The sequence below is a fragment of the Chitinivorax sp. PXF-14 genome, assembly GCF_040812015.1.
Classification (GTDB): Bacteria; Pseudomonadota; Gammaproteobacteria; order Burkholderiales; family SCOH01; genus JBFNXJ01.
The window spans coordinates 229,764-286,329 of sequence record NZ_JBFNXJ010000005.1; the positions used below are offsets into that span (position 1 = coordinate 229,764).

Genomic DNA, 56,566 nt, shown 5'->3' on the forward strand with positions numbered 1-56,566 from the left:
GCGGCTTGTTACCCCCCCATCGCCGAGCCGCGCCAGCAGCGGCTCGCAGCGGCGCTGCCAGGCAAGCAGCGCGTATTGCCGCGGCAAGGCGTGCAGCATGGCCGCCACCGTGGCGAGTGGCAGCGCGGCGAGCAATGGCGCCGCCAGCCCGATCGCCTGCAGCCGTGCCAGCACCACGGGCAGCCGGCCGGGCTGCGCCAGCAGCGCGTCGCCGAGCGCGCCGGCGTTCACGCCCTGCGGGTACAGCGCCCGCCACCACCACTGCGAGCCGTTGCCGGCGAGCCAGTCGCGGCATAGGCAGGCCAGCAGTTCGGCCTCGTCGGCAAACCACACCGCCGCGCTGGCTGCAGGCACGAAGCCCAGCGCCGGGCGCGCCGCCGCGGCCTGGCAGCGGGCCAGCGTGGTGGCGAGCGCCGCCTGCCAGCCGTCGGACAAGGCAGCCCCGTCCTGCACCCGCCCGGCGAGGCGGCGCACCAGCAGGATGGCAGCGGCCGGCAGCGCCGACGGGGGCAGCTCCGTCGCCGCCAGATCATGCAGCAGCGCGCGCCCAAGGCCCCGCTGCCGCTCGACCAGACGAAGCCGGCGGATCGTGCCGGCGGCGCGCGGGGCGGCGTTCATCGCTCATTTCGCCAGGGTCAGCACGACCGAGTAGATCTGCACCGTGCCCGCCCCTTGCGGTATCGTCACCTTCAGGTATTGCAGCGCGGTCTTGCCCGAGCGGAAGATGTCGCCAACCTTACCGCTGTCGAGCGACTTGGCGTTGATGGCGACGGCGAAGTCGCCACCCGCGCCGGACTTGATCTCGGCGTCGTCGAGGCTGGTGGCGGCCTGCAGCGATGGGTCCTTGACCGACTGCACGACATAGGCCAGCTCGGCCGCGCCGCGCTTGAATAGCTCGGCCGCGTCGGCATGCCCGGTCAGGGTGATCTTCGCCAGCGTCTCGGTGTCGCGCAGATTGAACGGCAGGATGCCCGAGGCGCCGCGCTCGTCGGCGCTCGCCACGCCATCCTGCAGCGCCCAGCGGCCCACCTTGTCGTTGGCGCCGTTGACGAAGGCCGGCACCAGCACGATCTCGCCGGCCTTGGCCTGCGCCGGCGCGGTGGCCGGCACGGACTGCCCGGCCAGCGCCAGCAGCGCCGCGCGCAGCGAGTTGTGGTAGTCGCGGGTGATCAGCTTGCCGTCTTCGGCAATGGGGATGGCGGCGAGCAGGCTGGCGAGGTCGGTGGTGGCCATCTGGCATTCTCCAAATCAGAATCGGGTATCGGCGAAGTGGTCGTGATCCCACGTCGCATAGTTGAAACGGGCATTGCCGGCAAAGCGCAGCGCGCAGCTCGCGAACACCAGCACCGCCTGCGGCCGCTGGCCGGCCTCGCTCGCGACGCGGTTCTCGTGGATGCGGTAGAGGCGGAGCGGCGGCGGATTGCTCAGGTCGATCGGCGCATGCTCGAACGACTCGGTCAAGAGCGACGGCAGGCGCGAGGCATCCATGTCGATGCTGCTGCCGACATCGAGGCCGGCAAAGAACTGACCCGGGTCGAAGCCGCTCTCGGGCGCGCTCAACGCCACCGGCAGCAGCCCCGCCGCGGGCAGGAAGCGCAGGTGTGCCTTGGCGCTGAAGCCCGCCAGCTGGCCGGCCGCGACGATGTCGTCGAGCTGCGACTGGAACTGCAGCCACAGCGCCTCGCCCTCGACACGCCGGCGCTCACCGGCCCACACGCCGAGCGCGTGGCCCTCCATGCGCCGGTCGGTCAGCCGGCGCCGCGCTGCCCACATGTCGATGAAGCGCAGGCCGTCGGCAGTCCAGTAGATCACCGCGAGCGGCACCTCGCATGGTGTCAGCGTGTCGGGCCGCAGCCGGTCGGCCACACCCCAGCCGTCCAGCACCGGGCCATAGGCGTTGGCGGCAAAACCCTGCTGCGCCTCGATGCCGAAGCAGCGCCAGGCAACCTGGCTGCGCAGCCATTGCTCGTCGGTGCTGGCGAGGTCGCCCAGCTCGCTGTCGAGCGACAGGCGGCGGATCTGCACGGTATCGACCAGCACATCGGTGTTGCAGCCGCCGCCGTACAGCTCCAGGCCGCTGGTCGGCACCTTGCCCTCCTTGCTGCCGGCCGGCGCGATGGTGAGCAGGTAAAGGCCGGCGCCGGCGATGTAGGTGCCCTGGGCCGTCGGCGAACACGGGCCGAAGCCCGAATCGGCGAGGCTGCCGGCGCGGGCCTGGCTCGCGATGGCGATCGCTGTCGGCTTGTCGAGCACCAGCACCTGGCCCGCGCGGCTGACGGCCGTGCCGGGTGCGATGGCGACGATCGGGTTGCCGACGCTCGAATCGGGGTCCACCGTGACCTCGAGCCCGCGCACGATGCCCTCGCCGCAGGCCGTGCCGAGCCGCATGTCGGCGAGCCGCCGTGCATCCTGCTCGCGCTTGAGGTCGCCGGCCGTGAGCAGGCGGCCGTTGAAGAAGAAGACATGGCGCAGGCCGTTGTCGAGCAAGGGGGTCTGCAGGTCGAATGCGGTCATCTCGCTGCCCTCCTCAACCGTCGCGCTCGAATTCGCTGACTTCGATCATGAAGCGGATCGCCCGGAAGCGGTCGTCGCGCCGCTGCGCCACCGCCACCGTGAAGCCGGGCGGCACGCCGGCCTGCGGCTGGTCCTTCGCGAAAAAGCCGGTGAAGAACAGCTGCAGCGAGGCGATGCTCTCCTGCCCCGGCAGGAGCCACGGCGTGAGCTTGACGATGTAGGTCGAGTCGGGTGAGAACTTCGGGAAGGTGAAGCGCACCCCGCCGAACTTGCTGATGTGCGGCGTGATCGCCTGCAGCCTGTTGTAGGTCGGCGTGACCTTGGCATCCTGCCCTTCGAGCGGGTTGTCCTGCCCCGAGGCGAAATTCAGCTCCATCGTGACCCAGCCCGCCGCGACGATGCCAAACGCCTGCTTGATCGGCCGCCCGACAAACTGGCCGCCCCCCGTCTGCGGCGGCGCCACCGGCACCCAGGCCTGGCCGTCGAAGCCGAGCAGCTGGCCTGCCTGCGGGTGCAGCGCATCGACCTTGTTGCGCTGCAGGGCAACGATCAGGTTGTCCTGGCTGTCGCCGTCGAGCACCACGTCGCCATTCAGCGGCGGCGTGCCGTGGGTATGGTCGCTGCGCGAGTAATTGGCCGAGGCGCCGGCCGTGGCGGGCAGCCCGAAGCGGGTTTCGTCCTCCACCGACGCGCCCGGCGCGGGGATGTCGGCGCTCGCCGGCGCCAGCGGCGTCCACTGCTTGTTCTGGAAGGTCAGCACGTCGCCGGGCTTGGGCTTGACGGCGGCCAGCTCGATGCCACGCAGCGCGGCGACGGTGTTCTTGTCGATGCTGCCGGTCACGTCGCCGGCCAGATCGGGCAGCTTGGGCAGGCCGTGGTCGTGGTCGGCACGGCTGTAGTCCTCGCTTGTGCCCGCCGTCGATGGCTGGCCGAAGCTCGCCGCGGCTGCCACCGTATTGCCGGCCCGCGGCACCGCGCTCTGCCCAAGCGCGCCCAGCAGCCATTCCTGCACCATGCGCAGATGCAGCACATAGGGCCGCACGCCGTCGTCGGGCTGCGGCAGCGGCTGCTTGCTGTCGAGCAGCAGCGCGCCATCCTTGGCGACGAGATCGAGCGTGATGCGCCCGAGCAGCAGCGGGTCGGGGCAGCAGTCGCCGTCGTCCGCCGGGCCGGGGCAGTTCGGCGCGCAGCCGATGCAGCACTGCGCAAATTTGGGCCGCAGCTCGGTGGTCCACAGCTCGAAGGCCAGGCGCAGATACTCGATCACATCATCGGGCGCGATGTGCAGGCTCGTAGGCGGGCTGCCGAACAGGAAATCGCCCGGCGGCGACGCCGGTGGCGGCGAGGCGAACCACGGCGCGACGGCGGCATGGATCGCGGCGAGAAAGTTCGCGCGGTCCGTCGACGGCTGGCCGTTGTCGCGCATGTCGACCTGCCTGAGCCACAGGCAGAAATCGCGGATCGCGTCTTCCTCGCGCTGGCGCGGGCGGTCGAGCATCAGCTTCAGGCAGAAGTCGTCGGCAAGCCGGGTCGCCTGGGTCAGCTCGGCATCGCTGCGGCAGGGCTCGCCCGGAATCGGCATGGCATCGGTGGGGCAATCGCGGTAGCACAGTGCGACGTAGACCGTCAGCGCGCCCGGCGGCGAGCCCAACTGGCGCCGCACCGCGTCGTCGTGGCTGGCGAGCCAGCCGTTGATGTCCGCGCACTGCGCGCTCGGCACGCAGATCAGCTGGCCTTGCGAGCTCAGCGCCGCGCCAGACTCGACGCGCACGCGCGGCCCCTTGTCGCCGGGCTCCACGCTCACGTCGAGCCCGCGCACGGTGCCATAGCCGATCAGGTCGCGCGCGAGCCACTGGTCGCGGTTCTGGTGATAGGCGAACTCCTGGCGGAAGTCGTCCTCGCCCAACACCATGCCGAGCACATAGTTGACGTGCTTGCTCGGGTCCAGCGCGGCGGCATCCAGGTTCGCCGGTGTGCTATCGCAGCAGCCCATGTTTGCTTCCTCTCATATCGTCAGTCCTGCTTTCCGGCCGCGCCACGCGGGCCGTTTCATCCTGTCTGCCGGCCAGCGCCGCTCAGCACTCGATCGGGTAGCGCATGCCGCCGGGCCGGTCGCCGCGCGGCGCCAGATAGCCCTCGCCGACGTGCTGCACGCCCAGCGTGAACGGCGGCTGCAAGGCGCGCGCGCCGCGATCGACGAGGGTATCGAGCCCAAGCCGCGCCTCGCCGACGCGCAGCAGCGCCCAGTAATAGCCGACGTCGAACGTCGTGTGCGCAGGCTTGGCCAGCTCGACCACGCGCTTCGCCACCGCCAGCCTGCGCGCGAGCGCCGTCGTGTCGGCGTCGAGCAGCGAGGGAATCAGCACGCGAAAGCGATGCGCCAGGCCGTCCATCTTCTTCACCACCGTTTCGAACTGGTACCAGTCGCTGAGCGCGGCGCCGTCGCTGGGCAGGCGCTCGGGCGGCACCAGCTCGTCGAGGCTGTGCCAGTCGCCGCGCCACGCGTCGTTGAGCGGTTTGGCGCGCTGGTAGCGGCGCTTGAGAAAGCCTTGCCACAGGCCGCGCGCGCGCAGCAGCCTGCCGTCGCCCGCTGTGGCCAGGTAGTCGCGCCAGTCACGCGCCTGTCGCTCGCTCTGCCACTGCCCGGCGGGCACCGTGATCTCGTCGAAGCTGGCGTAATGGCCGGCGTGCGCGATGTTGAGCTCGCCCACGTCGCCCTCGTAGCGGTCGGTCAGGAAATGGCGCCAGGCCTGCCCTTCGGCGCCGGCCTCGGGGACGAAGCCGAGCTGCTGCGTGGCGAACCTGGCCCACTGCGTGGCCGCATCGGTATCGGTCGGCGCGATCAGCTCGAAGCGCGCATTGGGCGTGGGCTGGCCGGTCCCAGCCTCGATGAATTTGCGATAGCGCGCCTGCAGGCCCGCGCCAAACTCGGCCGGGGTCCAGCGCCCGGCGGGCTGCACCGGCACGCTGCCGGGATCGAGCGGCTCGCCCCACAGCACGCCGGGCGTGCTGCGCGTGAGGTAGCGCTCGACGATGCGGTAGCGTTGGCGCGACTCCGGCACCTGGCCGGGGGCGGCGAAGGCGGTCTCGTCGAGACAGGCATCGAGCGCGAGCGACAGCGCCATCCGCAAGCCGTGGACGGTGCCGCGCCAGGCGTAGACATCGAGCACATGGTGCAGCAGCAGGCGGCGGCGCCATTCCTCCCAGGCCGGGTCGAGCGCGACCTCGTACCAGCTCGCGAGCCAGTCGAGCGCCTCGGGCGGTGCGCTGCGCCAGTCGAACAGCGTGGCAACCTCGACGATGCGGTCCTCGATCTCGGTCAAGGGCGCCTCGATATTGGCCAGGAAGCGGTCGAGGAAGCTCGCCGATTCGGCATCCTCGCGGTACACCGCCGGCAGGTAGCGTTCGAGGTAGGAAAAGCGCGGATACCATGCCCGCACGGCGCGGATGCGCGGCGTGGCGCGGCTGTTGCCGGTGAGTACCAGCCGCAGTTGCAGGTAGCGGCCACGCGCCGCCTGCAGCAAGGTCTCCCAATGGCCGTAGGCGATGCCGTTGCGCGCGGCGGGCAGCCTGAGCCACGGCAGCTCGGGGCCGCCATTGCGCGGATACGGGTCGGGCTCGCGCCGCCACGGCGCCACGGCGAGCGCCACGCGGTCGTTCGCGCAGCGGCTCCAGATCTCGATGCCGGTCTCGGCCGGCAGCGCGGCGTCGAACACCAGCCGGTGCCACACGCAATCGGGCTCGCCGCCGTCGAAACCGCTGTCGGCCGAGTCGATCTCCGCCCGCCCGGCAAAACGCGGCCGGCTCTGCGCCAGCAGCGGCACCCAGCCCTCGCCGAAGTCGTAATGGGCCACGCCGAGCCGCAGCAGCAGGCCCTTGCCGCCGAAACGGCGCATCGGCAGATAGCTGGCCTCGGGCCGCAGCGAGAACTGCGGCTGATCGAGATGGACATCGAAGGCAAAGCCCTGATTGCCCTCGCTCGACGCGACGATCAGTTGCGGCGGCACATCGCCGCTGGCCGGCAGCAGCACGAAATCATGCGCGTGCAACTCGAACGTCGCCCTCTCCTCGTCCACGATCAGCGCCGCCAGCACTTCGAACGACACCGGCTCGCCGAGCCGCTGGGCAGCTCGATAGCGCTCAATGCGCGAGAAGCGCCCCTCGCCGCGGTCGAGGATCAGCACCGAGCCATCGGGCAGCGCCTCGATCGCGATCGGGTCGCCCGACGCCAGCGGCGAGGCGGCCCAGGCGAGGTCGAAGCCGGCCCCGAAGCGCGGCAAGGGCTCGCGCCGCACGCCGCGTGGCGGCTCGGGCTGGAACTGCGCCTCGGGCGCGGCGTCGGGCGCCGGCTCCGGGCCGCCGGGGCAGACACGCAACTGGCGGTCGATGCCCCAGTAACGGCGGTTGGCGCGGTCGAGCACCCACACGCCGCCGCCGGGGCGCGGCGCCATGTCCCACGGCACGAACGGCACCGCTGCCGGCCAGCGCCACACGGTCGGCGCGCCGCCGCCGAACAGGTCGAACAGCAGCAGGCCGGCGGGGGCGATGCTGCCCGCTATCAGGTAGTGGTCCTCGCTCACGGCCAGGCCGCCGAGCAGCGCCGGCGCCGCCTGTGCGACCTCGACCGGGCCGAAATCGCCGGGCAGCCGCCGCAGCGGCGCCGCATCGACGGGCCAGAAGCGGCTCACGCGGCCGTCGCCGGCCGATTGCACCATGATGCTGCGGCGGTCATCGCCTATCCAGTAGACATTGCCATAGCGATCGGCGCCGGCGCCGCGCCGCTGATCGAGCATGGCCGGGCTGTCCGAGCGCTTGAGGCGGAAGGCGAACAGCTCGGACCTGAGCCGCAGGTCGCCGCAGCGCCAGTCGACCGGCGCCGGCGGCTCGGGTGGCGGCGAGGCGTGCCAGGCATCGGCCAGCGGCATGCCGCCGGCGCGCCAGCGGCCCCAGTCGTCGGCCGTGAGCACCAGGTGGAAGCGGCTGCCGTTGGCATTCATCGTGGCTGTCCTAACATTGCTCGGGCACGAAGGGCACCGGCATCACGCGGGTGCCGCTCGGCACATTGTCGAGCGCGCCGGTCGGCTGGCCGCGCAGCGCGTCGAGCGGCAACGCCGGGCCTGCCTGCACCGCGATGCCGAGCACCTGCGGCAGCTGGATGCCGACGATGGGTACGCTGTCGCCGTCGGCATCGCCATCGCGCGCCAGCAGCAGCTCGTTGACCTGCAACACGCCGTCGACGCGCGCCGCCTCGGCCATCAGCTCGCCCTTGCGCACGGCGGTGCGCAGCGGCCAGCCCTGTTCGGCCTGCGCGGCCGGGTCGAGCGCGGCGGCGGCCAGCGCCGAGGCATAGATCGGCGCAAGGAAATCGAGCAGGCGCTGCTTCACCGCGTCGCGCACCTCGGATACCGCATGGCTCGCCTTGACGTCGATGCCGAGACTGAGCCAGATCGGCACATACACCGGGCCGCGCAGCACCAGCTCGGTGGTCACCAGCCGGCGCGGGTCGAGCCAGGCGCACAGCGCGTTGATGAACAGCCGGTCGGGCTCGGGTGCCGCCGGGTGCAGCGGGTCGTGGCTCGGCAGCACCAGCAGCGTGACCACACCGGGCGCGTCGCCGGGCTCGTTCGGCGACAGCTCGGGGTGGAAGGCCGGCAGCACCTCGATGCGGCCGATGTCCACGCCGGGCGCGCGGCGCGCGAGGGTGGCGAAATCGGCGGAGCTCACCAGCCGCTCGCGGTGCTGCAGATAGCGCGCGATCTGCTTTTCACCGTCGGCCACCGTCTCGGCATCGGCCCCGCCCCAGCTGCGGATCGGGTTGACCACGACGATGCCGGCCGGCAAGGCCGGGCCGTTGTTGAGCGCACCGCGCGCGACATTGCCGGCGGCACCGACGCAGGCATCGTAGGAGACGGCCAGGCTGGCGTTCTCGGGTGGCCGCTTGCCATAGCGCACGCCGTCGCCAAAGCGCAACACGCCGGCCTCGTAGTCGGCGACGAACACCTCGACCGGCCTGGACGGCGCCGGCGGCGTGCCGGGCGGCACCTTCCAGTCCGGCTGCGGCACTTCAGGGCCAGCCGCGAGCAGGTCGTCGATCTCCTGCCAGGGCGCGTCGCTGCCCGCCACGCGCAGCGTGATCGAGCCGCGCACCACGGGCTGCCGTGCGAGCTGGCGCGTCTGGTCGGGCTGGCCGTTGCCGGGCGTCAGCACCTCGTTGTTGACGCGGATGCGCTGGCTCACCGTCACCGCGTTGATGCCGGCCCACAGCAGCTGGATCTGCGCCCCCGCCACGGCGCGCACGCGCAGCCAGGTCACGAGCCGCGCATCGAGCTTGGGGTCGTCCAGCATCGGCGGAAAGTCGCCGACGCCGGCTTCGAGCGGATCGAGGTTGTCCCACAGCTGCAGGCCGTCGGCCTCGGGCAGCGTGAGTTCGACCACGCCGGGCCCGGACGTGACATCGCCGAGCGGCCTCGGCTCGCGCCCGGCGTAGCGGGCCGTGGGCGTCGCGTCGGGCGTCACCACCGGCAGCTCGAAGCGCAGCAGCTGGCTCACATCGGGCTGGCGATCGGCGTTCGGCGCCAGGCTGCGCCGCGCGTTGTCGAGCACCGGCGCGAGCCCGAGGCTCAGCGTCTTGCCCGCAAGCGCCTTGCGCAAGGCCGGCAGGTCGGCGCCAGCCGGCCCGAGCAGCGCGATCCACAGCGAGGCGTCGACGGCGTCGCGCGCGAGGTCGATGCCGTCGGGCTCCTGCACGGTCAGCGGCACGGCTTCGTACAGGCTCACGTCGAAGTTCGCCGGCGGGTCCTGGTCCTTGTACGACGCATACAGCAGCTTGTAGTACTGCTGGGTGGCCGCGTCGGGCGCCACCGCGCGCTTGTAGTAGACCAGCGCGTCGAGCGGCAGCACATCGAGCCCGTGCTCGGTGCGGAACGGCACCGCGCCGGCACGCAGTTCGAGGTCGGCGTTCAGCGTGATCACGCCGGCCACGCCGCTCTGGTTGCCCAGCGTGACGATGCCGCGCGCCGCGTTGCCGGGCGCCAGCGGCACGCCGAGCAGCTGCAGGAACTTGCGGCGGTTGCGCTCGGGCACCTGGTCGGCGCGGTAGAGAATGCTCTCGTGCAGGAAGGCGAACAGCTCCAGCAGCGTGCGGCCGGGGTCGCTCGGGCCGCTGTTGGTCCACTCCGGCGTGTGCACCGGAATCCGCGCCAGCATGTCGTTGAGCAATTGCTGGTAGCGGCGCGGGTCGAGCGGCGGCAGGGTCAGGGGCATCAGCGCGCTCCCAGTGTCACGCCCACGCTGAGCCGTTCACGCTGCTGCGTGGCGACCAGCGTGTAGCTGATGGTGGCGATGGCGGTCTCGGCATCCTGCGGGTGCGCCGCCACCTCGACGCCCTGCACGCGGATGCGCGGCTCGAAGGCCGTCAGCGCATCCCGGATGCGGTCGGCGATGGCGACGTGGGTGGCGGCGATATTGGGCTCGAACAGGAAGCGCCCGAGCCCGGCGCCGAAATCGGGCCGGTACAGGCGCTCGCCCGGCTCGGTCATCAGGATGATGCGGATCGCCTCGCGGATGTTGTCCTCCCCGCTCGACCAGCACATATGGCCATCCGCGCCGACGCGCGGCGGGAAGCCGACACCTTGTCCGAACAGCCGGGCCTGATCCATGTGCGGCTCCTATCGTTTCGCCTTGAGCCCCGGCACCGGGAAGCAGGTGATGAACCACGGCAGCCAGCGGAAGATCAGGTCGAGCAGGCTCACCATGATGATCAGCAGGATGAAGGCGCAGATCGTGATGATCGGGATCGACAGCGAGCAGATCATGCCGAGCGCCAGTTGCGGGTCCTTGCCGGTGCAGGGGCCGCCGTCCGCACCGCCCAGGTCCTTGTGGAAGGGCCACGGCAGCACCGACATCACCAGGTCGCCGAAGCTCAGGCCCTTGGCGCGCTGCACCTGGCCGCACAGCACGTTGGAGATCTCGAAGGCGGTGTTCTTGTGAAACTTGCTGAAGCCCGCCGGCGTGGTGTCGAACGGCAGCGCGATGCGGATCGGCCGCGCCGGAGCATCCGGATCGTAGAAGCTGGCGAGCTTGAACGGCTCGGTCGGCGCGCTGACGATGTGCGGATGGATGGGCGCGCAGTGCGGGCGCGACAGCACGCAGCGGATCACGAACCAGCCATCGCGGAAATCGAGCCGGCGCTCGGCCGCGGCCGGCACGGCGGGCGCCGCCGGCGCGCTGGCGAGCGGCAGGCGGCGCACGATCAGCGCCAGCAGCTTGTCGATGCTCTCGACGCGATCGCGGATCGCGCTCTCGCCGCCGGTGCCCTCCTGCACCGCACCGCCCTGCTGCACATCCGCCTGGTCGCCTGGGCCCAGCGGGGGCACGTTGCTGGACACCGGCTGCCACGGCAGCATCGGGTCGGCGAGCGGGAACAGGAAGCCGGGCCAGCCGGCGCTGGACGCGCTGCGCCTGAAGCTCGTCGTGGCCTTGTCGAGACGGTTGCGCGGCGTATCGGCGGCCGGGTCGGGCTCGCCGCTCACCGGCTCGCCCGCGGTGATGGCCTGCAGCGCCTGGCGCAGCGTGCGTTTGACCGCGCTGGCCGGGTAGGCCGGGGTCGCCAGCTGCGCCGCATCGGCATCGCTGAACACGGTGTTTTCAAGCACGGCGTACAGGGGGTCGGCGGGGTCGAGCGCGGTGCTGCCCGCGATCAGCGCCCAGTCGGCGGGCAGATACAGCTTGAGGAAATCCGCCAGCGCCAGCAGCGTGAGCCAGGAGCCATGCTGAAGCTGGTCGCGCGCCTCGTTGACGATGTTGAGCTTGAGCACCGCCGGGTCCTGATCGTCGGCCTTGGCGTTCTGCGGATCGTCGCGCAGCCGCCTCGTCTTGTAGGCGCTCTCGACCAGCCGTTTCCACGGCTCCGTCACCTGCATCCTGAGCGCGGCCATGCGCGCGGTGCGCGGGCTGGCGCCGGTGCTCTGCGCCACGCCGTTGCCGCCGACATCGAGCTTGCGCCCGCCGAGGTACTGCTCGCGCCGCCCCACCGGCACCAGCCCGGCCAGCATGGTGCGGCGGTGGCCGTTAGGCTCGGCGAAATTCAGCGGGAACAAGGGCAGCAGTTCTTCGCCGGCGGCCTGCGTCAGCACGCCGCTGTCCTGCCGGTGGCGGCCGAGCTTCTGCCAGCCCGGCCCCTGCGGCGTGCTCACCCAGGCGTATTCCTCCCAGCTGTCGAGATCGAGCGCCGGCAAGGCATCGCTCGCCGTCAGCGGGGTAGCGGGCATCAGCCGGCGCAGCACGAAGCCGGTCTGCTCCGCCTTGGCGTTGTCGGGCAGGTGGTCGGGAAAGCCCGGCCGCTGGCACACCAGCGAGGCCGTCACCAGGTAGTAGCGCTGGTGCGCCGGCTGGTAGAGCTTGAGCGGCGGCGTGGCGAGCGGCGCCGGCAGCGTGGCCGGCGGGGTCTGCGCGAGCAGGCTGCCGCCGATGCCGAGCCGGGCCAGCGCGCGCGTCTTCAGCGTGCGGGCGCGCTGCGCGAGCGGGCGCGGCGCCGCCAGCAGCTGTTCGCGCCCGGCCTGCTGCGGCTCGCCGCGCCAGGTCTCGTGCCGCGCGCGGTACTGGCCGACCTGGGCCGGATCGCGCGCGAGCACCGCGAACAGCTCCTCCATGAACTGGTCGCTGGCGAAGCGCAGCAGCGCCGGCTGCGCGATGGCACCGGCAAGGCCGCTGCCCTGGTCGCGCACCGAGGGCCACAGCGGTGCGGGGGTGATCCAGTCGAGTAGGTGGGCCATGTTGTCCCTCACCAGATATTGCCGGCGCCCGGCGTGTAGGTGGCGGCGATGATGGTGTTGGTGATGACCGTGTCGGCCTGCACCACGCCGCTGAATTTCGACATGCCGGCATCCACCGTCACCATGCCCGCCGACACCGCCACCTGCGAGGCGTTGACGGTGACCTTGGCCGAGGCGGTGATGGTGATGCCGGCGCTCTCCAGCTTGATCGAGTTGCCGTTGCTGTCGACGATCTCGACCACGCCGGGACCGTCCTTGAGCGATACCTTCTGCCCGCCCGGCGTTTCGAGGATCAGCTTTTCCTGGCCGTCCTGGTCGTCGAGCGTCACCTTGACGCCGTTGCGCGAGCAGATCTGCTTGAGGTAGTTGTTGCCCGAGCCGTCCATGCTCTGCGGCGGGCTGTCGCTGCCGTTCCACAGGCCGCCGACGACATAGGGGCGGTTCACGTCGCCCTGCTCGAAGGCGACCAGCACCTCGTCGTTGACGTCGGGCACGAACCAGCTGCCGCGGTTGTTGCCGCCCATCAGCGTCGCCAGCCGCGCCCAGGCCTCGTAGGCATCCGTGCCGCCATCGGGCGACCACGGCAGCTTGACCTTGACGCGGCCCTGGCTGTCCGGGTCCTTGATGTCCGTCACCAGCGCCGGGCACACGCCATACCAGTGCCCGCCAAAGCCGGCCGGGACGCGGCTTTCCATCAGCGCGGCGAGTTCGGACGATTGCGCGGGATGCATGGCAATCTCCTCAGGGCTTGCCCAGCGCGGCGCGCTCGGCGGTGAATTCGCTGCGGATGCCGCGCACCAGGTCGAACAGGTGGCGCACCGCGACCAGCGTGTACTTGCCGTTGAACAAGGGCCCCAGGCCCTGCAGCTCGACGCGGGCGCCCACCCTCATGCGCGAGTCGGCCTGGGCCGTGCCGCGCCCCACCACGAAGCGCCGCGCCATCAGCCGGAACAGCGCCTCGGCCTGCGCATGCGCCTCGTCCGAACTGCGCGGCGCCAGGTGGCTGAGCACCTCGGCACGCGCGCCGAGCGCTGATTGCAGGATGGACGGCCCGCCGTCGCCGCCGTCGAGCTCGCCGCTGATCGCAGCGTCGTCGGCGTCCTCCTTGATCGCCTGCTTGCCGGCGACATCCCAGCCGCCGACGGTGAGCTTGCTGCGCTGGTGCGCCAGATCGGCCAGCACCGAGAACTCGCGCAGCTCGGCCCCCCAGGTCAGCTTGAACGGCGCCCCGCCACCGGCGCGGCCGCTGCGCGGCTTGAGGTTGAGCGTGCTGCCCTCGACCCACAGCTCGCCGCCCATCAGCCGGGCCCGTTCGCGCAGGAAGGCCAGGTCGCTCTGGTTCACCTGCGCCAGCAGCTTGTGCGTCGGCCCGCTCAGCTGCACCTGCGGCGTCAGGCCGTGATCCTGCGCGATGCGCTGCGCCACGTCGGCGTCGCTCATATCAGCGAAACTGCGCGTGCGGCGCGTCATGCGCAGGTCCTGCAGCCTGTCCTCGGCCAGCACCGCGAGCCGCGGCGGCTGGCCCTCGGGGAACACGCCTTCGAGCGCGGTGATGCGGCCGTCGAACAGCGTCCCGCCGGCGAGGCGGATCACCAGCGGCTTGCCGAAATCGAGCATGGCGCGGTCGAAATACAGGAAGCCCAGCCCACCCTGCCGCGCGCCCCAGTTGCCAAACTCGGCCTCGCAGCGGTAGACGCCGTTGACATCCTCGCTGACGGCGAGCGACATCAGCCCCGCCGCCAGATCGGCATTCTCGCGGCCATCGACGACGATGGCCGGCCGCGCCGCGTAGATCGCGTTGTCGTTCAGTGCGCCCATGTGCGCAGGGCCCTCTCGGCTTGTTGCTCGATCACCCGCTCGATCGCGTGCGGCGTCACCGACGGCTGCTCGCTCGGTGCGGCGTCAGCCGACTCGGCCGGCACGGGTGGCGGCGGCTCGGTGATGACTTCGAATTCGTTGATGACGACGGGCATCCGCTCAGTCCTTGGTTTGTTTCGTCAGCGAATGGCTGGGCACGCTCAGCGGCTAGGCCCTAGCCCTTCGGCAGGTTCAAATTCAAATCGACCAGCTGCCCCGGCAGCAGCCGCCGCGGGTTCTCGATGCCGTTGGCCGCGGCGATGGCCTGCCAGTCCGCCGCCTTGCCGATGGCCGCCGCCATGCCCTGCAGCGTGGCGCCAGCACTGGCCGCCGACAGTGGCGTGGCGCCGGGCAGGCTGGGCGCGCCGGGGGCGCCGAACTCGGCCTTCAGTATCTTCTGCTGCGACATTGCCAGGCTGATGTTGGCGCGCAGCGGCTTGCCCTCGGGCGAGAAGAATTCGAGCGTCTCCTCGATCGAATCGATGAGCCCATCGAACTTGAACGAGCCCCAGCTGAAGCGCACGCCCGGCGGCACGAAGCGCGTACTGTCCTTGCCGTCCTGTTTCGGCGTCATGAAATAGATCACCTCCTGCGTCAGCCGGCGCACGTCGTCGACGCGGTGGCGCGGCTCGATCGCGGCGGTGACGTCGAACCACAGGCTCAGCGCGAGCTTGGTGGTGCCGGCACCGACGAACTGGCGCCCCGAGGTGCCCTGCCCCTGGTCGCCCTTGGCGCTCTGCTGCTCGGTCTTGGCCTGGTTGGCAAAGCTGACCTTGAGCGTTTCGGGGTTGAACTGCACGCCGACGCGCTTACCCTTGAGGTCGATGTCCTTCAGGTCGGCGGTCAGTTCGATCAGTTCGGCCTTGGCAAGCTCGGGCATGCTTGGTTCTCCTCAGGGCTGGCGCCATTCGAGCGATTCGTAGGCCAGCTGCAGTTCTTCGACGGCCAGGAGGCCATCCTTGGCGTTGAGCGCGGGTGCCTTGAGCTTGATCGGCAGGCAGCGCGTCAGCACGAAGCGCGCCGTAGGCGCGTGCGAGGCGTCGAACAGCACCACCTCGGCGCTCGCGCGCAGCGACGGGTTGCTGCGCGTGTCGTTGATCCACTGCCACATGTCGAAGCCCTCGGTGAGGCCGCGCTTCAAGGTCAGCTGGCCGAACGCCAGGCCGCCGGCCAGGCGGATCTGCCGGCCGTTGTTGCCGCCCTCGCGGATGGTCTTGACCTCCACCGTCATCTCGAGTCCGTCGCACTCGGTGAAGGCGGCGCCGGCGAGTGGCGTCGGCCTGTCGTCGCGCGTGATCTCGACGCTGAAATTGAAGGCGGTGAACGGCGCGGCCATCAGTGCACCTCGCTCGTCAGCAGGCGGTCGCCGAGCTGCACCAGGCGCACCGACAGGAAGGCCAGCGGTATCGCCGGCGCGACCTTGAGCTCGACGAAGAAACGGCCGTTGTCGAGGTCGTGCGCGGTATTGGGCGGCAGCCCGACATTGACCTGATAGGCCTGGTTCGCAGCCACGCCGGCAAACGCGCCACGGCGGAACAGCTCATTCATCAGCGCCTCGAAGCCGCGCGCCACGCTGCGGCGAAACGTGTCGGACAAGGGCTCGAACACGTAATGGCTGCCGCGCTGCAGCGCAACGCGGCGCAAGAGGCTGATCAGCCGCCGCACATTGATCGGCCGCCAGTCGGGGTCGAGGCTCAGCGTGTCGGCGGCGAGCGCGAGAAAGCCGCGCGCCTCCTGCCGCAGCAGGTTGACCTGCGCGTTCAGCAGCGCCTGGCGCGATTCTGCCGGCAGCGACGGATCGAGCGCGACGACATCGCGCAGCACGATATTGGCCGGCGCGATCCACGCACCACGCTCGGCGGCGCGCAGCGCGAGCTGGGCCAGCGCCAGGCCGTCGGGCGGCGCGGCGACGGGCCGCTGTGCGTCGTGCGACAGCGCCCACGGGTGGTAGAGCGCGCCGAAGCTCAGCGCGGCGGCCTCGGTGCCGCCGAGAAAACGCGGGTCGAAACCGTCGCCGGCCCGCCGCAGCAGGCTGGCATGGCCGATCGCCTGCGCCTCCCGGTAATGCCGCGGCAACGACAGGCTGGCAAAGAAATCGCCACGCCCGGCGCCGAGCCGCAGCAGGGCGATATGCACGGTGCGCAGCGCGCTGTCGTCGTAGTCGGCCGGCGGCTCGAACACCGCATCGGCCAAGGCGCCGATGTGAACCGCCACGGGCGCGGACCAGTGGCTGCCGTTGATGCCGGACAGCGCCCGCACGCGATAGTAGTAGTCGCCCACCGGCCGGCCGTAGAACGTGGCCTGGCGCGCCTCACCGCGATACACCTCGCGCGCGTCGCCGAAATCGGGGCGGTTCGCCTCCTGCAGCACGAAGCTCAGCCTGTCCTCGGGCTGCGACCAGCTCACCGTCAGCGTGCCCAGCGCATCGGGCGGTGTGGCCGCCAGCCCCGGCGGCGCGATGACGCGGATCGCGCAGTCCAGGAACGGCCCGGACGGCGGTGCGTCGATCAGCGGCAACGGCGACGGCAAGGGGCAGGCGGCATCGTGCCACCATTCGGGGTGCGCGATCAGCGGCGCATCGAGCGGCGGCACGGCTGCCGGCGGCGCCTGCATCCGCCAGCGGCGGTGTACCGCGTCGGGCACGGCGATCAGCGTCGCTTCGTCGATGATCGCCGAGTCGGCCCAGCCGAGCGCCGCGTGCAGGCCCCGCAGCGCGCGCGGCGCGGGGTCGAGGTAGCGCAGCCGGTCGGCCTCGCTCATCAGGCGCTCGCTGCTCACGCCGGCGAGATCGCGGTCGAGGAACAGGCTGGCATCAAAGCTGGCCAGCCCGTTGCGGGCAAGCGCCGAGCCGCCCTGCCGCACCGCGCCGAGCGGCGCGCTGAACAGCGCCGGCACGGCCAGCGGCAGGCACAGCGTGCGTTGCTTCTCGGCGCCGGCCAGCGCAAAACGCGGCAGGCCCGTTGCTGGCGGGTCGCCACGGTAGTATTCGTCGTCGCTCGGCAGGTCGTTCCAGTAGCGCGCATGGCCGTCGGCGAGGCCGAGGCCGGCCAGCGTGACGGCCTGGCCACCAAGCTCGGCGCGCAGGGTCAGGCTCAGCACGCTGGCTGCCGTTGCCGCCTGGCTCGCGCGCAGCAGCGCGACCGCATCATCCATGTGCAGGCGCCGCCACATCGTGCCGCTCACCCGCACCCAGCCGCCATCGAGCGCCACCTGTTCGACGGCGCACCACCAGTGTTCGCCGCCGGCATCGAAACGCAGCCAGGCGCCGATGCCCGGCGCCCGCTCGGGCGGCAGCCTGAGCCGCAGCGCCGCACGCCCTGCGCCATCGAGCGCCGCATCGAGCCACGCCGCAGCACGCCGGGCCAGCGGATGAAGGTAGCCGAAGGCCGGCAGCAGGCCGCGTCCGGCTGCCGGCACGCGCGCCGCGCTGTAGACCCAGGCCCGCCCCGGCAGTCCACCCAGCGGCGGGCTGGACTGCGCCATGCGCTCGAACGCGAGCCGGTGCCCGAGCCGCGCGCGCAGCTGCCCCGCCGCGCCATCGAGCGCGACGACCGCGGCCAGCACCACCACGCCGCGCGCCTCGTCGCGCAGGCACACCACATCGCCGACGACCGGCAGGGCCTGCCCCGCGCCGAGCTTGAGCCAGCGTTCGCCGTCCCACGGGTCGGCCAGCGGCAGATGGCGCTCGCTCAAGGCCGAGCGCAACCTGAGCGCGTCGGAATACGCCCCCCTGGCGCTGGCCCGCGCAAACGCCGGCGCCACCGCGCGCACCTGGCCGACGCGGTCGAAACGCGCCAGCAACAGGCCGGGGACCGGAAAATAGTTGTAGCTCGCGCCCTCGCCCGCGACGCGGATGATCCAGCAGCGGCGCCCGCCGTTGGCGAAATACTGGCGCACCGCCGGGCCGAGCAGCGAATACTGCAGCTCGTCGCGCGTGTCGTCCCAGGCCAGCGGCACATCGTCGCCGAATACCGCGCGGAAGGCGGCCAGGCTCTCCACCGCCACCGGCCAGTCGAGCGGGCCGCTCGCGGCAAAGCCTGCGAACACCGCCACGTCCATGCGCGGCAGCGGGTCGTCGAGCGATGCCGGCTGCGTCTCGAAACGCACGCCGGGCAAGGGCCGCAGCGCCAATTCGCTCATCTCACGAGAGCTCCAGCCGCTCGTAGGCGAGCACCAGCTCCTCCATCGCCACGTCGTTGCCCTTGGCGTTGAGCGGGCCATAGGTGAGCTTGAGCGCGCGCGCGTTCTTGAGGTTCCAGGTCATCACCGGCTGGTCGTTGCTGCGGTCTTCGCTATAGAGCTGGATGCTGACCGACTTGAGCGCGCTGGCCTTGCCGGTGCGCACCTCGTCTATCCATTCGAACAGCGCCGTGGTGCCGAGAATGCCGCGCTTGAGCGTGACGTCGGCCGCCTTGTTGAGGCCGGACAGCTTGCGCACATTGTTGTCCTTGTCGTTGCCGTGGCGGTATTCGGTGACGGCCACCTCGGTGCCGATGCCGCTGATCTCCTGAAAGCCGCCGACATCGCGGTTGTCGATCTGCACCTGGAAGTTGAACTGCATGTAGGGCCGGTTTTCGCGTGGGGTGGGCATGGTGCACTCCTTGCTCGATCAGGATTTGCGGTCGGCCGTCCACTGGCCGATGCGGAAGATCACGAACTCGGCCGGCCGCAGCGGCGCGACGCCGATCAGGCAGACCAGGCGGCCGTTGTCGAGGTCGTTCTGGGTCATGGTCGAGCGGTCGCAGCGCACGAAGAAGGCCTTGTCCGCGGTCTCGCCCAGCAGTGCGCCATTGCTCCACTCGTTGAACAGGAAATCCTTGATCGTCTCGCGCACATTGGCCCACAGCCGCTCGCCGTTGGGCTCGAAGACGGCCCACTGCGTGCCGAGGTCGATCGAGCGTTCGAGATAGGCGAAATAGCGGCGCAGGTTGACGTATTTCCATTCCGGGTCCGAGCTGATCGTGCGTGCGCCCCACAGCCGGTAGCCGCGCCCCTCGAAGAAGCGGAAACAGTTGACACCCTCGGGGTTGAGCACCTCCTGCTGCGCCTTGTTGAGCATGGTCTCGAAGCCCAGCGCCAGCGTCACCACCTCGTTCGCCGGCGCCTTGTAGACGGCCCGCTCGATGTCGTTGCGCGCGTAGATGCCGGCGACAAAGCCGGACGGCGGCATGGCCACCTCGCGCCGCGTCACCGGGTCGAGAATCTTCACCCACGGGTAATACAGCGCGGCGTACTTGGAGTCGTACTGCGCGCGCAAGGCCCGCACGTCGGCGATGGTCTGGCCATCGCCGCAGTCGAGCACGGCGATGCGGTAGCGCATGCGTTCGGCGTGGCTGATCAGCAGGCTGATGATGGTCGCCGCGTTGTCGCGGTAATCACCCTCGTAGCCAAAGGTGGAGCCCGGTGCGGCGACGATCGAGATGTCCTCGATTGCTTCGAGCGACTTGAGGCCGGTCTTGAACGGGCTGTCGTCGGGCGCGGTACCTTCGTAGGCATCGAAGCCGGGGCGCACGCCATCGTTACCGCCATCAAGCACGTAATCGACCGAGCGGTCGGCATCGGGCGAGCCCGGCTGCGCCAGCGAGGACAGCAGGCTGCTCTTGGCGGCAAAAAAGGCCTGCAGCGCCTGAATGCCGTTGCCGACATCGGTGCCTTCATGCGCATCGCCGGGGTTGAGCAGTGCGCGGCCGCGCTCGACCACCACCGGCAGCCGCCGCGCCAGCGACAGACTCGCCGGCCGTGCGGCAAACACGTCGAACACCGAGTCGGGCTGGCCGGCACGCGTATGGTCGGGGTCGAGCGGCAGGCCGGACCAGGTCTGCGGCGGCTGGTCGCTGTCCTCGTCGGGGAAGACGGTGATGCTCAGGCTCAGCACGCGCACCTTGTCGCGGAAGGCCGGGTTGGCGTGGTAAGCCAGGTCGGCCAGCGTCACGGTGGCGGGCGGGCTGCTCAGGCTGGTGCCGGAGAGCGGATTGGTGAACTGCCAGATCGGCTCGCGCGTGGTCGGGTCGAGCGCGTTCCCGGCCAGATAGAAATCGCCAGGCTCCGGCGTGCCCGCTGCCGGCGGCGAACCGAGCGGCGAGGCGTTGTTGATGTTGCTGATCCACACCACGTCGCCGGGCAGCAGGCCGTTCAGCGTCTTGACGCGCTGGCTGCTGTCGTTCGGGTCGGGCTGCTCGCCGAGGATGTTCTGCGACAGGCTCAACGTCAGCCGCACCCGCATCGCGCCCGAGCTGCCGGGAAAGCGCGCGCGCACGCGCACCGTGCGGCGTACCGCGGCGTTGGTGGCGGGGCGCTGGCCATCGGTGGTGAGCCAGGCATCGGCATAGCCGTCGTCGGTGGACGAGACCGACGCAAACACGCGCGACACGTAGAGCCGCTTGCCGCCCTGCTCGAAGAACGCACGCACCGCGTGCCACATGTAGTTGTGCATCGCCGGCGCGCCATCGAAGCGCAACTGCTGCCGGTCGCCATACATGCGTTCGAACTCGCCGAGGCTCGTCACGACCTCGGGTTCGATGTCGATCGGGCCGTAGCGCGTGGGGCCGACAAAGCCGGTGGTGGTGGTGCTCACCCCTTCGATCGACTTGGCGCGGAACGAGGTCTCCTCGACGTAGACGCCAGGGGCCAGGTATTCGGGCATGGTGCTCTCCTCTGTTCAAAAGAGCCCCTCTCAGCGGGCCCAAACTTGCCAGCTTGCGGCCGGGCGATGCCTGCGCGCCCCGTGCACTCACATGCACGGCGGCCGCTGTGCGCCAGCCTGCCCCAATCTGCCCACAGCACGAGCCCACTGAGATGGGCTCCTTGTCCGGCGCACCCGGCGTCAGGTGCGTTGCAGGTACAGCCAGGAAGAACCCGCGGTCGCCAGCACGCGCTCACGACCAAACTCCACGGTGATCGCGCCCAGCGCCGCCAGCGGCGAGACCGTCGCCAGCGGTACGGCGGCGCGCTGCCCCAGCATGGCGCCACAGTCGGGCGCGGTGGCGGCGGCAAGGCTCGCGTCGTAGCGCACCGCCAGCTCCACCGTCCAGCTGAACATCGGCGCCCCGCCCGGCGGCGAGGCCGGCGGCGACAGCACCGGCGGCCGCTCCGGCTCGGGGTAGGCGAACATCAGCTGCAGCGCCCCGTTCGCGTCGGCCACGCCGCGCCCGATCACCTCGCTGCGGTAACGTGCCTCGACCACCGCCCAGGCCGCCGGGCTGTCGCTATGTGCATCTCGCAGCTGGGCGCGCATCACCGCGAGCGGATACGGTTTGGGCCGCACCGGCGACGGATAGAGCGGGATCGCCCGGCCGGCCGGCGGCAACGACAGCAGGCAGTCGGGCATGAACAGCCCCTTCTGCGGCAGCCGCGCGGGAAAACGCTGCGGCAGGAAACGCCCCATGCGGTCGCCGACCTCGATCAGGTAGTCGCGCGTCGGCATCGGCTGCCGCCAGAAATCCGCATCGCCGCTGCCCGCGAGCCGCCCCGGCATGCCCGGCAGGCGGTGCAGCATGAACACGCCGCTGCTGTTCGCATGCGCCTTCGACACGAGCTCGGGCTCGGCCAGCAGCGTCACGGTCACATCGAGCCCCATCTTGATCGGCGCCAGCGTCAGCGCATCGCAGAACGTCACGCCGAACGGCGCCACCCACGACACATGATCGGGTGACAACGGATCCGCCAATACCCCGCTCATTGCGTGAACCCCACGTCGAAGGCGCGCGTCTGCACCGGGCCGGCCTCATCCACCGAGATCGTCGAATCGAGCTCCACCAGCCGCGTGATGTAGGTCAGCGGCGTCTGCATGCGCGGGGTGAACTTGTCCCACAGCCCCAGGTAATCGGCGATCGGCATCGTGTCGAACACCAGCTCGACGGCCTCGTCGTCGCGGAAGGTGTCGGGCTCGGGCATGTAGGAGTTGATCACCGAGGCCGGCAGCACGGCGCGGTCCTCGATGAAGCGCGCGGCCCAGCCGAGCAGGCGCTGCTGGCGCTCGCCGTCGGCGGCCCAGGGCGTCAGCATGTAATGCAGGTCCACCGGCAGCGAGGGCCGCCACAGCCGCCCGTCCGCCGTGCGGCGCAGCGGCAGGTTGCGGCCGATGGTGTTGAGCGCCACCCGGTAGAGGCATAGCGAAAAGCCCTCCGCCATGGGCTCGGCAAACTGGGCGGTGGTATAGAGCTCGAATCGGGGGCTCAGCAGGAGCGCACGCGGATAGTGCTCCTGAATCAAGCCCAGCACGGCTTTGCTGACAGCCGCGGCTGCATTGAAGGTCGCCATAACGCTCGTCGTGAGGGTGGTATCGAGACTGGATTGGCAAGCTCCGTGCCATGCCGCGCAAGGCCTGCAAACGCCTGAATTCACAGGGCTATGGCGGCAGGCGGATACAGCAGGTGGGCTGGCGTGGCCCCACCCGCCGCCGGCCTGCCCGCCACAAACACCTGATTTGACTGGCCTGGTCGCAAGCTGGCGGGCGAATCGGCATGGGTCAAAACTGCCTCATCCGTGCGATTGGCCCGCTTCTTGCATGACAGGTGGATAGCCATTCGCCAAATCGCTTCGTCACGCCGGGTGGCGGCGCTGCAAAAGCCCGCCAGGCAAGGGTCGCAGCAGCCGGGGCTGCAGGTGCGGCAATCGTGCCATGCACCAATACGGGCAATCCGCAGGGCACACCGCACCAGAGGTGCAAGCTGGGCAGGCTGACATCAGGAGGTAACACAAACACGCAACCTTGATCACGCTGCCGTCACGCCGGACGGCCCCTTGCAGACTCAATCAGGAATCAGGAGGCATCATGCTAGCGAAACCCGGAAAATCCCCCTGGAGCACGCTCCCGTCCCGCATCGAGCGCAGGCTGTTCAGCACCAGCCACACCCTGATCGCCCCGCGCGACCCCCGCCGTGGGCGCCTGTGGCAGAGCCTGCTGGCGACCGTGCAATCGAGCTGGCCCATGCTGCTGGCGATGGCCTGGCTGGCGGCAGCCATGGCCGGCAGCGACTAGCCGCCCAGATCGGCCAAGTGCAGGCAGGCCCGGGCCGGCCTGTGCGCAATGGCGCCTGTCAACGTGATCCGCCGCGCCAGCCGAGGCCACCGCTAGCTGCCACGGCCCCCCCCGGGCCGCCCTCGCCGCACCGCGCTGGCCGGCCCACCCGGCAGCCGTTAGAATGCGCCGCACCGGTGCATCTGCCGCCATATCGTTGGGCTGTCATACGCATGCAACGTGATAGACACGATAATTCAACAGTTTGCCGCCAACGAGGACTCTCAATGAATGCCGCCCGAAAAATACGCAAATACCTGACCAGGCAGGGCGAGAACGACAGCCTGCGGGTATTGCTCGAACTTGCACACGCGCTGGACGGCAAGCAGCACTTCGCGCTCGAACGGCTCTACGAGCTCGATTCGGAATACTTCGAACTGGGGCTGGAGCTGATGCGCGACTGGCGGCTCGATCGCCACCGTCTCGCACGCGGCAAGCTGGTGTCGCTGCTGTCGCCGACGGCAAGTGAAGCCGACGAGCGCGACGCCGGCGCCTGAGCGCCTGCCGGCGAGCACGTCCACCCGGCCCGGTTTCACACCATCTCGTCACGCCGCATCCAGCCAACCGCGATCAGCACTCCAGCGTCACGGCGTGGTAGCTGCCCTTGATATACTGGGTGACGTATTCGCCCTTCGAGTCGGCTGCCATCAGCTCATCGAATACCATCGGCGGCACCTGCAGGTAGCGGCAGAGGCCGCCGTCGAGGTAGCGCACCTCGAGCGTATGGGTCTCCGGATCGTACCCGACCGACTCGACATAGCTGGATTTGACTGCATCCCGTTCCATCCGCATCCCTTTCCCGTGTTGGTGTCTGCATGAAGTCGGCAAGGGGGCGTTCGCCGCCTTGCCCTCCGCTACATCCTAGGCCGAAATCGTGACAGATACGAGATCGCGGCCCGGCCTACAGCCCGCGCCACCGGCGATCCCGCCGCATCACCCGCTGGCGCGGACGGCACATCGCAACTATCGCCACGGCGCGGCCTGCCGGCGGCAATGAAAAAGGGCTCCTTCTGGAGCCCCTTTCATGCTTGCCGCGAACCAACGGCCACCATCGGGTGGCCGGGCTCTGCGCTTAGCCTTCAGACTTGGCCGCGCGCTTGCGCTCGTGTTCCTGCAGGTGGCGCTTGCGCAGACGGATGTTCTGCGGCGTGATTTCGACCAGTTCGTCGTCATCGATGAATTCGATCGCCGATTCCAGCGTCAGCTTGACCGGCGTCGTCAGACGAACCGCCTCATCGGTGCCCGATGCGCGCACGTTGGTCAGCTTCTTGCCCTTGATCGGGTTCACGACCAGATCGTTGTCGCGGCTGTGAATGCCGATGATCATGCCTTCATACAGCTTCTCGCCCGGGCTCACGAACATACGGCCGCGGTCTTCCAGGTTCCACAATGCGTAAGCAACCGCTTCACCGTTTTCCTGGCTGATCAGCACGCCGTTGTGGCGGCCCGGGATGTCTGCCTTGACCGGACCATATTCGTCGAACACGTGCGCCATGATGCCGGTGCCACGCGTCATGGTCAGGAATTCACCCTGGAAGCCGATCAGGCCACGCGCCGGAATCTTGTACTCGATGCGGGTACGGCCATTGCTGTCGCTGACCATGTCGACCATTTCGCCACGGCGACGCCCCAGTTCTTCCATCACAGCGCCCTGGTTTGCCTCTTCGACATCGACCGTCAGCATTTCGTACGGCTCGCACTTCTCGCCGTCGATGTCCTTCATCACCACGCGCGGCTTCGAAACCGACAGCTCGTAGCCTTCGCGACGCATGTTTTCCAGCAGGATGGTCAGGTGCAGTTCGCCACGGCCGGATACCAGGAAGGTATCTGCGTCAGACGTATCTTCCACGCGCAGCGCGACGTTGGTCAGCAGTTCCTTGGTCAGACGGTCGCGGATCTGGCGCGAGGTCACGAACTTGCCTTCGGTGCCGGCCAGCGGCGAGTTGTTGACCTGGAAGGTCATGGTCAGCGTCGGCTCGTCGACCGACAGCATCGGCAGTGCCTCGGGGCTGTTGACGTCGGCGATGGTGACGCCGATGCCGATTTCCTCGATACCGTTGATCAGGATGATGTCGCCGGCCTGTGCTTCATCAACCAGTACGCGCTCAAGGCCCTGGAAGCCGAGCACCTGGTTGATCTTGGCGGTCTTGTTGCCGTCGCGGCCCATCACCATGACCTGCTGGCCCGGCTTGATGCGGCCACGCGCGACACGGCCCACGCCGATGCGGCCGGTGTAGGTGGAATAGTCGAGTGCGGAGATCTGCAGCTGCAGCGGCTCGTCCGGACTGCCCTTGGGCGGCTCGACGTGCTTCAGCACGGTTTCGAACAGCGCGCGCATATTGTCGGACGGCTGCGCCAAGTCGAGCGTCGCCCAGCCGTTCAGGGCCGAAGCGTAGACCACCGGGAAGTCGAGCTGCTCGTCGTTGGCGCCCAGCTTGTCGAACAGGTCGAACGTCTGATCGATCACCCAGTTCGGACGCGCGCCCGGGCGGTCGACCTTGTTGATCACGACGATGGGCTTCAGGCCCAGCGCCAGCGCCTTGCGGGTAACGAAGCGGGTCTGCGGCATCGGGCCTTCGACCGCATCGACCAGCAGCAGCACGCCGTCGACCATGCCGAGTACGCGTTCGACTTCGCCGCCGAAGTCGGCGTGCCCCGGGGTATCGACGATGTTGATGTGAACGCCTTCATAGTTGACGGCGGTATTCTTGGCCAGAATCGTGATGCCGCGCTCTTTTTCCAGGTCGTTGCTGTCCATCACGCGTTCGGCGATGTGCTGGTTTTCACGGAAAGTGCCTGCCTGGTGCAGCAGCTTGTCGACCATGGTGGTCTTGCCATGGTCAACGTGAGCAATAATGGCAATATTGCGGATGGCGCGCGTCATGAATCCGATTCCAAACAAGAGAAAAGCGTTGGATATTAACACAAAATCCTTGCAATTTTGTGCCAAGTTCTGGATAATGCAGCCTCTTTTCGATTGCGGATCAATGATTTCTGGATGCCGCAGTCCAAAAATCCATCGTCCCTGACCTTTTTCGCGCCTCAGTCGTAGCCAATGGCGCGTCATACCCCGGTTAGCGTCGATGTCACGTTACCGGCGGTTCTATTTAATTCGTTCATTACACGAATTTTCTGAAGTCGCCCCAATTCTGGGTGTCATCCGCGGCAAGCAAAGAGGCTTGTCGCTGCGCCGGTTTTTGCTTATTGCTTTACCGTAAAAGGATGTATTTTGTCTGATATTACTTTTGCCGATCTCGGCCTGCACCCATCCATTCTCAAGGCGCTGGACGAAGCGGGCTATACCGCTCCCACGCCGATCCAGGCTGCAGCCATTCCCGAGATCGTTGCCGGCCATGACGTGATGGCTTCCGCCCAGACCGGCACTGGCAAGACCGCGGGCTTCATGCTGCCCGCGCTGCAGAAACTGACCGAAGAATCCAAGGTGCAAGGCCGTGGCCCGCGCATCCTGGTACTGACCCCGACCCGCGAACTGGCGCAGCAGGTTGCGCAAGCCGCCCAGACCTACGGCAAGAACCTGCGTCGCGCCAAGGTTGTCAGCATCGTTGGCGGCGTGTCCTACCGCACGCAGAACCAGGTGCTCGACAAGCCTTATGAAATCCTGGTGGCCACGCCTGGCCGTCTGATCGACCAGATCAACAGCGGCCGCATCGATTTCTCGCGCCTTGAAATGCTGATTCTCGACGAAGCTGACCGCATGCTCGACATGGGCTTCTCCGACGACGTGCTGGCCATTGCCGAAGCCACGCCGGCAGACCGCCAGACCGCGCTGTTCTCGGCGACGCTCGAAGGTGTCGTCGGCCGCCTCGCCGACAAGCTGCTGAAGACGCCGAAGCGCCTGCAGATCGCAGCGCAGACCGCGCGTCACGAACAGATCGAGCAGAAGCTGCACTATGTGGACGACCTGAGCCACAAGCACCGCCTGCTCAACCATTTCATCCGCGACACGGAAGTCAAGCAGGCCATCGTGTTCACCGCGACCAAGCGCGATGCCGATACGCTGGCTGACGACCTGGCCGCAGAAGGCTTCCCGGCTGCTGCCCTGCATGGCGACATGCAGCAGCGCGACCGTCAGCGCACGCTGACCCGTCTGCGCAGCGGCGCGGTGCGCATCCTCGTCGCGACCGACGTGGCCGCACGCGGTATCGACGTTGCCGGCATCAGCCACGTCATCAACTTCGACCTGCCCAAGTTCGCCGAAGACTATGTACACCGTATCGGCCGTACCGGCCGCGCCGGCTCCAGCGGTATCGCGATCTCGTTCGCGGGCCGTCAGGACGTGATGCTGCTCAAGCGCATCGAACGCTTCACCGGCCAGTCGATCGCACCGTTCGAAGTCGAAGGCATGGAAGCCCGCTTCAAGCCGCGTGAATTCACCGGCGGTGGTCGTGGCGAAGGCCGTGGCCAGGGCCGTGGCGGCAAGCCCGGTGGTTTTGGCGGTGGCCGTGGCCGCAGCGGTGGCTTCGGTGGCGGCGGCAACCGTGACTTCGCGCCGCGCCGTGAAGGCCAGGGCCAAGGCCAAGGCCGTTCGCAGGGTTTCGGCGGCGAACAGCGCGCACCGCGTGAAGGCGGCTTCGGCGGCGAACAACGCAGCTTCAACAGCCAGCCTCGTTCGTTCAACAACGAGCAGCGCTTTGGCGACCGTTCCGGCTTCGGCGGCGATCGCAACCGCGAAGGTCGCAGCTTTGGTGGCGAACAACGCGAAGGCCGCAGTTTCGGCGGCGACCGCGAAGGTCGTAACGTCGGTGGCGAGCAGCGCGAAGGCCGTAGCTTCGGCGGTGACCGCGAAGGCCGCAGCTTTGGTGGCGAGCGCGCTCCGCGCAGCTTTGGCGACCGTGGCGGCCGTAGCTTCGGCGACAACCGTGGCAACGGCGACCGTAGCTTCGGCGATCGTTCGAGCCGTCCGGCTCCGCGTAACCGCGACCGCTGATCGTTCGGCGGTGAGCACATAAGCTCACCGGCTGGCGGGCACCCCGCCAGCGGAGCGACGCAAAAAAGCCGTGTGGGCAACCACACGGCTTTTCTCATGCCCGGCCGCCACGTGATGCGGCCGGAACGTGGGGCGACTCAGGCGGTGCCGCCGACCGTCAACCCGCCGTCGATACGCAAGGTCGGCTGGCCTACGCCCACCGGCACGCTCTGCCCCTCCTTGCCGCAGGTGCCGACACCGGGGTCGAGCTGCATATCGTTGCCGATCATGGTCACGCGCGTCAGCACGTCGGGGCCGTTGCCGATCAGCGTGGCGCCCTTGACCGGATAGGTCAGCTTGCCGTTCTCGATCATGTAGGCCTCAGCCGCCGAGAACACGAACTTGCCGCTGGTGATGTCAACCTGACCACCGCCGAAATTGGCGGCATAGATGCCATGCTTGACCGAGGCGATGATCTCTTCCGGGCTCTTGTCGCCCGCCATCATGCAGGTGTTGGTCATGCGTGGCATCGGGATGTGCGCGTAGGATTCGCGCCGGCCGTTGCCGGTCACCCCCACGCCCATCAGACGCGCATTCAGGCTGTCCTGCAGATAGCCTTGCAGGATGCCATCCTCGATCAGCACCGTGCGCTGGGTCGGGTTGCCCTCGTCGTCAACGTTGAGCGAGCCGCGCCGCTGCGGCAGCGTGCCGTCGTCGACCACGGTGACGCCGCGCGCGGCAACCTGCTGGCCGATGCGGTTGGAGAAGGCACTCGAACCCTTGCGGTTGAAATCCCCTTCGAGGCCGTGCCCGATCGCCTCGTGCAGCAGGATGCCGGGCCAGCCAGCACCGAGCACCACCGTCATCTCGCCGGCCGGCGCGGGCCTGGCGGCGAGGTTGACGGCAGCCTGGTGCACCGCCTTGGCCGCGTAGTCGCGCAGCATCTGGTCGTCGAAATAGCCATAGTCGAAACGGCCGCCGCCACCGGCGCTGCCCTGCTCGCGCCGGCCATTCTCCTCGATGATCACCTGCACCGACACGCGCACCAGCGGGCGCACATCGGCGCCGCGCACGCCATCGTGGCGCGCCACCATGACCACCTCGTACTCGCCGGCCAGATGGGCGATGACCTGGGTCACGCGCGGGTCAGCGGTGCGGGCATAGCCTTCGAGCCGTTCGAGCAGTTCCACCTTGTCGGCGTCGGTGAGGCTGGCGATCGGGTCCATCGGCAGGTACAGGCCGCGCCCCGAGGCCCGCTGCAGTACGCCGACTGAGCGCGAGCCGCCGGCACGCGCGATGGCGCGCGTGGCCTCGGCCGCCTGTTTCAGCGCCGGCAGGCTGATGTCGTCGGAATAGGCGAACGCAGTCTTCTCGCCCGACACGGCGCGCACGCCGACGCCCTGATCGATGTTGAAGCTGCCGGACTTGACGATGCCCTCTTCCAGCGTCCAGCCCTCGGAGCGGCTGTACTGGAAATACAGGTCGGCATAGTCGACGTCGTGGGTCATGATGTCCGAGAACACCCGGTCCAGCGCCCGATCGTCGAGCGAATAGGGTATCAGCAGGGTGTCCTGGGCAGTATCGAACAGGGCATCGACGTCGACGGTGGCAGCCGTGGCTTGGGCGACAGACATGGGGTTTCCTTTATGGGCGCGGCGGCCGCGGCTTCACGCTGCGCCGTCGCTGGGGGCGTTGTGCTTCGTCTTCGTTGAGACGCGCCAGCAGATCATTGAGTTCCGATTGTAACGCAAGCAACTGGCCGCGTCGCAGGCCGGCCGCCGCGCCCCAGACGGCAAAGGCGATGGCGAGGTATTGCATTGTGGCGGCCAGGTGCAGCTCGCTCGCCCAGTGGAGCCCGCCCCCCACCAGCTTGGCCAGCGGCAGCAGGAAGAACAGCGCCATACCGAACACCAGACTCGTGGCGCCGCGGCTCCTCAAGTCGATGCGCACCAGCGCGGCGTAACTCACCAGCCCCGCCAACGCACTCGCCAGCCAGTACAGCGGCGAGGGCGGCAGCGCCAGCCCGGTGCGCCAGGCCAGCGCCGCGCCGCCCGCGAGCCACAGCCACCACCAGCGCGCGAGATGGCGCACGAAGTTGTGCTGGCTCGCCAGCATATCGGCCGGATCGCGCCTGAGGAATTTCACAATGTGCGGTGCTGCAGGGCGGGCAGGCTGTTGCGCAGCTTCTGCTGGTAGTCGGCGTTGATATTGGCAATCACCACGCCCGAGCCGCGCGACAGGCGGTCCAGCACCACGCCCCAGGGGTCGACGATCATGCTGTGGCCGTGCGTCTCGCGGCCATTGAGGTGATAGCCGCCCTGCGCCGCCGCCACGACGTAGGCCATGTTCTCGATCGCCCGCGCGCGGATCAGTGTTTCCCAGTGCGCCTTGCCCGTGGTCTCGGTAAAGGCGGCCGGCACCACGATCAGGTCGACCGGGTGCATGGCGCGATACAGCTCGGGAAAACGCAGGTCGTAGCAGATCGACAGGCCCATGCGGCCGAATGGCGTCTCCACCACCACCACGCTGCTGCCGGGCTCGATCGTGCGCTCCTCGTGGTAGCGCTCGCCGCCCATCTCAAGGCCGAACAGGTGGATCTTGTCGTAACGCGCGGCGAGCTTGCCGCGGTCGTCGAAAACAAGGCAGGCATTGCGCACCTTACCGGGCTGGCTGGACACCAGCGGCACCGAGCCGCCGACCAGCCACATCTTGTGCTTCTTCGCCATACGCGCGAGAAAGCGCTGGATCGGGCCGCGGCCCTCTTCTTCGGCCACCTCGACCTTGTCGGTCTCCTTCATGCCCATGATCGCGAAATACTCGGGCAGCACGGCGAGCCTTGCGCCCTCCTTCGCGGCCATCTCGATCAGCATCTCGGCCTCGGCGAGATTGGCGCTGACCGACGGCCCCGACGCCATCTGCAGCGCGGCGATGCGCACCATGCCGCTGGCTGCCGGCGCCGCCTTGCGCGGCTTGCTGGCACTACGGGCCTTGGTTGACATGTCTACCTCCGTTTTTATGCTATTCAGACCGCAACAACGCCCCTGCCGACTGCACCTTCTCCACCTTCGGGTCGCGCCAGTCGCCGGTGATCTGGTATTCGTAGGCGATCAACTGACCAATGGGGTCTTTCAGCAGCTTTTGCAAGACCAGCGCACCGACACCGGCAATCGGGTTGGCCAGCGCGGCCCAGGTCGCGATCGACACGCCCTCGCCCAGCGCCGGCACCACGCGCACGCGCAGGTTCTGCCGTTCACGCGCGACATCGACCTCGCCGCGCATGGTGATCACGGCGGACGGGCTGACGATGCCGATGCCGTCGGTGCTCATCACCCCCTTGGCCACCTGCGTCTTGCCGGTGATGGTTTCGAAGGCCATGCCCTCGCTGAATACATCGCCGAAATCGAGTGAAATGCGCCTGGGCAGCGATTGCAGGCTGATGATCGACAACAGCCGGCCGACGCCCGGGTCGATCTTGGCAAACTGGCCGTTCTTGGCCTCCAGCGACAGCGCGCCGGACAGCGTGGCGAGATCCGGATCGTAGGGGCTGCCCTGCCAGGCAAGCTGCCCTTCGAGCTTGGCCGTGCCGCGCCGGATCATGTCGGCGTAGCCGAAGCGCGCCAGATACTTGCCCACGTCGTCGCTGTCGAAACGCAGATTGAACTGCGACTGCTCGGGCCGGGCGCGATAGGCCCAGTTGCCATCGGCCTTGAGCGTGCCTTCCGGCGCGCTCAGCGTGAGCCGTTCGATGCGCATGCTGTCGGCCTTGGGCGCCACCTTGAGCTCCAGCTTGCCGATGTTCCTTTCTTTATAGAGCAGCGTGTCAACACTGGCGTCGATCGTCGGCAGGTTGCTGGGCCGCTTAGCGCTCTCGCCCGCCTCGCGCTCGGCGCTGGCCAGCGGCAACTGCAACCGCTTGAGCCGCGCGGTGACGCGCCCGGATTCAAAGCTGTTCCAGCTCAGCAGGCCCTGCAGCTCGCGGCTGCTGACGTTGAACAGCCATGAGCTGCCCTCGTGCTGGGCCGACAGGTGCACATCCTGGAAGCGCTTGTCGATCACCGTCGCGGTGTTCAGGCGCAGGTCGTTGATGTACAGCGCCGAGCCGGGCTGGCCGTTGTCGTCCCCCGCCAGCAAGGGCAGCCAGCGATCCATGTCGAGCGCCGACAGGCTGCCGCTGATGGTGAGCCCAGGCTTGCCGATCTGCGGCAATGGGATCGCCTCGCTCGCGGCCCCCGCCACATCGGGCGCGGGGGACAGCAGCAGCTGCGACACCAGCGGCTGGTTTGGCCGCGCCAGGTTGTCGTACACCATCAGCTTGTCGAGCCGCAACTGCCAGCGGGTCTGGTCGGCCGCGTCATGCAGCTGCACGCGCAGGGCCTTCGGCTCGGCCGCAATCTTGGCGAACGGGGACGGCAGTTCGGAGGCGATGCCCTGCAGCGTCGAATCGACCGTCAGCTCGGTTGCGTGCTGGTGCAGCGCTAGATTGAACTGGTAGGTGGTATCACCTTTCAGACCGCGGTACAGCGGATGCGGGAAAGCATGCTGCAGGCCCGCCACGGTTGCCCGCCCGCGCCCGCCGATGCGCACCGTGCCGTTGGGCAGGGTATCGCCATTCGCCACGAAATGCCCGCCCAGCGCCTCGCCGCCGATATTGCTGAAGGCAATACCCTGCTCGGTGAACTGCAGCACGCCGTTGACCTGATCGAGCACCGGCACGGACTTGCCGAAGTCGAGCCGGTTCGACGTGAGCCGCGCGGCCCCCTTGACCTTGGTGTTGTCCGGGTTAGCCAGCGGGATGTCGAGCTTCAGCGCCAGCTTGGTGTTGCCGTCGGCGCGCGCCGTATTGGTGAAGCCGTCGAGCGTTGCGTTGACGGGGCTCTTGTCGATAAAGCGCAGGAAATCGTCGGTGCGGCCATCCACCTCGCCGTCCACCGTCAGCTTCTCCCCGCCGGACAGGCTGGGGATGCGGGCATCGACGCGGGTCAGCCGCGTGCCGAGGATGCCGCCGCTGCTGGCGCGGATGTCGAGGCTGTCGCCATGGAAGCTCAGCTTCGCGTCGATCGCGTCGATCTGCGGCCAGCTTGGCGCGTAGACGAGATCGACGTCGCGCGCGTCGAAGTCGACGCGGAAGCTGCCGTCGCTGCCCGGCTTGTCGAAGGGGAATTGCGCGAGATTGCCGCGCAGCACCATGTGCACGTTGTCAGCGACACCCTTCTTCAGCGCATCGCGCAGCCAGTCACGCGTATTCTGCCCCACCACCAGCGGCAGGTAGCGCCACACCGCGTTGGCCTGCACCTTGCTGGCATCGGCCTCGAACTTGGCGACACCGCCCGCCGGGCCCTGCTCGTAGTCGCCTTCGAAACGCAGTTGCAGGTCGTCGCTGGCAACGCGCATGCGCTTGAAATGCAGCGCCCAGCGCTGGTCGTCGCGGCGCCAGTCGACCAGCGACTCGAAGCGCCCGAGCGGCAGCGGCTCGGCGAACACCTTGGGCAAGGACAGCCGCGCGGTGTTGGACGACAGCGACAGGGTGCCGCCCTTTTCGCTGCCGACGATGCCGCCGCTGATGTCGCTGAAGCCCGGCAGATTCTCGAAGGCGTTGAGGCTCAGGCCGTCGAAGTCGGCGCGGAAGCTGTACTTTGCCGGTGTATCAACCGGCCACTCGAAGGACAGGTTGTGCAGCCGCCCCTCGGGCCGGGTCTGGCCCAGGAGGTCGAGCCAGCGCGGCGGCAGCGGCAGATGGCCGGCCAGCGCGACGAGCGGCGCCAGGTCGACGTCGGGCGCCGACAGCGCCGAAGGCCGCCACTGCGCCTGAGCATCGCGCGCCAGCTCGAGCTGCACGTCGTGCGCCTCGATAGCCGGCCGCTGGCGCGGCTTGAGCATCACGCGTTCGAGCTTGAGCAGGTAGCGCGCAGCGGAGTGTTCGAGCTCGAACTGGGTATCGAGCTTGTCGACGCTGAGCGGTTCGCTGCGCTCGCCAAACCCGACAGTCACCTGGTTCAGCCCCAGTTTCAGCCACAGCGACTGAAAGCCGCCGCGATCGAGCTTCACACGGCCTTCGACGCCGCCCTTGCCTTGCTGGACATCCACCGGATACGGCAGCCAGCGCCGCCAGGCGACGAGATCGGCATAGGGCAGCGCGAAATCGAGGTAGCCGGACCAGTTCTCGGGCTTGGCGATGCCATGGCCGCGCAAGGAGCCGGAGACATTGAGGCGCGAGGCGAGCTCGGCCGGCGGCGTGCCCTGCAGCGAGAAACGATGGGTGCGCAGGAAATTATCGAGCGTCAGACTCACCTGCCGCACCGCGAGCGGCGGCGCATCGCGCAGCGCGTCGTGCCAGCTCAGCGCCGCGCCGCGCACGCGGATGTGGCTCTGCTCGAGCATCCAGTCGCCAAAGCCGGAGCCGCCACCGGCCGCGTTCAGCGGGATGCCGGCGAGCGAGATCACGCCATCCTTGCCGCGGTACAGCGCCAGGTCGGGCTGGTCGAGCTCGATCAGCGAAAAGCGCGGCCGCATCAATAGCGGCGACCACCACGACAAGGTGGCGCTGACACGCCCGAAGCTCAGCGCCGGCCGGCCTGCCGGGTCATAGAGCCGGACATCGCGCAGCAGCACCTGCGGCTGAATGCCTTTCCAGCGCCCTTCCAGCTGGCCGATCGCCACCGGCACGCCGAATTCGCGCGAGGCAAGACGCATGATATCGGCGCGGTAGAGATTGATGTCGGGCAGCAGCCAGAACTGCAGCAAGGCCCACGCGGACAGCAGCACGACGGCAAGGCCCACGGCCGTCCAGGCCAATGCCCGGGCGTGCCAGCTGAGCAGGCGGGACAGCAGTGACCACAGGCGCGAACGCAGGGAGACGCGGGGGGGAGGATTCGGAGTATCGGACATCAACAATCAACTAAAAGGCCTGCTCGACTCACCCGGGTGCGCGGTAAGCACTGGCTTTGCCGTCGCACGCTCGCATGCGGTCTTGTTTACAATGTAGAAAGCATATTTTATCGGAAGCCCCTTCAATGCGCGAATTCGCCCCCGACTCCCTGCTCGCCCAAGCCATGCGCCACAGCCGTTATCTGCAACGGCTGGCGGTCGCCGACCCGGCCATCATCGAGGAGGAGAAAGGCCGGCTCGACCAGCCGTTTGACCTGCAGGCGATGCAGGCGTTCCTGCAAGCCACGCCGGCGCCCGCAGACGAGGCCGCGCTCAAGGCCGGCCTGCGGCAGCTGCGCAAGCGGGTGATGACCCGGCTGATCGTGCGCGACATCGGCCACCTGGCCGATCTCGACGAAGTGGTCGCCACCGTCACCGCACTGGCCGAGACCACGCTCGCCCATGCCCACCAGGCCTGCCGCGCCTGGCTGGTGGCGCAATACGGCGAGCCGATCGGCGGCGACAGCGGCGATACCCAGGAGCTGATCGTGATCGGCATGGGCAAGCTCGGCGGCGGCGAGCTCAATGTGTCGTCGGACATCGACCTGATCTTCGCCTACCCCGAGGACGGCGCCAGCAATGGCGCCAAGTCGCTGTCCAACCATGAGTTCTTCACGCGGCTCGGGCGCCAGCTGATTGCCGCGCTGCACGAGCCCACCGCCGATGGCTTCGTCTTCCGCGTCGATATGCGGCTGCGCCCCTACGGTGACTCGGGCCCGCTGGTGTCGAGCTTCGCCATGCTCGAAGAGTACCTGCACACCCAGGGCCGCGAATGGGAGCGCTATGCCTGGCTCAAGGGCCGCGCGCTGTCCGGCGACGAGGAAGGGCTGATGCAGATGGTGCGCCCCTTCGTCTTCCGCAAATACCTCGACTACGGCGCCTACAGTTCGATGCGCTCGCTGCACAGCCAGATCCGGCGCGAGGTGGCGCGGCGCGACATGGCCGACAACATCAAGCTGGGGCCGGGCGGCATCCGCGAGATCGAGTTCATCGCCCAGGTGTTCCAGCTGATTCGCGGTGGCCGCGAGCGCGGCCTGCAGGTGCGCCCGGCGCGCCAGGTGCTGGCCTGGCTTGGCGAGCACAAGCTGCTGCCGATCCGCGCGGTGCAGGAGCTGACCGAGGCCTATGTCTTCCTGCGCAATCTCGAACACCGCCTGCAATACCTCGACGACGCGCAGACGCAGACCCTGCCGCGCGCGGTGGACGACCGTCTGCTGATCGCGCAGAGCATGGGGTTTGTCGATGTCGGTAGCTTCGAGCGCGGGCTGGATCAGCATCGGCGCAATGTCACGCGCCATTTCGAACAGGTGTTCGCCACCCCGCAGGATGGCGGCGAGCACCCGCTGGACGAGGTCTGGCAGGACATCGATGTCAACGATGCCGCGAGCGCCAAGCTGGCCGAACTCGGCTATGCCGAGCCGGGTGAAGTCCAGCGCCAGCTCACGCAATTGAAGCTGTCCAACAAATACCAGCAGTTGCCCGATTCGAGCCGGCGCCGGCTCGACGGCCTGCTGCCGCCGATCATCGAGGTCGCAGCGAGCATGGCCAACCCGGACGAGACGCTGGGCCGCCTGCTGCACCTGCTCGAGGCGATCCTGCGGCGCGAATCCTACCTCGCGCTGCTGACCGAACATCCACAGACGCTGAAACGGCTGGCCAGCCTGTACAGCGCGAGCCCCTGGGTGTCGGACTACCTGACGCACCACCCGATCCTGCTCGACGAGCTGCTCGACGCGCGCCTGCTCTATGCGCCGCCGGACTGGCCCAGCGCGCACCGCAAGCTGGCGGCCGACCTCGATCTGGTCGCCGGCGACGCCGAGCAGCAGATGGACATGCTGCGCCACTTCCAGCACACGCAGATCTTCCGCCTGGTGGCGCAGGACCTGGCCGGCCTGCTGCCGCTCGAAACGCTGTCCGACCACATCTCGGACCTGGCGGACCTGATTCTCGCCGAGATCATCCGCTGCTGCTGGCAGGCGCTGCCGAAGCGGCACCGCGACACGCCGCGCTTCGCGGTGATCGGCTACGGCAAGCTTGGCGGCAAGGAGTTGGGCTACGCCTCCGACCTCGACATCATCTTCCTGTTCGACGACGACGCTGACGCCGCCCCCGAGAACTACGCCAAGCTCGCGCGCCGCATCGGCACCTGGCTGACCACGGTGACGCCGGCCGGCATGCTGTACGAAATCGACCTGCGGCTCAGGCCCAACGGTGAGAGCGGCCTGCTGGTGACATCGACCACGGCATTTGCCGAGTACCAGGAGAAGCACGCCTGGGTGTGGGAGCATCAGGCGCTGACCCGAGCGCGCTATGCGGCCGGCGACGCCGAAGTGGGCGCGCGCTTCGAGGAAGTCCGGCGCCACATCCTGATGCGCGAGCGCGACGGCGCGGCGCTGCGCGACGAGGTCTACGCGATGCGCCACAAGATGCTCGACAACAAGCTCGGTAGTCGCAACGGTTTCGACCTCAAGCACGGGCGCGGCGGCATCATCGACGTCGAGTTCATCGTGCAGTACCTGGTGCTGGCCCATGCCGGCCAACACCCGGAGCTGACCGGCAACAAGGGCAATATCGCGCTGCTGAAGATGGCGGCCGACGCCGGCCTGATCCCGGCCGAGCTGGCTGAGCGCGTGCGCGAGGCCTACCGCGCCTACCGCCGCCTGCAGCACCGCAAGCGGCTCAACGGCGAGGCCTCGATCCAGACCGGGATGACGGAACTGGCGCCGCATATCGAAGCGGTCACGGCGCTGTGGCAGCAGGTGTTCGGGCAGCCCTGACGGCCTGTACCGCCACGACAGCCGGGTGGGCGCGAGCCTGCCCGGCGGGCTCAAGACCAGCAGCCCCTAGAGGGTTTCGCGCTCGCTGAAGCCGTCGAACTCGCCGCTGACCTCTTCCACGATGACCGCCAACACCTGGGCGGCGGGCGGCCCCTGGCGGCACCATTCGATCATCGCCATGACGCAGGCCTCGTCGCCATGCAGCATGGCCTCGACCGTGCCGTCGCGGCGGTTGCGCACCCAGCCGTGCACCGTGTGGCGGCGCGCCGCCAGGCAGGTTGCGTAGCGGTAGCCGACGCCCTGCACCCGGCCGCTGATGCGCAACTGGCGCGTCACCTTCATGCCGGGCCCTCACCATCGGCCGCCAGCGTCAGCGTGGCATCGGCGGGGGCGCCGTCGAGCAGCGCATCGAGCGCCTGCACCTCGAGGTTGATGCTGGCGATGAAATAGGCCACCGCATCGGCATCCTCCTGCCTGGCCGCGGCCTCCAGCTCGGCGCACTGCTCCGCGATGAGCTTGCCGCCGATCTGCGCCGCCGTCCCTTTGAGCCGGTGCGCATGGCGTATCAGCTGCGCCCAGTCCGCCTCGGCCGACGCCTGCTCGATCGCGGGGATCAGCTCCGCGGTGGTGTCGCGGTAGAGCGCCAGCACCTGCGGCACCACATCGGCCCCGAGCGCGCTGGCCAGGCTGTCGAGCGTGGCCCGGACATTGTCGAGGTCCGCTCCCGGCAAGGGGGCCGGCGCGGCAGCCTCGGCGCAATCGGCAATGACAGCGCCCGCCTCTGCTGCCGGCGTCGTGGCATGGCCGCTGACCCAGCGCTGCAACACGCGGCCCATGGACTCGGGGGTGATCGGCTTGGTGACGAAATCGTTCATGCCCGCGGCGCGGCATTCCTTTTCGGTTGCCACCGAGGCGTTGGCCGTCAGGGCCACGATCGGCAGGTTGGACACGGCATCATCAAGCGCACGGATCTGGCGCGTGGCTTCAATACCATCGAGATTGGGCATCTGGCAATCCATGAAAATCATATCGTAGCGGCTACTCTGCACCGCCTTCAGCGCCGCCAGGCCGTCATCGGCCACATCGACGCGGCAGCCGAGCTGCTCGAGCATCAGCACGGCGATGCGCTGGTTGACAGGGTTATCCTCGGCCAGCAGGATGCGCGGCTTCAGCACGGCCAGCCGTTCGGCCAGCGAGTGCGAGGTGATCAACCCGCCCGGGTGGGTCGCCCTCAGGCCGAGCAGCACGTCGTTGAGGCAGGCAATCAGTTGCTCGTGGCGCACCGGCTTGGTCAGATAGGCGCTGAAACTGGCGGTGCGCGCCTCATTGGCCTGCCCGCGCCAGGCCAGCGTGGCCAGCATGATCAGCGGCAGGCCGGAATAGCCCGACAGCTGGTGGATGGCGCGCCCGAGGTCGGTGCCGTCCATATCGGGCAGGCGATAATCGATGATCGCGCAATCGACCAGCGCCGCCCCTTCGCGTAGTGTCGTCAGCGACTCGGCCGCCGTCGCGCAGGACAGTACGCGGATGCCCATCGGCGTGAGGATGTCGGCCAGGCTCTCGCGCCCCGCATCGGTATGGCCGCAGACCAGCACCACGCGGCCGGCGAGCGATGTGCTCGGCGAGGGCTCGGGCTGGCTGCTGGCCGCCAAGAGCGGCAGCTCGAACCAGAATAGCGAGCCGACATGCAGCTCGCTGCTGACGCCGATCCTGCCGCCCATGCCCTCGATCAGCCGGCGCGAGATCGACAGTCCCAGGCCAGTGCCGCCATAGCGGCGCGTGGTCGAGGCGTCGGCCTGGGTAAAGGGCTGGAACAGCCGGCCCAGCGCGTCGGTGTCGATACCGATCCCGGTGTCGCTGACTTCGAAGCGCAGCCGCTGCACGTCCGCGCCGCCGCCCAGGCTGGCGCGCACGACCACCTCCCCGGCATCGGTGAACTTGACCGCGTTGTTGGCCAGGTTCAGCAGGATCTGCCGCAACCTGGCCGGGTCGCCCCGCACCCGCGACGGCAATTGTGGCTGTACCAGGCAGGCGAGTTCGAGCCCCTTGTCGGCGGCGCGGGCCGCCACCATGTCGATCGCATCGTCGAGCAGGTCGCGCAGGTCGAAATCGATCTGTTCGAATTCCATCTTGCCCGCCTCGATCTTGGTCAGGTCGAGCAGGTCGTTCATCAGCGTCATCAGCGCGTCACCCGCCACCTGGATCGAGCGCACATAGCTCTGCTGATCGTCGTTGAGCGTGGAATTGAGCAGCAGCGAGGCAAAACCGAGCACTGCGTTCATCGGCGTGCGTATCTCGTGGCTCACATTGGCAAGGAAGTCGCTCTTGGCGCGGCTTGCCGCCTCCGCCGCCTCGCGTGCGTGGGCAAACAGCTCCTCGCGCTGCTTGCGCTCGGTAAAGTCGTCGATGATCCAGATCGTCCCCTGGTCCTGGTCATCGGGCTCCACCGCCTTGGCGTAGAGGCGGCCCCAGAAGCTACTGCCATCCTTGCGCCTGAGCCAGGTCTCGTAGTCGAGCATATCGCCGCGCGGCAAGGCCTCGCGGGCGATGCGCCCGACCTCCTCGTACGCTTCGTCGGTCGCGTAGATGGTCATACCCGGCAGGCCTTCGAGCTCGGATACCTGATAACCGAGCATCGACGCCAGCCGCTCGCTGCAGCGTTCGAAGCGGCGGTTGCGCGTGAGCGCGATGCCCACCGTGGCGTGGTTGAAGATCACGTCGTGCAGCTTCAGGCTGCGCTGCAGCTCCTCCTCATGGCGCATCAGGCCGTCGATATCGAGGTGCGCGCCCTGCATGCGCAAGGGGTTGCCATGCTCGTCGCGCTCGGAGACACGGCCGATCGAGCGAATCCACTTCCACTCGCCGCCCTTGCAGCGCATGCGGAAGTCGTGTTGAAAGATCTCGTGCAGGCCACGGAAGGTGTTGTCGAGCGCCGCCTTCACGCCGGGCAGGTCGTCCGGGTGCACCAGCGACTCCCACACAGTGACCCATGGCTGCAATTCCTGCCGCAGATAACCGAGCATTTCCGCCCACTGGCGGTGGTAATTCGCCTCGCCGGTGGCGATGTTCCAGTCCCACAGTCCGAGGCCGGCGGCGTTGATGGCCAGCTCGACACGCTGTTCGCTCTCGCGCAGGCTGGCGGTCATGCGCTGGGCCAGATGGCTTGCCCGCCGCTGCATCCCCTGCTGCGACCAGACAATGCCGGCGAGCAGCAAGCTGATGGCCGTACCCATGGCGCCGACAATCCACGCCGGCATCAGGTTCAGATTGGCGAAAAAGGCTGGCGTCGCCGTCATGTCCAGGTGCCACAGCCGGTCCCCGACCAGCAGCGATACCTGGCGCATGATAGGCCGATGGTAGGTGCGCCAGTCCTCTTCGTCGGGCCGTGCCTTGCTCAGCGAATCGTCGCTGTCGAAAATCGGCTGGTCGCCGTGGCCCGAGTTGACGTCGTGGATGTGCAGATCGATGCCGGTGTCACTGGGCGACACCACCCCCTCCAGCATCAGGTCGATACGCAGCGGCGTGTATACCCAGCCCCAGATCGCGCTCGCGCGCTCGTCGGCAGTGGCGATCGGCATGTCGGGCCGGTAGATCGGCAACAGGTAGAGAAAACCGGGCAGCTTCTTGTTGTCCTGTACCAGCGTGACCGGCGCGGTAATCACCGGGTGGCCGCTGCTCATGGCGGCCAGCGCCGCCTCGCGCCGACGCTGCTCGGAGGCAATGTCGAGCCCGATGGCGAGCAGATTGAGCGGTTCCGGCTCGATGAACTTGATGACGAAGTTGGCGCCCTCCACTGGCCCCAACTGCTTGATCGCGAAATCCGGGGCGATCGCGTCGCGGGCACGGTGCTCGAAGGCGGCCCGGCGCTCGGGCTTCACATGCTCGATCACGCCAAACCCCATCGAGCCCGGAAATTCCTCGTCTGACTGGCGCGATGCTATATAGCGCCTGAACATCTGCAGCGACACGGCATCGGGGTTGTTGACGAACAGGCCGCGTGCGCCGCGCAGCCCATATTCGTAACGCGTGACGCGGCTCTGCAATGCTTCGGTGATCTTGGCGGAGAGGCTCTCGAAGCGCTGTTCGGCGGCAACCCGGTTGCCTGCGTCGATATATTTTGCGGCCAGCACGGACAAGGCAATGCCAGCCCCCGCGATGATGGCGGGGAGCAGCGCCAGGACGGAAAATCTGGATTTCGCCATGTAAGACCGGTCGATTACATCATATCTGCTATATAGCCCACCGCTACGCGTTTCGCGTCGCAGCATGGAGCCGCTATAATTGCACTTTGCCCGATTTCTCACGTTGTTTACAAATAAAGACCGCGCCATGACCGCAATTCGCAAGATTCTGGTGACCTCCGCGCTGCCCTATGCCAACGGCAGCATCCATCTCGGCCATCTGGTCGGCTATGTTCAAACCGATATCTGGGTGCGCTTCCAGAAGATGCGTGGCCACGACTGCCACTACGTCTGCGGCGACGACACGCACGGCACGCCGATCATGATCAATGCCGAGAAGATGGGCATGGCGCCCGAAGCCTTCGTCGCCAGGATGTACGGGGAGCACGTCAGCGATTTTGCGGGCTTCCACGTCGGCTTCGACAACTACTACCACACCAATTCGCCCGAGAACCGCGAGATCGCCTACGGCATCTACCGCGCGCTGAAGGACCAGGGCAAGATCGCCACCAAGACCATCAGCCAGCTCTACGACCCGGTCAAGCAGATGTTCCTTCCCGACCGCTTCGTCAAGGGCGAGTGCCCGAAGTGCGGCGCCAAGGACCAGTACGGCGACAACTGTGAAGTGTGCGGCGCCACCTACAGCCCGACCGAGCTGAAGAACCCGTACTCGGCCGTGTCCGGCGCCACGCCGGAGCTGCGCGAATCCGAGCACTACTTCTTCAAGCTCACCGACTGCCAGGACTTCCTGCGCGGCTGGACCACCGAAGCCGGCAGGCTGCAGCCCGAGGCCAGCAACAAGATGCAGGAATGGCTCGACGCCGGCCTGCAGGACTGGGACATCTCACGCGACGCGCCCTATTTCGGCTTCGAGATCCCCGATGCGCCGGGCAAGTACTTCTATGTCTGGCTCGATGCGCCGATCGGCTACATGGCCAGCAGCAAGCACTACTTCGACCGCCAGGGCCGCGACTGGCGCGAGTTCTGGGGCAAGGGCTCGGAGGCTGAGCTGTACCACTTCATCGGCAAGGACATCCTCTACTTCCACGCACTGTTCTGGCCTGCCGTGCTCGAATACTCGGGTCACCGCACGCCGAGCGCGATCAACGTCAACGGCTTTTTGACCGTGGACGGCCAGAAGATGTCGAAGTCGCGCGGCACCTTCATCACCGCACGCAGCTACCTCGACGTCGGCCTGAACCCGGAATGGCTGCGCTATTACTACGCCGCCAAGTTGAACAGCAAGATCGAGGATGCCGACCTGGCGCTCGACGACTTCGTCAACCGCGTCAATTCGGACCTGGTCGGCAAGTTCGTCAACATCGCCAGCCGCGCCGCCGGCTTCATCAACAAGCGCTTCGGCGGCAAGCTCGCGGCCACGCTGCCCGAATCCGAGCTGCTGAGCTCGCTCAAGGTCGCCGCCACCGAGATCGCCGAGCTGTACGAAGCGCGCGAATTCAGCCGTGCGCTGCGCGAAGTGATGGCGCTCGCCGACATGGCCAACCAGTATGTCGACGAGAACAAGCCCTGGGAGCTCGCCCGCCTGGAAGGCGGCGAGGCGCGCCTGCACGAGGTCTGCACCGTGTGCATCAACCTGTTCCGCCTGCTCACGGTCTACCTGAAGCCGGTGCTGCCCAAGCTCGCCACCGATGTCGAGGCCTTCCTCAACATCGCGCCGCTGGGCTGGAGCGACACGCAGACGCTGCTGCTCGATCACCAGATCATGCCTTACCAGCACCTGATGACACGCATCGACCCGAAACAGGTCGAGCAATTGATCGAGGCCAACAAGGCCAGCCTGCAGGCCACGCCCAGCGCGGCTCCAGAAGCCGCGCCAGCACAGGCCTACGAGCCGGTCGGCGAGACCATCTCAATCGACGATTTCGGCAAGATCGACCTGCGCGTGGCGCTGATCGCCGATGCCAAGGCCGTCGAGGGCGCCGACAAGCTGGTGCAGCTCACGCTCGATATCGGCTCGGAAACGCGCAATGTGTTCGCCGGTATCAAATCCGCCTACCAGCCGGAAGACCTCAAGGGCCGGCTGACGGTGATGGTGGCCAACCTCGCGCCGCGCAAGATGAAGTTCGGCATCTCGGAGGGCATGGTGCTGGCCGGCAGCTTCGAGGACAAGGGCTCGGGCCTCTACATCCTGAGCCCGGACAGCGGCGCCAAGCCCGGCATGCGCATCCGCTGAACGCGTAGGCACTGCAATACGGAACGCCGCTCATCGAGCGGCGTTTTTTCTTGCCCAATCAGGAACACATGTCGCCTGTTGCCGGCTACCGCACAAACGGCTCATTTAGGGTAGCTGTGGCCGGCAATTGCGGCGATCCATGCCGGTGTGCGCATCCGCCACCCATGCCGGCTGCAGCCCTCTTGCCTTACTTCTTGTCGGGCGCTTCCGCCGCGTCGACATCGGCCTTGCGGCGTTCGCGCTTGAGCGCCGGCGGCAGCATGCGCTGCAGGCGCTTGCGGATCTCGTCCGAGTCCATCCAGATATCCTCGCCCTTGAGGATCGCAGCGATCTCGCTGCCCGACAGGAAAGGCTCGCAGATGCGGTGCATGACCTTCTCGAACCACTTGCCGACGGCCATCACCTGCGCGTGCTGCTCGTTGCCCTTGCCGATGAAGCTGCCCGAATAGTTGTGGAACATCAGCTGGCAGTTGTCGTGTACCGCGATCTCGTCGCCGGCCAGGAAGATCAGCGCGCCCATCGAATAGGCCTTGGCTTCGAGCACCGTCACCACCTTGGCCTTGGATAGCCGCATATTGTTGATGATCTGCAGGCCCGCGTCGAAGTCGCCGCCGGGGGTGTTCAGGTGCAGGTAGATCAGGTCGTTCTCGGTGGCGGTGCGCAGCGTGTACAGCATCTCGCTGTAATGTATCGCCGGCACGATCTCGCCCGACAGGTAGTAGCTGATCTGCCGGATGACCACCTGCCCTTCATAACGCCGGTAGGGAATCACCAGCTCCTGCTCCTGCGCATCATCGTCGTCCTGCGCCAGGGCCTCGTTACCCAGTCTCGTCGTCGTCATTGCCGCCCCTTGTCTCGACATGGTTTCACTATAGGCGGCAAAACCAGCACTGGCCTTGATCGGCGGCAAAGACGCCGAGGCCGCGCGGTCAACGTTTGCTGTTCAGATACAGGCGATCGTCGAAGGTCACCGACCACTGCGGCCGGTAGACCACCACCAGCGTGATCGCGAGGCCGGTGTTGAAGGCCTCGGCCCATGACAGCAGCAGGAAATACGGCAGGAACTCCTCGAGCAGGAAGTCGAGCGGATAGGCGCCAGCCAGCGCCAGGGCGCCGACGGACACCGCGGCAGTGGCGCACATGGCGAGTGCTGCGCCGAGGAAGGCGTTGACGAACAGGTAGACGAAATAATTGAGCGGCAGCCATTTCTGCGCCAGACGCAGCAGCGTGTAACTCACCCACACTGGCACCACACCCAGCACCAGCCAGTTGAGCCCGATCGCCTGCGGATCGAGCGCACTCATGTAGGACATCGACACGATGACGATGGCCATGCCCAGCAGCGCGAACCAGGGCCCCACCATCAGTGTCAGCGCGGTGGCGCCGAGCAGGTGCAGGTCGAGATGGGGCTTGACCCCGGCCTTGAGCAGCCAGAAGGCCGCCACCACCAGGCTCGCGCCAAGCCAGGCGTTGATCTTGGCCGGCTCGTTGAGCATGCGCCACGGCGCGCGCCAGCCCGCCACGAGCATGCCGCCCAGGGCCAGCAGGTTGGCGTACAGGTAAACGCTGTCGGAAAACAGGGGGCCAGTGAAATTCATACGGAGAAGGCGGGCCGTGGCCGCCGGACTATCGGCGACAGGCGGCCACGCGGCTCACCAGAAGCGGTCGATGGTATCGGCGAGCTGCGTCAGCTTGCCGTGAAAGAAATGGCTGCAGCCGGGGATCACCACGATAGGCAGCGATTGCGGCCGGGCCCAGTCGAGCACGTCGGCGAGTGCCGAGACCTCGTCCTCCTCGCCGTGCACCACCAGCGTGTTGGCCTGCACCGGCATCACCGGGAAACGGCGCACCGCCGGCCCGGCCAGGATCAGGCGTTCGGCCGCCACGCGCCGCGCCGCCTCGGACGACACATAGGTGCCGAAGCTGAAGCCGCCCAGCGCCAGCGGCAACTCGCCGTGCACGCGCCGCGCATGCTCGACCACGGCCAGCGCGTCGTCAGTCTCGCCGCGGCCCTCGTCGAACTGCCCGTCACTCGCGCCGACGCCACGGCAGTTGGGCAGGTAGACCGCATAGCCGCGCCGGCTGATGGTCTTGCCCATGATCTGCACCACCTTGTTGGTGTTGCTGCCGCCCTGCGTCGGATTGGGATGGATCAGCACGGCCACGCCCTGCAGCTCGCCCACCGGCGGCAGGTAGATGGTTTCGAGCTGGCCCGCGGGGCCGGCGATCAGCTCGACGTTCGGTGGCTTAATCAAGTTTCAGGCGCTCCACGATGCGGCCATTGGCAAGGTGCTCGGTGACGATCTCGTCGATGTCCGCGCGGTCGAAATAGGTATACCAGACGCCTTCCGGGTAGACCACCATGACCGGGCCGTCGTCGCAGCGGTCGAGGCAGCCCGCCTTGTTGATGCGGCATTTGCCGTGGCCGTTCAGGCCCAGCGCCTTGACGCGGTCCTTGGCATAGGTCTGCAGCTCCGTCGCGCCACGGTTGTTGCAGCAGGTCTCGCCCTCGGGGCGCTGGTTGGTGCAGAAGAAAACGTGATGTTTGAAATAGCTCATGATGTCGATCCGGGCATGATGGCGCGATTATAGGCCCGGCCCCGCCGCACGGAAACCACGTGCTTGCCCGTATGCAGCGCATTCAAGTGGTCTGGAAAACGCCGCATTTCGGTGAAGTGCGCGATCTGGTAAAATCCCGCGCTTGTTTCACGCCAACTTTTGCCCGGAAAGAGCCAAAATGTTCTCAGCAAAACAGACGATTGCAGCGATCGACCCCGAACTCTGGCAGTACATGGAGGGCGAGCGCCAGCGCCAGGACGAGCACATCGAACTGATCGCCTCCGAAAACTACACCAGCCCGGCCGTGATGGAAGCCCAAGGCTCCCAGCTCACCAACAAGTATGCCGAAGGCTATCCGGGCAAGCGTTTCTACGGCGGTTGCGAATACGTCGACAAGGTCGAGCAGCTCGCGATCGACCGCATCAAGCAACTGTTCGGCGCAGAATACGCCAACGTGCAGCCGCACTCGGGCTCGCAGGCCAACCAGGGTGTGTACTTCGCCATCCTGAAGCCGGGCGACACCGTGATGGGCATGAACCTCGGCCACGGCGGCCACCTCACGCACGGCTCGCCCGCCAACCTGTCGGGCAAGCTGTTCAACATCGTGCCTTACGGTCTCAACGACAAGGAAGAGATCGACTACGACGAGATGGAACGCATCGCGCTCGAAACCAAGCCGAAGCTGCTGATCGGCGGCGCGTCCGCCTATGCGCTGCGCTTCGATTTCGCGCGCATGGCCGAGATCGCGAAGAAGGTCGGTGCCTACTTCATGGTCGACATGGCGCACTACGCCGGCCTGATCGCCGCGGGCGTCTACCCCAACCCGGTGCCGCACGCCGACTTCGTCACCTCGACCACCCACAAGACTCTGCGCGGCCCGCGCGGCGGCCTCATCCTGGCCAAGGCCGAGCATGAAAAGATGCTGAATTCGAGCGTCTTCCCGGCACTGCAGGGCGGCCCGCTCGAACACGTGATCGCGGCCAAGGCCGTGGCCTTCGGCGAAGCGCTGCAGCCTGGGTTCAAGGATTACCAGCAGCAGGTGCTGAAGAACGCCGACACCATGGCGCGCACCCTGGCCGAACGCGGCGTGCGCATCATCTCCGGCCGCACCGAGTCGCACCTGTTCCTCGTCGACCTGCGCCCCAAGGGCCTCACCGGCAAGGCTGCCGACGCGGCGCTGGGCTTGGCGCACATCACCGTCAACAAGAACTCGATCCCGAACGATCCGGAAAGCCCGTTCGTGACCTCCGGCATCCGCATCGGCTCGCCGGCGATCACCACGCGCGGCTTCAAGGAAGAAGAAGCCCGCCAGGTTGCCCAACTGGTGGCCGACGTGCTCGACAACCCGAGCAACGAGGCGGTGATCGACGCCACCCGCGCCAAGGTCCACGCACTGACCAGCCGCTTCCCGGTCTACGGCGCTTAAGCCAGCGCCATGCGCTACAAAAAAGGAGGGCTTGCCCTCCTTTTTTCTTGGCCATCCCCCATGTCGCTGCCGCGTTCGGCCTGCCTGCTGCTTTGCGCCCTGCTGCTGAGCGGCTGCGCCACGGTCCGCTATTACGGCCAGGCGGTCGGCGGCGCGCTCGAGGTGCTCAACCGCGCGCGCTATCTGGATGACGTGATCAACGATGACGCCACGCCGGCCGAGACCGCACGCAAGCTCAGGCTGGCCCGCGACATCCGCTATTTCGCCAGCGATTCGCTCGGCCTGCCCGACAACCGCAGCTACCTCAAATACACCGACCTCGGCCGCCGCTACCTGATCTGGAACGTCGTCGCCACGCCCGAGCTGTCGCTGAGCCCACGGCTCGAATGCTTTCTGGTCGTCGGCTGCCTGAGCTATCGCGGCTTTTTCGACGAGCACGATGCACGCGCCTATGCCGCGCAACACGCAGCGGCAGGCGACGACGTGTTCGTCTACGGCATCCCGGCCTATTCCACACTCGGCTGGTTTTACGACCCGCTGGTCAACACCTTCCTCGGTTACGGCGAGCTCGATCTGGCGCGGCTGATCTTCCACGAGCTCGCCCACCAGCGGCTGTACGTGAAGGACGACACGGCCTTCAACGAGGCTTTCGCCACTGCCGTCGAGCTCGAAGGCGCACGGCGCTGGCTGGCCTGGCGCGGCGTGCAGGGTAGTGCTGCGGTCGAGCAGGCGGAACAGCGGCGGCACGAATTCCAGGCCCTGCTCGGCGACACGCGCGCACGCCTGCTGGCGCTCTATGCCGGCCAATCCCCGGATGCGGACAAGCGCCAGGGCAAGCAGCAGGCCTTTGCCGAGCTCGGCCGCCAATACCAGGCGTTCAAGGCGCGCTGGCACGGCTACGGCGGCTACGACCACTGGTTCGATCCGCCGCCCGGCAACGCGCATCTGACTGCGCTGGCGACCTACCATGAGCAGGTGCCGGCATTCACGCAGCTGCTGCGCGAGCACGGCGGCGACCTGCCGGCCTTCTACCGCGCGGCGGCAGCGCTGGCGGCGCGCGACAGGGCTGCACGCGAGGCGGATCTGCAGGCGCTCGCGCAGCGGGCGCGGGATTAGGCGCCGCTGGCGTCAATCCGGAAGCCCGCAGCCACATCGCCGGAACCTGGGCTATCTATATAAGGGCGCCGGCAACATGTACACTGGCGCCCAGCTCCGCCAGATCATGGCCTGCCGCGGAGCAGACACCGTCAGCACTCCCCAGGAGATTCCGGATAATGAAATGCCCCTTTTGTGGTGCCGATGACACGCAGGTCATCGACTCTCGGGTCAACGATGAAGGCAACTCGGTACGCCGCCGCCGCAAGTGCGCGAGCTGCCAGAAGCGCTTCACCACCTTCGAGACGGCCGAGCTGCGCATGCCGCAGGTAGTGAAGACCAACGGCCATCGCTCGGAATTCGACAAGGAAAAGCTGCGCGTGAGCTTCATGCGCGCGCTGCACAAGCGCCCGGTGCCGACCACGCTGGTCGATGAGGCGATCGAACGCATCGTGCAGAAGGTGTTGAGCCTCGCCGAACGCGAAATCCCCTCGCGCCAGATCGGCGAGATGGTGATGGCCGAGCTGCACAAGCTCGACAAGGTCGCCTACATCCGCTTTGCCTCGGTGTATCGCAGCTTCCAGGACATTGACGACTTCCGCGACGCGATCCAGGAAGTCCAGCTGCCCAGCTCGGGCAGATAAGCCCTCCCCTGTTTCACCCAGAACGGCCCTGGCACCCCTGCCAGGGCCGTTTTCACATGGCGGCGGCCCGGCGTGTGGCCGGCTCAGCCAGGCTTGCCGGCGCTCGCACGGCAACACTGCATCCCCCATCCTTTTTACGCCACATCAAAAAATCTTTGATATATAAAAAAACAATGTTATAAATCGCACCATGAGTTTGGAGTAAAAACACTAACCATGATGACGACCTTCATGAACCAGGCATTTCCCCCACTGCGGCGCATCGCGGCACGCTGCGGACGACTCGCCCCGCTGCTCGTGCTGGCCCTGCTCGGCGCCTGCCAGCGGGCGCCGCAGCCGCCCGGCCCGCAAGACCTGCAGCGTGCCGACGCAGCCCGCCCGGCCGACCCGCAACTGGCACAGAAATACGAGCGTTCGTGCCAGACCTGCCATGCCGTGCAGGGCAGCACTGCACCGCTGACCGCCTTTGCACCGGACTGGGCACCGCGCCTGGAGCAAGGCATGGCGACGCTGCTGGCCCATGCGCGCGAGGGCTACAAGGCGATGCCGCCCAAGGGTTTCTGCAATGACTGCAGCGATGCCGAGCTGAGCGCGCTGATCCGTTTCATGTCGTCCACCCCGGAGGGAACATGAGCCAAGCCATGCTCACACGCCGCCAACTGCTCAAGACCGGCGCCCTCGCGCTGACCGCCGCCAGCGGCCTGGCGGCAGCATCTCAACCCATCGCGGCGCCGCGCCCAGCGGGCACGCTCAGCTGGCGCAACTGGTCCGGCAGCCAGGCTTGCCGGCCGCAAGCGCTCGACACGCCGGCTGACGAGGCCGAGATCGCCCGCCTCTTGCGTGACACGACTGGCAGCCTGCGCTGCGTCGGCGCCGGGCACTCGTTCACGCCACTGGTGCCGACCGAGGGCCGGCTGCTGTCACTCGACCGCCTTGCCGGCGTGACGGCACACGACAAGACGGCGCTGACCGCCACCGTACGCGCCGGCACGCGGCTGTCGCAGCTGTCGCGCCAGCTCGACGGGCTGGGGCTGGCGCTGCGTAATCTACCGGACATCGACTCGCAATCGCTCGCCGGCGCCATCAGCACCGCCACGCATGGCACCGGCGCCGCGCTGCCGGCGCTGCACGCCGACGTGACCGCGCTGCGGCTCGTCACACCACGCGGCGAGGTGCTCGACTGCCATGCCGGCACGCGCCCCGAGCTGCTCGCCGCCGCGCGCGTCTCGCTCGGCAGCCTGGGCGTGATCACCGAGGCCACGCTCAAGGTGGTGCCGGCCTACCACCTGCACCGCACCGTCTGGCTCAAGCCGGTGGACGAGATGCTGGCCGCCGCCCACGACCTCGCCCGCCAGCACCGCCATTTCGAGTTCTACTACTTGCCGTTCACCGGCTACGCCGCGGCGATCTGCAACGACCTCAGCGACTCGGACAGCGTGCTGCGCCCGCCCTCGGCCGACGAAGACATGCTGCATAGCCTGCGTCAGCTGCGCGACTATCTCGGCCGCTTTCCCGATCTGCGCCGCTGGGTCGCGCAGAAGCTGATCGACCCGCAGCAGACCGAAGAAGCGCGCGATCGCTCGTTCAAGCTGCTGTCGACCTCGCGCCCGACCAAGTTTAACGAGTCGGAATGCCATGTGCCGCGCGAGGCCGGCATCGCCTGCGTGCGCGAGGTGATCCGCAAGCTCGAACAGCGCAACGAGGTGTTCTTCCCGCTCGAATTCCGCTTCGTGAAGGCCGACGACGCCTGGCTCAGCCCCTTCTACCAGCGCGACAGCTGCTCGATCGCGGTGCACGCGGCGGCCGGCGAGCCTTACGACTACCTGGTCGGCGAGATCGCGCCGATCTTCCGCAAGTACGAGGGGCGCCCGCACTGGGGCAAGCTGCACGGCCACACGGCGGTCGATTTCGCGCGGCTGTACCCGCACTGGCGCGATTTCCTCGAACTGCGGCGCCAGCTCGACCCGCAAGGGCGCATGCTCAACGCGCATCTGCGCAGCGTGTTCGGGATCAGCGCATGAGCCGCCTGAGCCGCCGCCAGATGCTGACGCTGCTTGGCGCCGGCGCCGTGGGCGCGGCGGTGGCGGGCCTGCGCCCAAGTACCGGCGGCGCCCCCCACCCGCGCTACTTTGCGGACCTCGCGCGCGCGCTGAAACAGGCCGGCATCGCCACCCCGACGCTGGTGATCGACCGCCGGCAGCTGCACGCCAACGTCGGCCGCATCATGCACAACATCGGCGGCCGCACGCAGCTGCGCGTCGTGGCGAAATCGCTGCCGTGCGCCGCGCTGCTCGACGAGGTACGCCAGCTCACCGCGAGCCGGCGGCTGATGGTGTTCAACCTGCCGCAACTGCTGCTGACCGCCCGCGGGCCGGCCGACATCCTGCTCGGCAAGCCGCTGCCGGCCGCCGCTGCCGCGGCCTTCTACCGCCAGTTCAGGCCGGATGGCTTCGCCCCCGAGCACCAGCTGCAATGGCTGATCGACACCCCGGCCCGGCTGGCCCAGTACCGCGAGCTGGCGCGTGCCCAGCAAGTGACGCTGCGCGTCAATGTCGAGATCGACGTCGGCCTGCATCGCGGCGGCGTCAACGATATGCAGACAATGCAGGACATGCTCGCGCTCTTAGCCCGCGAGCCGCGCCTGCAATGGGCCGGGCTCATGGGCTACGACGCGCACGTGGCCAAGATCCCCGATCTGCCGGGCCTGCGCCAAGAGGCGCGGCAGCACGCACAGGCCCGCTACGCGGCCTATGCCGCCGCCGTGCGCGCCCATCCCGCGTTCGCCGTGGCAGCCCGGGGCGCGACCTACAACGCGGCCGGCTCGCCCACCTATCGGCTGTACGACGGCAGCGGCGTGGAAAACGAGCTGTCCGTCGGCTCGGCCATGCTCAAGCCGAGCGACTTCGACACCAGCCTGCTGGCCGACCTGGCCCCCGCCGTCTACATCGCCACGCCCGTCCTCAAGGCGCCGCCGCGCTTCATGATGCCCTACGGCGTCGAGTGGCTCGGCGAGGCCGCAAGCCTGTGGGATGCCAACCAGCAGCAGGCCTATTTCATCTACGGCGGCAACTGGCTCGCCGACCCGGTATCGCCGCCGGGGCTCGCCGCCAGCTCGCTGTACGGCACCTCGTCGAACCAGCAGGTGCTGACAGGCTCGGGACGGCAGCGGCTCGCACCCGACGACATCGTGTTCTTCCGCCCGCGCCAGAGCGAGGCAGTGCTGCTGCAGTTCGGCGACATCGCGCTTTACGAGGAAGGACGCATCACCCAGATGTGGCAGCCGATGCCGGCCACCGCCTGACACCACCAAAGGAGACAGCCATGCCAAACAACACGCGAAGGATAGCCGCCGCGCTCACCCTGCTCGGCCTGTGCGCGGCCACCAGCGCCGCGGCACAGAGCGCGCAGGATGCCAGGGGGCTATGGCTCAGCGCCGACCAGGCCGCCGTGATCGAATTCAAGTCCTGCGCCGACAAGCCCGAATCACTGTGCGGCACCATCGTCTGGGACAAGGACGCGGGCACGCCGGCCGACAGCTGCGGCGTCACCATCGCCAAGCTCGCCCAGTACGAAGACGAGGCCTGGCGCAATGGCTGGGTGTTCGACCCACGCAGCGGCAAGTACTACAAGGGCGTGCTGCGCGTGAAGGACGACACGCTGCTGGTGCGCGCCTTCATCGGCACCGAGCTGCTCGGCGAAACCGAGCAGATGACACGCGCGGCCGCGATTCCAGCCGGCTGCAAGCACTAACTCCCACCCGCCACCATAACAACACAACGGAGACCACCATGACCCCCACCCAGCGCGCCGCCGCAGCCTGCTGCCTGCTTGCCCTGGCCGGCCACGCCACCGCCGAACAGCCGAAGGAGCCCGAGTTCCAGCATTACTCGATCGACATGGAGGCCAAGCTGCTGAGCGACCGCAAGACACGCGGCGTGTCGGACTCCTTCAACGGCCCCGGCGCCGAGTTCAACCTCACCGCCGCCCACGAGTCGGGGCTGGTCGGTTACCTCGAACTCGGCTCGGTCAGCAAGACGCTCTACCCAAAGGGGCGCGGCATCGTGCTCACCACCGCGATCGGCTACCGTGGCGGCCACCCGGATGGCTTTCACTACGGCGTGGGGGCGGCGCAGGAGTGGTTCCCGCGCGCCAAGGCAGAAGGCGCCCCGACCGGCATCGACTGGACCACGGGCGAGCCCACCGGCGTCGAGGACACCAAGTTCGACACGAGCTACGGCCTCATCGAATTCGGCTACGGCCTGTTCTACGGCCGCTACCTGTACGTCGCCTCGAAGGATTTCCGCGGCAACAACACCTCGGTGCTGTGCGGCAGCACCTACCTGCCCGACGTGCTGGCCGGCGGCGACCCGAGCAAGGCCATGGCCTGCTACGACAGCGCCGCCCAGCACACGCGCGGCTCGCAGCTGCTCGACCTCGACATGAAATACCCGCTCGGCGGCCAGACCAAGCTGCTCGCGCACCTCGGCTACCAGAAAATCCGCCATTTTTCCGGCATCAACGGCACCGACTACCGCCTGGGCCTGATGCACACGCTCAACGGCCTCGATTTCACCGCCGAAGTGGTCGGCGCCTCGCTCAACAACCGCGACTTCGCCCGCATCACCGCCGGCGATGGCCAAGTCAAGCGCATGGACCGCACTGCGCTGGTCGTCGGCATGGGCCGCCGCTTCTAGGCCCCGCGCCCGCCACGCCGGCGGGTGGTGCCTGCCGTTGGCTCGCCGGCCTGCCGCCCCGGGGCTCGCCGGGGCTGGGCCACCATGCCGGCTGGGCGCGGCCTCCCTGCTGCCTCGCAGGGAAGCCCCCCGGCGAAATGCCCTATAATGCGCGGGTCCGTACAAGGGAAAACAAGACGTGACCGAGGTCCTGAGCAATCTGCAGGCGCGCAAGCGCCGCGAAGCCGAAACACGCAAGAAGCACATCATCGCGGTCGTCAAGGCCCTGATCAAGAAAGGCGGCGCGCGCGAGATCACCATCCGCAAGGTGGCCGAGCAGGCCGGCTTCTCCACCACCGTCGTCTACTCGCTGTTCCGCGACAAGGCAACGCTGATCACGCGCGCGATGGACCAGGACCTGCTCGACCTGGTGAAGCTGATGAAGAAGGCCGTCGCCGCCAGCGACGACCCGATCGAACAGATCCGCGCCGCCGGCCGCGCCTACATCCAGTATGGCTTCACCCACCCCGACGAATACGCCCTGGTGTTCATGGAACGCCGCCCGCACGCTCCCGTCGAGGCCGCCGTGGTCGAACACGGCAACCCCAACCAGGACCCCTACGCCTTCGCCCACAGCCTGTTCACCACCCTCGCCGACACCGGCGCCGTGCCGGCCGACCTGCAAACCACGCACCTGATGACGCAAATCTTCTGGCAGGGCCTGCACGGCATGACCTCGCTGAGCCTGGTGATGGACGAAGGCGACGAATGGACCCCGAAGATCGCCCCGCAAATCCACATCGAAGCCCTGCTCGACGTGCTGCTGGCGGGGATATTGCAGCGTTTTGGGGGGAAGTGAACATCACCTATTCCAGCAGAACCGGAACATTATTCGGCAAATGCGCCATAGCCGGATTCAGGAGTCCCACCCTGGCCGCACGGGTAGCGATGGGCCGCGCGCCGCCCACGCGCCACGTGCAGCGACACCTTGCCTGTCGGTAGGTAATATTTGTCCCCTACCCTACTGCCAGCTCAATCGTCAGACATCCAACCCCGCCACGGCCACCCACATAAAACGACAAACCGCCCTCCCGCTACTCGCACTTGCCACCTGCAGCCTGATCAACAACGCCCACGCCACGACCTGCACAGCGGGCCAGAAGCAACAGATTCTGGCGTCCTACAGCGACTTCCGCTCGGCATCCCGCGCGGGCAATCTGCCCCGTGTGAAGGCGCTGAGTACCCCAGCCGTGGCAACGGAAGTGGCCAGCTTCGAGAAGAGCATGCCGGACAAGGCAGCGCTAGCCCGGCAGATGGGTTTCGTCATGCCGGCACTCGATGAGGCGAAGACGATCACCTGCGAGGCCGTGAACAGAAAGGCCAGGCTGATCGTCGGCACCGAAACCGTATCCGAAACGGGCAAACGCGTCCCCGTTTCGACGGTGGTGATGTTCGAACAAGGAAACGCACAAGCCTGGCTGGTCGGCGAGAAAGCGATGACCGACCCGTTCTCCGGCCAGTCCGTGAACAAGCTGTTGCAGCACCCATCGCTGAAACTGCCCTGAGTCATCGGCACGGCCTTTCGGCGCCAGGCAGGCAAGCCTGGCTGTGCGGCAGCCCGACGGCGTGGACAGCGGACTGCCCACACGCCCTGCACGCCAACATCTTGTCCGTCAGTGGGCAATGCCCGTCCATCCCGTACTACTTGGCTGGCACCTCGACCGCACCGCCCCCACATCCTGGCGTGCAAAGGCGACTCGAAATGGCCCCGCTTCGACGGCAACAATCAGGAATACTAAGCGGACAAGAAGACACACCCGGGTGAAGAAGGCGTGACACCGAAGCGGATTCGCTATAAACCGATTACGCGGTAAGCTGAGAGGCAATACGGATCAGGGCTGCAGCCTGGGCTGCAGACCACAACCAGAGCGGCTTGTAGCGATGACGTGTTTGTTTTTATTTTTAGGACGCCCTTGGATTTATTTTTAGGACGTCTACTTATA

Annotated in this window: 45 protein-coding genes (1 of these 45 running past the window's edge); 15 read left to right on the top strand and 30 right to left on the bottom strand. The window is 67.9% G+C overall.

Annotated elements, in window-relative coordinates; genetic code table 11:
- From ABWL39_RS08745 to ABWL39_RS08830, 18 genes are all read right to left on the bottom strand, one after another.
- A protein-coding gene (locus ABWL39_RS08745; RefSeq protein ID WP_367789163.1) for a hypothetical protein crosses the window boundary here: on the bottom strand, positions 1-618 show its 5' portion. The gene continues 1,044 nt to the left of window position 1, outside the view; only the first 618 of its 1,662 coding nucleotides appear in the window; it begins with the start codon at positions 616-618; its stop codon lies off the left edge, out of view.
- A 3-nt stretch (positions 619-621) separates the two neighbouring features.
- Positions 622-1,233: a hypothetical protein gene (locus ABWL39_RS08750; RefSeq protein ID WP_367789166.1), complete on the bottom strand. Its 612-nt coding sequence runs from the start codon at positions 1,231-1,233 to the stop codon at positions 622-624.
- Between the two features lie 15 nt (positions 1,234-1,248).
- On the bottom strand, positions 1,249-2,514 hold the full coding sequence (locus ABWL39_RS08755) for a hypothetical protein (protein ID WP_367789169.1): 1,266 nt from the start codon (positions 2,512-2,514) through the stop codon (positions 1,249-1,251).
- A gap of 13 nt (positions 2,515-2,527) precedes the next feature.
- Complete coding sequence (locus tag ABWL39_RS08760) at positions 2,528-4,507, bottom strand: hypothetical protein (protein WP_367789172.1); 1,980 nt, start codon at positions 4,505-4,507, stop codon at positions 2,528-2,530.
- A gap of 82 nt (positions 4,508-4,589) precedes the next feature.
- A complete protein-coding gene (locus tag ABWL39_RS08765; protein ID WP_367789175.1) occupies positions 4,590-7,511 on the bottom strand; it encodes a phage tail protein in 2,922 nt (973 codons plus the stop codon).
- Positions 7,512-7,521: 10 nt separating this feature from the next.
- Positions 7,522-9,777, bottom strand: coding sequence for a baseplate J/gp47 family protein (locus ABWL39_RS08770; protein WP_367789178.1), 2,256 nt, complete (start codon positions 9,775-9,777; stop codon positions 7,522-7,524).
- Positions 9,777-10,172: a GPW/gp25 family protein gene (locus ABWL39_RS08775; protein ID WP_367789181.1), complete on the bottom strand. Its 396-nt coding sequence runs from the start codon at positions 10,170-10,172 to the stop codon at positions 9,777-9,779. The genes ABWL39_RS08770 and ABWL39_RS08775 overlap by 1 nt, the downstream gene beginning before the upstream one ends.
- A gap of 9 nt (positions 10,173-10,181) precedes the next feature.
- On the bottom strand, positions 10,182-12,287 hold the full coding sequence (locus tag ABWL39_RS08780) for a hypothetical protein (RefSeq protein WP_367789184.1): 2,106 nt from the start codon (positions 12,285-12,287) through the stop codon (positions 10,182-10,184).
- A gap of 8 nt (positions 12,288-12,295) precedes the next feature.
- Positions 12,296-13,018 (bottom strand): phage baseplate assembly protein V, encoded by a 723-nt coding sequence (locus ABWL39_RS08785; RefSeq protein WP_367789187.1) that lies wholly within the window; start codon positions 13,016-13,018, stop codon positions 12,296-12,298.
- Between the two features lie 10 nt (positions 13,019-13,028).
- The gene (locus ABWL39_RS08790; RefSeq protein WP_367789190.1) at positions 13,029-14,105 is read right to left on the bottom strand and encodes a phage late control D family protein; all 1,077 of its coding nucleotides are present in this window, start codon (positions 14,103-14,105) and stop codon (positions 13,029-13,031) included.
- Positions 14,093-14,260: a hypothetical protein gene (locus ABWL39_RS08795; RefSeq protein WP_367789193.1), complete on the bottom strand. Its 168-nt coding sequence runs from the start codon at positions 14,258-14,260 to the stop codon at positions 14,093-14,095. Before ABWL39_RS08795 ends, ABWL39_RS08790 begins: the two co-directional genes overlap by 13 nt.
- A 59-nt stretch (positions 14,261-14,319) precedes the next feature.
- On the bottom strand, positions 14,320-15,024 hold the full coding sequence (locus ABWL39_RS08800; protein WP_367789195.1) for a peptidoglycan-binding protein: 705 nt from the start codon (positions 15,022-15,024) through the stop codon (positions 14,320-14,322).
- A gap of 12 nt (positions 15,025-15,036) precedes the next feature.
- Positions 15,037-15,480: a phage tail protein gene (locus tag ABWL39_RS08805; RefSeq protein ID WP_367789198.1), complete on the bottom strand. Its 444-nt coding sequence runs from the start codon at positions 15,478-15,480 to the stop codon at positions 15,037-15,039.
- Entirely contained in the window at positions 15,480-18,284 is a 2,805-nt protein-coding gene (locus ABWL39_RS08810) for a phage tail sheath C-terminal domain-containing protein (protein ID WP_367789202.1), read from the bottom strand. Before ABWL39_RS08810 ends, ABWL39_RS08805 begins: the two co-directional genes overlap by 1 nt.
- A gap of 1 nt (position 18,285) precedes the next feature.
- Complete coding sequence (locus ABWL39_RS08815; protein WP_367789205.1) at positions 18,286-18,735, bottom strand: phage tail protein; 450 nt, start codon at positions 18,733-18,735, stop codon at positions 18,286-18,288.
- 18 nt (positions 18,736-18,753) lie between these two features.
- A complete protein-coding gene (locus ABWL39_RS08820) occupies positions 18,754-20,787 on the bottom strand; it encodes a phage tail sheath family protein (protein WP_367789208.1) in 2,034 nt (677 codons plus the stop codon).
- 180 nt (positions 20,788-20,967) lie between these two features.
- A complete protein-coding gene (locus ABWL39_RS08825) occupies positions 20,968-21,810 on the bottom strand; it encodes a hypothetical protein (RefSeq protein WP_367789210.1) in 843 nt (280 codons plus the stop codon).
- Positions 21,811-21,818: 8 nt separating this feature from the next.
- Entirely contained in the window at positions 21,819-22,403 is a 585-nt protein-coding gene (locus ABWL39_RS08830) for a DUF4255 domain-containing protein (RefSeq protein WP_367789213.1), read from the bottom strand.
- A gap of 514 nt (positions 22,404-22,917) precedes the next feature.
- Between ABWL39_RS08830 and ABWL39_RS08835 the strand changes: the two genes are divergently transcribed.
- Together ABWL39_RS08835 and ABWL39_RS08840 are read left to right on the top strand one after the other, a co-directional pair.
- Positions 22,918-23,124, top strand: a complete 207-nt coding sequence (locus ABWL39_RS08835; RefSeq protein ID WP_367789216.1) for a hypothetical protein — start codon at positions 22,918-22,920, stop codon at positions 23,122-23,124.
- Between the two features lie 266 nt (positions 23,125-23,390).
- On the top strand, positions 23,391-23,660 hold the full coding sequence (locus tag ABWL39_RS08840; RefSeq protein ID WP_367789219.1) for a hypothetical protein: 270 nt from the start codon (positions 23,391-23,393) through the stop codon (positions 23,658-23,660).
- 73 nt (positions 23,661-23,733) lie between these two features.
- Here the strand turns inward: ABWL39_RS08840 and ABWL39_RS08845 are convergent, their stop codons facing one another.
- Positions 23,734-23,949 (bottom strand): KTSC domain-containing protein, encoded by a 216-nt coding sequence (locus tag ABWL39_RS08845; RefSeq protein WP_367789222.1) that lies wholly within the window; start codon positions 23,947-23,949, stop codon positions 23,734-23,736.
- A 286-nt stretch (positions 23,950-24,235) separates the two neighbouring features.
- A complete protein-coding gene (typA, locus tag ABWL39_RS08850; RefSeq protein ID WP_367789225.1) occupies positions 24,236-26,047 on the bottom strand; it encodes a translational GTPase TypA in 1,812 nt (603 codons plus the stop codon).
- Positions 26,048-26,392: 345 nt separating this feature from the next.
- On the opposite strand from typA, the gene ABWL39_RS08855 reads away from it, so the two are divergent.
- Positions 26,393-28,111, top strand: a complete 1,719-nt coding sequence (locus tag ABWL39_RS08855; RefSeq protein WP_367789228.1) for a DEAD/DEAH box helicase — start codon at positions 26,393-26,395, stop codon at positions 28,109-28,111.
- A 137-nt stretch (positions 28,112-28,248) separates the two neighbouring features.
- On the opposite strand, the gene tldD is transcribed toward ABWL39_RS08855, so the two are convergent.
- Genes tldD through ABWL39_RS08875 form a run of 4 tightly spaced genes read right to left on the bottom strand, consistent with a single transcriptional unit; the run spans position 28,249 to position 34,975 of the window.
- The gene (gene tldD, locus ABWL39_RS08860; RefSeq protein ID WP_367789231.1) at positions 28,249-29,724 is read right to left on the bottom strand and encodes a metalloprotease TldD; all 1,476 of its coding nucleotides are present in this window, start codon (positions 29,722-29,724) and stop codon (positions 28,249-28,251) included.
- A gap of 10 nt (positions 29,725-29,734) precedes the next feature.
- Entirely contained in the window at positions 29,735-30,235 is a 501-nt protein-coding gene (locus ABWL39_RS08865) for a hypothetical protein (protein WP_367789234.1), read from the bottom strand.
- Positions 30,232-31,089 (bottom strand): carbon-nitrogen hydrolase family protein, encoded by an 858-nt coding sequence (locus tag ABWL39_RS08870; RefSeq protein WP_367789237.1) that lies wholly within the window; start codon positions 31,087-31,089, stop codon positions 30,232-30,234. The genes ABWL39_RS08865 and ABWL39_RS08870 overlap by 4 nt, the downstream gene beginning before the upstream one ends.
- Before the next feature lie 19 nt (positions 31,090-31,108).
- Positions 31,109-34,975: a YhdP family protein gene (locus ABWL39_RS08875; protein WP_367789240.1), complete on the bottom strand. Its 3,867-nt coding sequence runs from the start codon at positions 34,973-34,975 to the stop codon at positions 31,109-31,111.
- A 125-nt stretch (positions 34,976-35,100) separates the two neighbouring features.
- On the opposite strand from ABWL39_RS08875, the gene glnE reads away from it, so the two are divergent.
- Entirely contained in the window at positions 35,101-37,791 is a 2,691-nt protein-coding gene (gene glnE, locus ABWL39_RS08880) for a bifunctional [glutamate--ammonia ligase]-adenylyl-L-tyrosine phosphorylase/[glutamate--ammonia-ligase] adenylyltransferase (RefSeq protein WP_367789243.1), read from the top strand.
- A 66-nt stretch (positions 37,792-37,857) separates the two neighbouring features.
- Here glnE and ABWL39_RS08885 read toward each other — a convergent pair whose 3' ends face one another.
- Positions 37,858-38,133 carry an acylphosphatase gene (locus ABWL39_RS08885; RefSeq protein ID WP_367789246.1) on the bottom strand — a complete coding sequence of 92 codons (276 nt, stop codon included), beginning with the start codon at positions 38,131-38,133 and terminating at the stop codon, positions 37,858-37,860.
- Positions 38,130-41,993, bottom strand: a complete 3,864-nt coding sequence (locus tag ABWL39_RS08890; RefSeq protein WP_367789249.1) for a CHASE domain-containing protein — start codon at positions 41,991-41,993, stop codon at positions 38,130-38,132. The genes ABWL39_RS08885 and ABWL39_RS08890 overlap by 4 nt, the downstream gene beginning before the upstream one ends.
- A 127-nt stretch (positions 41,994-42,120) precedes the next feature.
- On the opposite strand from ABWL39_RS08890, the gene metG reads away from it, so the two are divergent.
- Positions 42,121-44,166 carry a methionine--tRNA ligase gene (gene metG / locus ABWL39_RS08895; protein WP_367789253.1) on the top strand — a complete coding sequence of 682 codons (2,046 nt, stop codon included), beginning with the start codon at positions 42,121-42,123 and terminating at the stop codon, positions 44,164-44,166.
- A 187-nt stretch (positions 44,167-44,353) separates the two neighbouring features.
- On the opposite strand, the gene ABWL39_RS08900 is transcribed toward metG, so the two are convergent.
- The 4 genes from ABWL39_RS08900 to ABWL39_RS08915 all read right to left on the bottom strand — a co-directional run bounded on the left by ABWL39_RS08900 (position 44,354) and on the right by ABWL39_RS08915 (position 46,725).
- Positions 44,354-45,007, bottom strand: coding sequence for an ATP-dependent Clp protease proteolytic subunit (locus ABWL39_RS08900; RefSeq protein ID WP_367789256.1), 654 nt, complete (start codon positions 45,005-45,007; stop codon positions 44,354-44,356).
- A gap of 88 nt (positions 45,008-45,095) precedes the next feature.
- Positions 45,096-45,764 (bottom strand): energy-coupling factor ABC transporter permease, encoded by a 669-nt coding sequence (locus tag ABWL39_RS08905; RefSeq protein WP_367789260.1) that lies wholly within the window; start codon positions 45,762-45,764, stop codon positions 45,096-45,098.
- A gap of 54 nt (positions 45,765-45,818) precedes the next feature.
- On the bottom strand, positions 45,819-46,421 hold the full coding sequence (locus ABWL39_RS08910; protein WP_367789263.1) for an alpha/beta hydrolase: 603 nt from the start codon (positions 46,419-46,421) through the stop codon (positions 45,819-45,821).
- On the bottom strand, positions 46,414-46,725 hold the full coding sequence (locus ABWL39_RS08915; protein WP_367789266.1) for a ferredoxin: 312 nt from the start codon (positions 46,723-46,725) through the stop codon (positions 46,414-46,416). Before ABWL39_RS08915 ends, ABWL39_RS08910 begins: the two co-directional genes overlap by 8 nt.
- A 178-nt stretch (positions 46,726-46,903) precedes the next feature.
- Here ABWL39_RS08915 and glyA point away from each other — a divergent pair, with 178 nt between their 5' ends.
- The 10 genes from glyA (at position 46,904) to ABWL39_RS08965 (ending at position 56,128) form a co-directional block, all read left to right on the top strand.
- Positions 46,904-48,151, top strand: a complete 1,248-nt coding sequence (gene glyA / locus ABWL39_RS08920) for a serine hydroxymethyltransferase (RefSeq protein WP_367789269.1) — start codon at positions 46,904-46,906, stop codon at positions 48,149-48,151.
- Positions 48,152-48,211: 60 nt separating this feature from the next.
- Positions 48,212-49,267 (top strand): aminopeptidase, encoded by a 1,056-nt coding sequence (locus tag ABWL39_RS08925; protein WP_367789272.1) that lies wholly within the window; start codon positions 48,212-48,214, stop codon positions 49,265-49,267.
- A 158-nt stretch (positions 49,268-49,425) separates the two neighbouring features.
- On the top strand, positions 49,426-49,890 hold the full coding sequence (gene nrdR, locus ABWL39_RS08930) for a transcriptional regulator NrdR (RefSeq protein WP_367789274.1): 465 nt from the start codon (positions 49,426-49,428) through the stop codon (positions 49,888-49,890).
- A gap of 216 nt (positions 49,891-50,106) precedes the next feature.
- Positions 50,107-50,523 carry a cytochrome c5 family protein gene (locus ABWL39_RS08935; RefSeq protein WP_367789277.1) on the top strand — a complete coding sequence of 139 codons (417 nt, stop codon included), beginning with the start codon at positions 50,107-50,109 and terminating at the stop codon, positions 50,521-50,523.
- Positions 50,520-51,911, top strand: coding sequence for a D-arabinono-1,4-lactone oxidase (locus ABWL39_RS08940; RefSeq protein WP_367789280.1), 1,392 nt, complete (start codon positions 50,520-50,522; stop codon positions 51,909-51,911). The genes ABWL39_RS08935 and ABWL39_RS08940 overlap by 4 nt, the downstream gene beginning before the upstream one ends.
- Positions 51,908-53,191: an alanine racemase gene (locus ABWL39_RS08945; protein WP_367789283.1), complete on the top strand. Its 1,284-nt coding sequence runs from the start codon at positions 51,908-51,910 to the stop codon at positions 53,189-53,191. Before ABWL39_RS08940 ends, ABWL39_RS08945 begins: the two co-directional genes overlap by 4 nt.
- A gap of 20 nt (positions 53,192-53,211) precedes the next feature.
- Positions 53,212-53,640 (top strand): DUF2147 domain-containing protein, encoded by a 429-nt coding sequence (locus ABWL39_RS08950; RefSeq protein ID WP_367789285.1) that lies wholly within the window; start codon positions 53,212-53,214, stop codon positions 53,638-53,640.
- Positions 53,641-53,678: 38 nt separating this feature from the next.
- Positions 53,679-54,584 (top strand): TorF family putative porin, encoded by a 906-nt coding sequence (locus ABWL39_RS08955; protein ID WP_367789288.1) that lies wholly within the window; start codon positions 53,679-53,681, stop codon positions 54,582-54,584.
- A gap of 178 nt (positions 54,585-54,762) precedes the next feature.
- On the top strand, positions 54,763-55,422 hold the full coding sequence (locus ABWL39_RS08960) for a TetR/AcrR family transcriptional regulator (protein ID WP_367789291.1): 660 nt from the start codon (positions 54,763-54,765) through the stop codon (positions 55,420-55,422).
- 367 nt (positions 55,423-55,789) lie between these two features.
- Positions 55,790-56,128 carry a hypothetical protein gene (locus ABWL39_RS08965; protein ID WP_367789294.1) on the top strand — a complete coding sequence of 113 codons (339 nt, stop codon included), beginning with the start codon at positions 55,790-55,792 and terminating at the stop codon, positions 56,126-56,128.
- Positions 56,129-56,566: the final 438 nt, after the last annotated feature.

Excerpts from the sequence above, each read along its gene's own strand:
- ABWL39_RS08790 (WP_367789190.1), bottom strand. The coding sequence starts at position 14,105 with ATGGGCGCACTGAACGACAACGCGATCTACGCGGCGCGGCCGGCCATC.
- glyA (WP_367789269.1), top strand. The coding sequence starts at position 46,904 with ATGTTCTCAGCAAAACAGACGATTGCAGCGATCGACCCCGAACTCTGG.
- ABWL39_RS08765 (WP_367789175.1), bottom strand. The coding sequence starts at position 7,511 with ATGAATGCCAACGGCAGCCGCTTCCACCTGGTGCTCACGGCCGACGAC.
- ABWL39_RS08800 (WP_367789195.1), bottom strand. The coding sequence starts at position 15,024 with ATGCCCGAGCTTGCCAAGGCCGAACTGATCGAACTGACCGCCGACCTG.
- ABWL39_RS08775 (WP_367789181.1), bottom strand. The coding sequence starts at position 10,172 with ATGGATCAGGCCCGGCTGTTCGGACAAGGTGTCGGCTTCCCGCCGCGC.
- ABWL39_RS08945 (WP_367789283.1), top strand. The coding sequence starts at position 51,908 with ATGAGCCGCCTGAGCCGCCGCCAGATGCTGACGCTGCTTGGCGCCGGC.
- ABWL39_RS08925 (WP_367789272.1), top strand. The coding sequence starts at position 48,212 with ATGTCGCTGCCGCGTTCGGCCTGCCTGCTGCTTTGCGCCCTGCTGCTG.
- ABWL39_RS08955 (WP_367789288.1), top strand. The coding sequence starts at position 53,679 with ATGACCCCCACCCAGCGCGCCGCCGCAGCCTGCTGCCTGCTTGCCCTG.
- ABWL39_RS08805 (WP_367789198.1), bottom strand. The coding sequence starts at position 15,480 with ATGGCCGCGCCGTTCACCGCCTTCAATTTCAGCGTCGAGATCACGCGC.
- ABWL39_RS08835 (WP_367789216.1), top strand. The coding sequence starts at position 22,918 with ATGCTAGCGAAACCCGGAAAATCCCCCTGGAGCACGCTCCCGTCCCGC.
- ABWL39_RS08770 (WP_367789178.1), bottom strand. The coding sequence starts at position 9,777 with ATGCCCCTGACCCTGCCGCCGCTCGACCCGCGCCGCTACCAGCAATTG.
- ABWL39_RS08785 (WP_367789187.1), bottom strand. The coding sequence starts at position 13,018 with ATGCATCCCGCGCAATCGTCCGAACTCGCCGCGCTGATGGAAAGCCGC.
- ABWL39_RS08890 (WP_367789249.1), bottom strand. The coding sequence starts at position 41,993 with ATGGCGAAATCCAGATTTTCCGTCCTGGCGCTGCTCCCCGCCATCATC.
- ABWL39_RS08815 (WP_367789205.1), bottom strand. The coding sequence starts at position 18,735 with ATGCCCACCCCACGCGAAAACCGGCCCTACATGCAGTTCAACTTCCAG.
- ABWL39_RS08935 (WP_367789277.1), top strand. The coding sequence starts at position 50,107 with ATGATGACGACCTTCATGAACCAGGCATTTCCCCCACTGCGGCGCATC.
- ABWL39_RS08950 (WP_367789285.1), top strand. The coding sequence starts at position 53,212 with ATGCCAAACAACACGCGAAGGATAGCCGCCGCGCTCACCCTGCTCGGC.
- ABWL39_RS08795 (WP_367789193.1), bottom strand. The coding sequence starts at position 14,260 with ATGCCCGTCGTCATCAACGAATTCGAAGTCATCACCGAGCCGCCGCCA.
- ABWL39_RS08870 (WP_367789237.1), bottom strand. The coding sequence starts at position 31,089 with ATGTCAACCAAGGCCCGTAGTGCCAGCAAGCCGCGCAAGGCGGCGCCG.
- metG (WP_367789253.1), top strand. The coding sequence starts at position 42,121 with ATGACCGCAATTCGCAAGATTCTGGTGACCTCCGCGCTGCCCTATGCC.
- ABWL39_RS08780 (WP_367789184.1), bottom strand. The coding sequence starts at position 12,287 with ATGGCCCACCTACTCGACTGGATCACCCCCGCACCGCTGTGGCCCTCG.
- ABWL39_RS08900 (WP_367789256.1), bottom strand. The coding sequence starts at position 45,007 with ATGACGACGACGAGACTGGGTAACGAGGCCCTGGCGCAGGACGACGAT.
- ABWL39_RS08840 (WP_367789219.1), top strand. The coding sequence starts at position 23,391 with ATGAATGCCGCCCGAAAAATACGCAAATACCTGACCAGGCAGGGCGAG.
- ABWL39_RS08755 (WP_367789169.1), bottom strand. The coding sequence starts at position 2,514 with ATGACCGCATTCGACCTGCAGACCCCCTTGCTCGACAACGGCCTGCGC.
- ABWL39_RS08820 (WP_367789208.1), bottom strand. The coding sequence starts at position 20,787 with ATGCCCGAATACCTGGCCCCTGGCGTCTACGTCGAGGAGACCTCGTTC.
- ABWL39_RS08905 (WP_367789260.1), bottom strand. The coding sequence starts at position 45,764 with ATGAATTTCACTGGCCCCCTGTTTTCCGACAGCGTTTACCTGTACGCC.
- tldD (WP_367789231.1), bottom strand. The coding sequence starts at position 29,724 with ATGTCTGTCGCCCAAGCCACGGCTGCCACCGTCGACGTCGATGCCCTG.
- ABWL39_RS08940 (WP_367789280.1), top strand. The coding sequence starts at position 50,520 with ATGAGCCAAGCCATGCTCACACGCCGCCAACTGCTCAAGACCGGCGCC.
- glnE (WP_367789243.1), top strand. The coding sequence starts at position 35,101 with ATGCGCGAATTCGCCCCCGACTCCCTGCTCGCCCAAGCCATGCGCCAC.
- nrdR (WP_367789274.1), top strand. The coding sequence starts at position 49,426 with ATGAAATGCCCCTTTTGTGGTGCCGATGACACGCAGGTCATCGACTCT.
- ABWL39_RS08750 (WP_367789166.1), bottom strand. The coding sequence starts at position 1,233 with ATGGCCACCACCGACCTCGCCAGCCTGCTCGCCGCCATCCCCATTGCC.
- ABWL39_RS08915 (WP_367789266.1), bottom strand. The coding sequence starts at position 46,725 with ATGAGCTATTTCAAACATCACGTTTTCTTCTGCACCAACCAGCGCCCC.
- ABWL39_RS08875 (WP_367789240.1), bottom strand. The coding sequence starts at position 34,975 with ATGTCCGATACTCCGAATCCTCCCCCCCGCGTCTCCCTGCGTTCGCGC.
- ABWL39_RS08760 (WP_367789172.1), bottom strand. The coding sequence starts at position 4,507 with ATGGGCTGCTGCGATAGCACACCGGCGAACCTGGATGCCGCCGCGCTG.
- typA (WP_367789225.1), bottom strand. The coding sequence starts at position 26,047 with ATGACGCGCGCCATCCGCAATATTGCCATTATTGCTCACGTTGACCAT.
- ABWL39_RS08810 (WP_367789202.1), bottom strand. The coding sequence starts at position 18,284 with ATGAGCGAATTGGCGCTGCGGCCCTTGCCCGGCGTGCGTTTCGAGACG.
- ABWL39_RS08845 (WP_367789222.1), bottom strand. The coding sequence starts at position 23,949 with ATGGAACGGGATGCAGTCAAATCCAGCTATGTCGAGTCGGTCGGGTAC.
- ABWL39_RS08885 (WP_367789246.1), bottom strand. The coding sequence starts at position 38,133 with ATGAAGGTGACGCGCCAGTTGCGCATCAGCGGCCGGGTGCAGGGCGTC.
- ABWL39_RS08830 (WP_367789213.1), bottom strand. The coding sequence starts at position 22,403 with ATGGCGACCTTCAATGCAGCCGCGGCTGTCAGCAAAGCCGTGCTGGGC.